This window comes from Nocardia sp. NPDC055029, assembly GCF_053608525.1.
The window spans coordinates 112,470-169,244 of sequence record NZ_JBSGVQ010000009.1 but is presented as its reverse complement, the minus strand read 5'-3'; the positions used below and the strand labels follow the sequence as shown (position 1 = coordinate 169,244).

Annotated in this window: 51 protein-coding genes, 1 tRNA gene and 1 pseudogene (2 of these 53 running past the window's edge); 23 read left to right on the top strand and 30 right to left on the bottom strand. The window is 69.2% G+C overall.

Going from position 1 to position 56,775, the window contains the following annotated elements; translation table 11 throughout:
• Positions 1–729, bottom strand: partial view of a cytochrome P450 gene (locus ACWF9G_RS11585; protein WP_379304850.1) — the 5' portion only. The gene continues 510 nt to the left of window position 1, outside the view; 729 of the gene's 1,239 nt are visible here — the first part of the coding sequence; its start codon is at positions 727–729; the stop codon falls past the left edge of the window.
• 92 nt (positions 730–821) lie between these two features.
• Between ACWF9G_RS11585 and ACWF9G_RS11580 the strand changes: the two genes are divergently transcribed.
• The gene (locus ACWF9G_RS11580; protein WP_452515015.1) at positions 822–1,568 is read left to right on the top strand and encodes a hypothetical protein; all 747 of its coding nucleotides are present in this window, start codon (positions 822–824) and stop codon (positions 1,566–1,568) included.
• 53 nt (positions 1,569–1,621) lie between these two features.
• Here the strand turns inward: ACWF9G_RS11580 and ACWF9G_RS11575 are convergent, their stop codons facing one another.
• Positions 1,622–3,223 (bottom strand): MFS transporter, encoded by a 1,602-nt coding sequence (locus ACWF9G_RS11575; RefSeq protein ID WP_452515013.1) that lies wholly within the window; start codon positions 3,221–3,223, stop codon positions 1,622–1,624.
• Positions 3,224–3,666: 443 nt separating this feature from the next.
• Here ACWF9G_RS11575 and ACWF9G_RS11570 point away from each other — a divergent pair, with 443 nt between their 5' ends.
• Positions 3,667–4,560, top strand: coding sequence for a TfoX/Sxy family DNA transformation protein (locus tag ACWF9G_RS11570; protein WP_452515011.1), 894 nt, complete (start codon positions 3,667–3,669; stop codon positions 4,558–4,560).
• Positions 4,561–4,690: 130 nt separating this feature from the next.
• Positions 4,691–5,341 (top strand): hypothetical protein, encoded by a 651-nt coding sequence (locus ACWF9G_RS11565; protein WP_452515009.1) that lies wholly within the window; start codon positions 4,691–4,693, stop codon positions 5,339–5,341.
• A 105-nt stretch (positions 5,342–5,446) separates the two neighbouring features.
• Here the strand turns inward: ACWF9G_RS11565 and ACWF9G_RS11560 are convergent, their stop codons facing one another.
• From ACWF9G_RS11560 to ACWF9G_RS11520, 9 genes are all read right to left on the bottom strand, one after another.
• Positions 5,447–6,397, bottom strand: a complete 951-nt coding sequence (locus ACWF9G_RS11560) for a Ppx/GppA phosphatase family protein (RefSeq protein ID WP_452515007.1) — start codon at positions 6,395–6,397, stop codon at positions 5,447–5,449.
• Between the two features lie 64 nt (positions 6,398–6,461).
• A complete protein-coding gene (locus ACWF9G_RS11555; protein ID WP_452515005.1) occupies positions 6,462–6,983 on the bottom strand; it encodes a DUF501 domain-containing protein in 522 nt (173 codons plus the stop codon).
• Positions 6,980–7,573: an FtsB family cell division protein gene (locus ACWF9G_RS11550; RefSeq protein WP_379304838.1), complete on the bottom strand. Its 594-nt coding sequence runs from the start codon at positions 7,571–7,573 to the stop codon at positions 6,980–6,982. Before ACWF9G_RS11550 ends, ACWF9G_RS11555 begins: the two co-directional genes overlap by 4 nt.
• Before the next feature lie 46 nt (positions 7,574–7,619).
• Complete coding sequence (gene eno, locus ACWF9G_RS11545; RefSeq protein ID WP_378854841.1) at positions 7,620–8,906, bottom strand: phosphopyruvate hydratase; 1,287 nt, start codon at positions 8,904–8,906, stop codon at positions 7,620–7,622.
• A 114-nt stretch (positions 8,907–9,020) separates the two neighbouring features.
• Positions 9,021–9,698 (bottom strand): lytic transglycosylase domain-containing protein, encoded by a 678-nt coding sequence (locus ACWF9G_RS11540; RefSeq protein WP_379304966.1) that lies wholly within the window; start codon positions 9,696–9,698, stop codon positions 9,021–9,023.
• A gap of 91 nt (positions 9,699–9,789) precedes the next feature.
• Positions 9,790–10,902: an LppU/SCO3897 family protein gene (locus ACWF9G_RS11535; protein ID WP_452515003.1), complete on the bottom strand. Its 1,113-nt coding sequence runs from the start codon at positions 10,900–10,902 to the stop codon at positions 9,790–9,792.
• Between the two features lie 111 nt (positions 10,903–11,013).
• A complete protein-coding gene (locus ACWF9G_RS11530) occupies positions 11,014–13,503 on the bottom strand; it encodes an ABC transporter ATP-binding protein/permease (protein ID WP_452515001.1) in 2,490 nt (829 codons plus the stop codon).
• Positions 13,500–14,438: an ABC transporter permease gene (locus ACWF9G_RS11525; protein WP_452515000.1), complete on the bottom strand. Its 939-nt coding sequence runs from the start codon at positions 14,436–14,438 to the stop codon at positions 13,500–13,502. Before ACWF9G_RS11525 ends, ACWF9G_RS11530 begins: the two co-directional genes overlap by 4 nt.
• A complete protein-coding gene (locus ACWF9G_RS11520; protein ID WP_452514998.1) occupies positions 14,435–15,946 on the bottom strand; it encodes an ABC transporter substrate-binding protein in 1,512 nt (503 codons plus the stop codon). Before ACWF9G_RS11520 ends, ACWF9G_RS11525 begins: the two co-directional genes overlap by 4 nt.
• A gap of 329 nt (positions 15,947–16,275) precedes the next feature.
• On the opposite strand from ACWF9G_RS11520, the gene ACWF9G_RS11515 reads away from it, so the two are divergent.
• The 5 genes from ACWF9G_RS11515 (at position 16,276) to ACWF9G_RS11495 (ending at position 22,318) form a co-directional block, all read left to right on the top strand.
• Positions 16,276–17,367, top strand: coding sequence for a TauD/TfdA family dioxygenase (locus ACWF9G_RS11515; protein WP_452514996.1), 1,092 nt, complete (start codon positions 16,276–16,278; stop codon positions 17,365–17,367).
• Positions 17,339–18,349 carry an ornithine cyclodeaminase family protein gene (locus ACWF9G_RS11510; protein ID WP_452514994.1) on the top strand — a complete coding sequence of 337 codons (1,011 nt, stop codon included), beginning with the start codon at positions 17,339–17,341 and terminating at the stop codon, positions 18,347–18,349. The genes ACWF9G_RS11515 and ACWF9G_RS11510 overlap by 29 nt, the downstream gene beginning before the upstream one ends.
• Entirely contained in the window at positions 18,340–19,755 is a 1,416-nt protein-coding gene (locus ACWF9G_RS11505; RefSeq protein WP_452514992.1) for an alanine racemase, read from the top strand. The genes ACWF9G_RS11510 and ACWF9G_RS11505 overlap by 10 nt, the downstream gene beginning before the upstream one ends.
• A 36-nt stretch (positions 19,756–19,791) precedes the next feature.
• Positions 19,792–20,826 carry a PLP-dependent cysteine synthase family protein gene (locus ACWF9G_RS11500; protein ID WP_452514990.1) on the top strand — a complete coding sequence of 345 codons (1,035 nt, stop codon included), beginning with the start codon at positions 19,792–19,794 and terminating at the stop codon, positions 20,824–20,826.
• A gap of 103 nt (positions 20,827–20,929) precedes the next feature.
• The gene (locus tag ACWF9G_RS11495) at positions 20,930–22,318 is read left to right on the top strand and encodes an MATE family efflux transporter (RefSeq protein WP_452515067.1); all 1,389 of its coding nucleotides are present in this window, start codon (positions 20,930–20,932) and stop codon (positions 22,316–22,318) included.
• Between the two features lie 43 nt (positions 22,319–22,361).
• Here ACWF9G_RS11495 and ACWF9G_RS11490 read toward each other — a convergent pair whose 3' ends face one another.
• From ACWF9G_RS11490 to mfd, 4 genes are all read right to left on the bottom strand, one after another.
• Complete coding sequence (locus ACWF9G_RS11490; protein ID WP_189026033.1) at positions 22,362–22,937, bottom strand: TerD family protein; 576 nt, start codon at positions 22,935–22,937, stop codon at positions 22,362–22,364.
• A gap of 1 nt (position 22,938) precedes the next feature.
• On the bottom strand, positions 22,939–23,418 hold the full coding sequence (locus tag ACWF9G_RS11485) for a hypothetical protein (RefSeq protein ID WP_379304821.1): 480 nt from the start codon (positions 23,416–23,418) through the stop codon (positions 22,939–22,941).
• A 173-nt stretch (positions 23,419–23,591) separates the two neighbouring features.
• Complete coding sequence (locus ACWF9G_RS11480; RefSeq protein ID WP_452514988.1) at positions 23,592–24,299, bottom strand: MazG family protein; 708 nt, start codon at positions 24,297–24,299, stop codon at positions 23,592–23,594.
• Positions 24,299–27,910 carry a transcription-repair coupling factor gene (gene mfd / locus ACWF9G_RS11475; RefSeq protein ID WP_452514986.1) on the bottom strand — a complete coding sequence of 1,204 codons (3,612 nt, stop codon included), beginning with the start codon at positions 27,908–27,910 and terminating at the stop codon, positions 24,299–24,301. Before mfd ends, ACWF9G_RS11480 begins: the two co-directional genes overlap by 1 nt.
• A gap of 150 nt (positions 27,911–28,060) precedes the next feature.
• Here mfd and ACWF9G_RS11470 point away from each other — a divergent pair, with 150 nt between their 5' ends.
• Positions 28,061–28,684, top strand: a complete 624-nt coding sequence (locus tag ACWF9G_RS11470; protein ID WP_452514984.1) for a TIGR03085 family metal-binding protein — start codon at positions 28,061–28,063, stop codon at positions 28,682–28,684.
• On the opposite strand, the gene ACWF9G_RS11465 is transcribed toward ACWF9G_RS11470, so the two are convergent.
• Together ACWF9G_RS11465 and ACWF9G_RS11460 are read right to left on the bottom strand one after the other, a co-directional pair.
• Positions 28,681–29,328, bottom strand: coding sequence for a TetR family transcriptional regulator (locus tag ACWF9G_RS11465; RefSeq protein WP_379304813.1), 648 nt, complete (start codon positions 29,326–29,328; stop codon positions 28,681–28,683). The genes ACWF9G_RS11470 and ACWF9G_RS11465 overlap by 4 nt on opposite strands.
• Positions 29,329–29,498: 170 nt before the next feature.
• A complete protein-coding gene (locus ACWF9G_RS11460) occupies positions 29,499–30,125 on the bottom strand; it encodes a TetR/AcrR family transcriptional regulator (RefSeq protein WP_379304811.1) in 627 nt (208 codons plus the stop codon).
• Between the two features lie 225 nt (positions 30,126–30,350).
• Between ACWF9G_RS11460 and ACWF9G_RS11455 the strand changes: the two genes are divergently transcribed.
• The 6 genes from ACWF9G_RS11455 (at position 30,351) to ACWF9G_RS11430 (ending at position 34,759) form a co-directional block, all read left to right on the top strand.
• A tRNA-Gln gene (locus ACWF9G_RS11455) sits at positions 30,351–30,421 on the top strand.
• 90 nt (positions 30,422–30,511) lie between these two features.
• On the top strand, positions 30,512–32,002 hold the full coding sequence (glmU, locus tag ACWF9G_RS11450) for a bifunctional UDP-N-acetylglucosamine diphosphorylase/glucosamine-1-phosphate N-acetyltransferase GlmU (RefSeq protein WP_379304809.1): 1,491 nt from the start codon (positions 30,512–30,514) through the stop codon (positions 32,000–32,002).
• The gene (locus ACWF9G_RS11445; RefSeq protein WP_379028460.1) at positions 31,999–32,979 is read left to right on the top strand and encodes a ribose-phosphate diphosphokinase; all 981 of its coding nucleotides are present in this window, start codon (positions 31,999–32,001) and stop codon (positions 32,977–32,979) included. The genes glmU and ACWF9G_RS11445 overlap by 4 nt, the downstream gene beginning before the upstream one ends.
• A 108-nt stretch (positions 32,980–33,087) precedes the next feature.
• On the top strand, positions 33,088–33,663 hold the full coding sequence (locus ACWF9G_RS11440) for a hypothetical protein (RefSeq protein ID WP_452514982.1): 576 nt from the start codon (positions 33,088–33,090) through the stop codon (positions 33,661–33,663).
• A 23-nt stretch (positions 33,664–33,686) separates the two neighbouring features.
• Positions 33,687–34,331 carry a DUF2461 domain-containing protein gene (locus ACWF9G_RS11435; RefSeq protein WP_452514980.1) on the top strand — a complete coding sequence of 215 codons (645 nt, stop codon included), beginning with the start codon at positions 33,687–33,689 and terminating at the stop codon, positions 34,329–34,331.
• A 53-nt stretch (positions 34,332–34,384) separates the two neighbouring features.
• Positions 34,385–34,759, top strand: coding sequence for a hypothetical protein (locus tag ACWF9G_RS11430; RefSeq protein WP_379304802.1), 375 nt, complete (start codon positions 34,385–34,387; stop codon positions 34,757–34,759).
• Between the two features lie 3 nt (positions 34,760–34,762).
• Here the strand turns inward: ACWF9G_RS11430 and egtD are convergent, their stop codons facing one another.
• From egtD to egtA, 4 genes and pseudogenes are all read right to left on the bottom strand, one after another.
• The gene (gene egtD, locus ACWF9G_RS11425; RefSeq protein ID WP_452514978.1) at positions 34,763–35,734 is read right to left on the bottom strand and encodes an L-histidine N(alpha)-methyltransferase; all 972 of its coding nucleotides are present in this window, start codon (positions 35,732–35,734) and stop codon (positions 34,763–34,765) included.
• Between the two features lie 566 nt (positions 35,735–36,300).
• Positions 36,301–36,720: pseudogene (locus ACWF9G_RS11420) on the bottom strand (class II glutamine amidotransferase); the annotation flags it as partial.
• A gap of 55 nt (positions 36,721–36,775) precedes the next feature.
• On the bottom strand, positions 36,776–38,068 hold the full coding sequence (gene egtB / locus ACWF9G_RS11415) for an ergothioneine biosynthesis protein EgtB (RefSeq protein ID WP_452515065.1): 1,293 nt from the start codon (positions 38,066–38,068) through the stop codon (positions 36,776–36,778).
• 98 nt (positions 38,069–38,166) lie between these two features.
• Positions 38,167–39,444, bottom strand: coding sequence for an ergothioneine biosynthesis glutamate--cysteine ligase EgtA (gene egtA, locus ACWF9G_RS11410; RefSeq protein ID WP_452514977.1), 1,278 nt, complete (start codon positions 39,442–39,444; stop codon positions 38,167–38,169).
• A gap of 134 nt (positions 39,445–39,578) precedes the next feature.
• Here egtA and ACWF9G_RS11405 point away from each other — a divergent pair, with 134 nt between their 5' ends.
• From ACWF9G_RS11405 to ACWF9G_RS11395, 3 genes are all read left to right on the top strand, one after another.
• Positions 39,579–40,757: an aminotransferase class V-fold PLP-dependent enzyme gene (locus ACWF9G_RS11405; protein WP_452514976.1), complete on the top strand. Its 1,179-nt coding sequence runs from the start codon at positions 39,579–39,581 to the stop codon at positions 40,755–40,757.
• Between the two features lie 28 nt (positions 40,758–40,785).
• Positions 40,786–41,103: a lysophospholipid acyltransferase family protein gene (locus ACWF9G_RS11400; RefSeq protein ID WP_452515063.1), complete on the top strand. Its 318-nt coding sequence runs from the start codon at positions 40,786–40,788 to the stop codon at positions 41,101–41,103.
• Positions 41,104–41,212: 109 nt separating this feature from the next.
• Positions 41,213–42,856: a fatty acyl-AMP ligase gene (locus ACWF9G_RS11395; RefSeq protein WP_379304790.1), complete on the top strand. Its 1,644-nt coding sequence runs from the start codon at positions 41,213–41,215 to the stop codon at positions 42,854–42,856.
• 52 nt (positions 42,857–42,908) lie between these two features.
• On the opposite strand, the gene pth is transcribed toward ACWF9G_RS11395, so the two are convergent.
• Both pth and ACWF9G_RS11385 read right to left on the bottom strand, forming a co-directional pair.
• Positions 42,909–43,487, bottom strand: coding sequence for an aminoacyl-tRNA hydrolase (gene pth / locus ACWF9G_RS11390; RefSeq protein WP_189026004.1), 579 nt, complete (start codon positions 43,485–43,487; stop codon positions 42,909–42,911).
• Positions 43,488–43,511: 24 nt separating this feature from the next.
• Positions 43,512–44,135 (bottom strand): 50S ribosomal protein L25/general stress protein Ctc, encoded by a 624-nt coding sequence (locus ACWF9G_RS11385; RefSeq protein ID WP_379304786.1) that lies wholly within the window; start codon positions 44,133–44,135, stop codon positions 43,512–43,514.
• Positions 44,136–44,431: 296 nt separating this feature from the next.
• Between ACWF9G_RS11385 and ACWF9G_RS11380 the strand changes: the two genes are divergently transcribed.
• Positions 44,432–46,072, top strand: a complete 1,641-nt coding sequence (locus ACWF9G_RS11380; RefSeq protein ID WP_379304784.1) for a peptide chain release factor 3 — start codon at positions 44,432–44,434, stop codon at positions 46,070–46,072.
• A gap of 23 nt (positions 46,073–46,095) precedes the next feature.
• On the opposite strand, the gene ACWF9G_RS11375 is transcribed toward ACWF9G_RS11380, so the two are convergent.
• Together ACWF9G_RS11375 and ACWF9G_RS11370 are read right to left on the bottom strand one after the other, a co-directional pair.
• On the bottom strand, positions 46,096–46,617 hold the full coding sequence (locus ACWF9G_RS11375) for a nuclear transport factor 2 family protein (protein ID WP_379304960.1): 522 nt from the start codon (positions 46,615–46,617) through the stop codon (positions 46,096–46,098).
• Between the two features lie 294 nt (positions 46,618–46,911).
• Complete coding sequence (locus tag ACWF9G_RS11370; RefSeq protein WP_229739660.1) at positions 46,912–47,784, bottom strand: Abi-alpha family protein; 873 nt, start codon at positions 47,782–47,784, stop codon at positions 46,912–46,914.
• 378 nt (positions 47,785–48,162) lie between these two features.
• Here ACWF9G_RS11370 and ACWF9G_RS11365 point away from each other — a divergent pair, with 378 nt between their 5' ends.
• Entirely contained in the window at positions 48,163–49,437 is a 1,275-nt protein-coding gene (locus ACWF9G_RS11365) for a hypothetical protein (protein WP_379304782.1), read from the top strand.
• Positions 49,428–50,270 (top strand): Abi-alpha family protein, encoded by an 843-nt coding sequence (locus ACWF9G_RS11360; RefSeq protein ID WP_452514973.1) that lies wholly within the window; start codon positions 49,428–49,430, stop codon positions 50,268–50,270. The genes ACWF9G_RS11365 and ACWF9G_RS11360 overlap by 10 nt, the downstream gene beginning before the upstream one ends.
• A gap of 80 nt (positions 50,271–50,350) precedes the next feature.
• Here the strand turns inward: ACWF9G_RS11360 and ACWF9G_RS11355 are convergent, their stop codons facing one another.
• On the bottom strand, positions 50,351–52,141 hold the full coding sequence (locus tag ACWF9G_RS11355; protein WP_379304778.1) for an ABC-F family ATP-binding cassette domain-containing protein: 1,791 nt from the start codon (positions 52,139–52,141) through the stop codon (positions 50,351–50,353).
• A 101-nt stretch (positions 52,142–52,242) separates the two neighbouring features.
• Between ACWF9G_RS11355 and ACWF9G_RS11350 the strand changes: the two genes are divergently transcribed.
• Positions 52,243–52,383 (top strand): hypothetical protein, encoded by a 141-nt coding sequence (locus ACWF9G_RS11350; protein WP_379304776.1) that lies wholly within the window; start codon positions 52,243–52,245, stop codon positions 52,381–52,383.
• A gap of 15 nt (positions 52,384–52,398) precedes the next feature.
• Here the strand turns inward: ACWF9G_RS11350 and ACWF9G_RS11345 are convergent, their stop codons facing one another.
• Positions 52,399–53,334, bottom strand: coding sequence for a 4-(cytidine 5'-diphospho)-2-C-methyl-D-erythritol kinase (locus ACWF9G_RS11345; protein ID WP_379304774.1), 936 nt, complete (start codon positions 53,332–53,334; stop codon positions 52,399–52,401).
• Positions 53,335–53,510: 176 nt separating this feature from the next.
• Here ACWF9G_RS11345 and ACWF9G_RS11340 point away from each other — a divergent pair, with 176 nt between their 5' ends.
• A complete protein-coding gene (locus ACWF9G_RS11340; protein ID WP_452514970.1) occupies positions 53,511–53,720 on the top strand; it encodes a heavy-metal-associated domain-containing protein in 210 nt (69 codons plus the stop codon).
• A 350-nt stretch (positions 53,721–54,070) separates the two neighbouring features.
• On the opposite strand, the gene rsmA is transcribed toward ACWF9G_RS11340, so the two are convergent.
• The 3 genes from rsmA to ACWF9G_RS11325 all read right to left on the bottom strand — a co-directional run.
• The gene (gene rsmA / locus ACWF9G_RS11335) at positions 54,071–54,952 is read right to left on the bottom strand and encodes a 16S rRNA (adenine(1518)-N(6)/adenine(1519)-N(6))-dimethyltransferase RsmA (protein WP_379304770.1); all 882 of its coding nucleotides are present in this window, start codon (positions 54,950–54,952) and stop codon (positions 54,071–54,073) included.
• 34 nt (positions 54,953–54,986) lie between these two features.
• The gene (locus ACWF9G_RS11330; protein ID WP_452514968.1) at positions 54,987–56,141 is read right to left on the bottom strand and encodes a lipase family protein; all 1,155 of its coding nucleotides are present in this window, start codon (positions 56,139–56,141) and stop codon (positions 54,987–54,989) included.
• A gap of 116 nt (positions 56,142–56,257) precedes the next feature.
• Positions 56,258–56,775, bottom strand: partial view of a lipase family protein gene (locus tag ACWF9G_RS11325; RefSeq protein ID WP_452514966.1) — the end only. Its footprint extends 607 nt past the window's final position; the window shows 518 of its 1,125 coding nt (coding positions 608–1,125); its start codon lies off the right edge, out of view; its stop codon occupies positions 56,258–56,260.

Here is a 56,775-nt window from a genome sequence, read left to right as displayed (position 1 = left end):
CGCGAAGCCGAGGATCGCGATCAGGCCCTCGTTGTCGCCGTCTTCGCCGAGACCGGAGGCCAGCAGATGCGAGATAGTGTCGTCGCCCGGTTCGACGCGGCGGCGGGCGATCAGCTCGGTGAAGTAGCCGACCAGCTCGCCGACCGCGGTGAAGGCGTTCTGGTCGCCCGCGGCCAGCCCCGCGCCCGCGACCGCGCCGCCGACGATGTTCTCGGTCCACTCGTCGAACTTGCCGTGATCGCGTTCCGGCACCCCGAGATAGTGGGCGACCACCATCGTCGGCAGCGGCTTGAACAGCTGCTCGACGATGTCGCCCCCGCCCGCTGCGCGCAGCCGCTCGATGCGCTCGACGACGAACCTGCGCACCGCGGGTTCCACCGAATTCACCTGGCGCGGTGTAAATCCCGGTGCCACCCGACGCCGGAAATCGGTGTGTTCGGGCGGGTCCATGAAGACGAACGGCTTGACCGCGCCGAAGCCGGCCGCCGCCAGGTCGACATAGTCCACGGTCAGCCCCGATGCGGAGGAGAAGGTCTCAGGATCCCTGGCCGCCGCCCACACATCGGCGTGGCGGGACAGCACGTAGAAATCATCGGCTTCCTGCCCCGCGGGGATCACCCGATGGACCGGATCATGGTCGCGCAGCGCGGAGTACATGGACCAGGGGTCACGCCAGGTTTCCCCGGAGCGAAGCTCGAACCCTACCGCATGAGACGTCGTTGAACTCATGACTCCAATGTAAGACAAATGACCCATTATGTCTAACACTTGTCTCCGCGGCGGCGGAGGTTTCTGTCGGTGGCCGGTGGGAATATCCAGGCATGAGCAGTGGGGAGGATGCCGGAGGCTGGGGAGCGGCGCTCATCTGGACCGTGCTGGCGTTGACGATCGGAGTGCCGATCTGGCTGTGGACCGGACAGGAGCTGTGGCTCATCTTTCTGATGCTGCCGGGGCTCGGGTTCACCGATGCGGGACGCGGGGCGGTATGGATGGCGCTGGCGATGCCATCGCGGCGCGGAATACTCTTCGCCGCTTGGTCTTTCGTGCTGATCGCGGTCGCCGGCACGGTCGCCGTCGCGGTGTGGAAGCTGCACCCGTCGGGGTGGACCTGGCCGGTCGCGGGCGGCGCGGCGCTGCTCGCCGGCGTGGTGATGTACCTGGCGGTCGCCGCGGAGGTGGTCGGCGGCTGGATGCTCACCAACGGGGCCACCATGTATCACGTCGACAGCGAAATCGCTTGGGACAAGAAGCATCCGAACGATGATCCGGCCAGGCTGTCGACCGGTCGCACGCCGGTGGTGATCCGGGCCGAGGAGATCGAACGGCGGCGCTGGATCGCGGAGCGATTCGACAAGAAGTTCCCGACGCTGGTGGCGAAAGCGACTCGGCCACAGGCGAAGACGACCACGAAACACCTGGTGATCGAGGTCGAGAAGCTCGGGCAGAGCATGAAGGAAGCGCTCGCTCTCGCGCTCCGCGCCCAAGCGGACGGATTGGCTCAGCTGAGCCGCGCCGACGAGGCGGCCGCGCTGCGCGCCGAGGCCGACACCGTCGCACCACCCGCCTAGCCGCCACCCGGACGGGAACACCGGTAACACCGATCAGTGTCACGGCAGAGAGGTCAGTGCAGCCCGGGCGTGGTGCCCGGCGCTGCGGGCGGTGCGTCGGGTTCGCGCACCATCCGGAACGAATTGAGCAGCCCGAGCAGTCCGGCCAGGATCGGCACGAGCAGCGCCGCCTGCAGCGCGAGTGGCCGCGCGTCGGTGTTGATCCGGACGATCTCCTCGCGGATCGCCGGTGGCTGACCAGCTAGCAGCGACTCGAGTTCGGTATTGCTCATGACCTGCGCGTCGTCTTCGAGGACCTGCGCGACGTGCTCCTGCTCTGCGGGTGGGAGCACCTCGCTCGACTTCGCCATAGCGGTGAAAGTGAGCGATAGCGTGGCCAGCATGACCGCGCCGGCGAACGCCAGCCCGAACGAGAGCCCGAACGACCCGGCGGCGGAGTTGGTGCCCGAGGCTTCGCTGACCCGTTCCTCCGAGATCGGCGCGAGCGTGTAGTTGTTCAGCTGCGAGACGAGCAGGCCCAAGCCCGCGCCGGCGACGACGAGCGGCGGCAGCAGCGCCCACCCGAACTCCGCGCGGGGCACCAGCGGGAGGAGCACCGCGATACCGACGGTGACCAGGACGAAACCCCACCGGATGATCGGCGCCGAACGCCGAGCCCCCGCCTCCTTCCCCGCGAGCAGCGCGACGGCGAACATGCTCAGTGACAACGGAGCCAGCGACAGGCCCGCCTGCATCGCGTTGTACTCGAGCACCATCTGCAGGTAGATCGGCAGCGCGATCATCGTGCCGCCCAACGCGATCTGCTGGAGCATCTGCCCGGTGATTCCGAGCCGGAACGCCTTGGACCGGAACAGGTCCGGATCCATCAGAGTGGGTTCGCCCCGCCGCTTCCTGCGGATCAGCCAGTACGCGAGCCCGATCAACGCCGCCGCACCGGCCACCAGGAAGACCGCGACGGCCTCGCCACCTTCCTGCCACACCAGGATCCCCAGCACAATGCCACCCATGCCGACGACCGACAGCGCGGCACCGACCACATCGACTCCTCGCGACCCGGTGTAGGGCACGTCGCGAACCAGCCCGATACCGGACAGGACGGCGGCGATGATCACCACCTCGAGCGCGAACCCGACGCGCCACGACAGGTAGGTGGTGACGAAGCCGCCGAGCAGTGGTCCCACGGCGGCGGCGATCGCGGCCGCCGCGCCGACGAGTGCGTACACCTTCTTCTGCGCGGCCCCGTGGAAGTTGCCGTGCACCAGGGACTGCATGGCGGGCAACAGCAGGGACGCGCCGATACCACCGACCACGGCCCACAGCACGATCACCGCGGTCAGACTCTGCGCGAAGGTCATCGCGGTCGCCCCGGTCGCGTAGCCGAGCAGGCCGAGCACGTAGGCGCGTCTGCGGCCGATCAGATCGCCGACTTTGCTGCCGATCAGGATGAAGGCCGCCGACACCAACGCCTCGAGCGCGATCGCGGACTGCACACCGCTGACGGTGGTGTCGAGGTCGCGCACCACCGCCGAGATCGACACGTTCATCAGCGACGTGTCCACGACCAGGACGAACATCGCCATCGCCAGCAGGACCGCCAGCAGCCGTCGGCTACCCGAGAACTGATCAGCACCCCCGGAAATCGCCCCGTCGACCATGCAGGTACCACCTCGCTCGTCGTGAACCGGCGGCAACCCGGTTCGGGCCATCCCACTGCTGAAACAGAGCGTAGGCCGCTCGAGACCCCGACACCCGCAACCAGCCACCAACCGTTACGACGAGCCCACTACGGCGCCGACAAGCCCGCCCGGGCCGGAAAAGCGATTGCCCGGGTGCTGGGCGATGTGGCCTCCTTGGGTGGATGAGAAGACAGCGGCCGGAGAATGCCCGGGATATCGCAGACGGGTTGAAACTGCATCGGTATACGGTGCGGGGAGTTCGTGGTGTGCGAACGGTGATCGTGCCGCGGCCGGGGACGCGGGCTCGGTTCAGTACGAATCGGTTCCATGACACGTGGCACGTGCTGTCGGACGACCACGGGGCACAGTTGCTGGCCCGGTTGTTGTGGGGGCTTTCGTATCAGGCTCGGCCTGGGACGGTAGTGCTGATCGATCGGGAGTTTCTGCTACCGACGCCGTTCGATGCCGATCCCGCCGATCCCATCGCGCTGGTGCCGGGATGGTTCACCCGGTTCGACGATCAGGCCGCTGCGGCATCGAGCCACCGGGTACGGAGGGGGAATCCGGAGGGGACGGTGCGGTGGCGGTCCTTCGGACTGGACCGAACGCTGGAACCCGGGGCGTTCGACAGCTGGGCGACCCGGCAGCATTATCGACGAACACAGGGCGACATCGCTCGCCGACGCGGAATGCTTGTGCTCACCCCACGGACGCCCGACGACTGCCGCGCGTGGGCGATCGGCGCGGCGCGACTCGATTCCGCGGGCTATGGGTCCGATCACGTATATCTGGACGAATGGAATCGCGGCCACGACGGCGAAATCCAGATCTTTCGCGCATTTCGCCCAATGGTCGGCGTCGCCCGGCAGGCGCGGGCCCGCGTCCTCGCCCGCGATGAAATACCGTCGTCTCCGGACGGCTTGCGTGCCGCCGTCTGGAACGAGGCGGAATCCGTTCGGGGCGACGCGCACTTGCGAATTCGCGCCTACTACGGACGCGGTGCCGAACTCGGCCACGCCGCCGCGGCGATGCTCGCCCATGCCGATGTGCGTTCGCTGGACGATCTCAGCGAACTCGGCGCCGTCGAAACCTACCGGCGGCTGCGCGCGGCCGAAGTGAAAGGCCTGAACCTGGAGATGCTCTGGGCGCTCGAGGGCGCGCTCACCTATCGCGATCGCCGACTGATCGGGCCGGAGCGGCGCCGGGAGCTGGTCGCCGCGCTCGGGCCTGCGCCCGTACCCGAGCGGATCGCCCTGCGCCGCTACCGCGCTCCGATCCGGCCCGCTGCGAGGGCTTCCGCGACTCGCCCGAGGTGAATAGGGCGGGCAAGGTATCCATCCAACGTGGCGGGCGGTCCGAATAGGTTGTGTTCATCGACCACGAAATGTCGAATTCACCCGGGGGGTCGAATTCTTCGGGCGAATTCGGAGAGGGAGTTTCTCCGATATGTTCCAGAACTCGAGTTCCAGCGTGGGACGCCGGATGCTCGCTGCCGTGTTGCCGGTAGCGGTGGCTGTCACGTTCGCCGGTGTGGCCTCGGCCGAGGTCGATGCCGATCAGCAGGCGCGCTTCGCCCAGGGCTTGTCCTCGGTGGGTAATGCCGAAGGGATCGGCTACAGCACCGCGGTGACGCCGGACCTGCGCACCGTCACGGCGACCGTCGACGACGGGCGCTTCGTCCTCGGGCCGGACGGCACACTGACGGTCGAATCCGCGGCCGGCAGCCCGATCGCCCAGGTGCCGACCAGCTTCGGCACGGTCGGCGGCAACACCATTACCGTGGCCACCGAGATCTCCGCCGACGGGCGCACTCTCGAGGCGACGCCGCAGGTCACCCAGGCCGGGGCAGCCGAGCTGAAGACGATCGCCACCAATCCGGCCGCGCAGAACTCCGACCCGGTCCAGAACGCCGCCGCCCTCGGCGCCGGGGTCGGCATGGTGTTCGCCGCGATCGTGTGCGTGCCCGCGATCACCGCCGTCATCCTGTACCTGCCGTGTGTCGGGATGGTCGGCCTGCCCAATGCCCTCATCGGCGCGCTCATCGGCGCTGCGGTCGGCATCGCGGCACCCCAGATCATCCCGCAGGTGCTCCCCTGATCCTGAACGCCCCGATCGCCGCGCACCGAAAGCATCACGGTGCGCGGCGATGTCGTTTCAGGGGTGCGAGACCACCGCGATGACCTGGCTCGCGGGCCGGGCGGCTCAGCCGACGACAGACATCGCGATGCCGTCGAGGATGTCGTGCTCGCTCACGACGAGTTCGGAGATCCCCGCGCGCTGGGCCAGTTCGTCGGCCAGCACCTCGGTGATGACAGCGCCGCCGCCGATCACGTCGACCCGGCCCGGGTGCATGGGTCCGAGGGCAGCGCGCTGGTCGTGGTCCATGCCGATCAGGCGGTCGCACACCTCGTGCACCTCGGCCAGGCTCAGCCGGGTGAGATGGACTCGGGTGGAGTCGTATTCGGGCAGGTCGAGGGCAACGGCGGTGATCGTGGTCATGGTGCCCGCGACGCCGACCCAGGTGTGCACCTTGTCGACCGGAACCTTGGCGAAGGCCTCGTCCAGCTTGGTCTGCGCGAATTCCCGTGCGGCGTCGACCTGTTCGGCGGTCGGCGGGTTACCGGGCAGGCAGCGCTCGGTGACGCGCACGCAGCCGATGTCGGCGGAAAACGCCGCCTGGACGCCGTCACCGTCGCCGACGACCAGTTCGGTGGACCCACCGCCCAGATCGACAACGACGAAAGGCCCTGCGTCAGCGGACAGTTCGCCGACCGCGCCCGCGAAGGACAGTCGCGCTTCTTCGTCGCCGGTGATCACCTCGGCGACGGCGCCGTCGACGACCCTGCCGAGTTCGGCGCGGGTCATCTCGAAGAAGTCGTCCCGGTTGGCGGCGTCGCGGGTGGCCGAGGTGGCGACCATCCGGACCCGCGAAACATCCTGCGCGAGCATCAGATCGACATAGTCGGCCAGCGCGACACGCGTCCGCTCGATCGCCTCCAACGCGAGCCGGCCGGTGGCGTCGACACCCTGGCCGAGCCGCACGATCCGCATCTCGCGGTGCACATCGGTGAGACCACCGTCGGCGCCGACCTCGGCGATCAGCAGACGGATCGAATTGGTGCCGCAGTCCACCGCGGCGATGCGCTCAGTCATGATGTTCCTCCTGGTCGGCCCGGGCGCCGTGTGAGGTGGTGCGGGCGCCGCGTGCTGTCCGCGATTATGCCGGTTCGCCGGACTTGCGGGCGGCGGGCCAGTCGGCGGGGATCGCGGTACCGCGCAGTCCGGCGTCGGCCGCCAGTGCCACGGCTTCGTCACCGAACGGGTTGACGCCCGGTCCCTTGGCCAGCGAATGCGCGATCAGCACGTGCAGGCACTTGACCCGGTCGGGCATGCCGCCGCCGGTGAAATCGGTGCCGAGCGACTCGATCTCGTCGCGCTCGGCCAGGTAGCTCTCGTGCGCGGCGCGGTAGGCCGCGGCCAGCTCGGGGTCGGCGGCGAGACGTTCGGTCATCTCGCGCATCACCCCGGCCGACTCCTGCCTGCTCGCCTCGGCGGTCAGCCGGGGGTCGGTCAGGTAGTAGAGGGTGGGGAACGGCGTGCCGTCGGGAAGGCGCGGCGCGGTCTTCACCACGGCGGGCAGGCCGTCGGGGGTGCGGTAGGCGACGGCGAGGACACCGCGCGGCTCGCGGCCCAGCTGCTGGGCGATGATCTCGAGGTCGCGCTCGTTCGGTGCGGTCACCTTGGTCCTTCCGGGGCCGGTTCGGAGATGCTGCGCCACAGGTCGGTGTACCAGGGGTCGGGCGCCGCTGTTCGGGTGCTCATCGGCGGCGGCGCCGGTGCTTCGATGCCGGGTATCTGCACGATGTAGGGGGTTTCGCCGGGCATCACCAGGCGCAACCGGTCGCGGGCCTCGGAGCGGATGTAGGCCGGATCCTGCTGCTGGGCCCGGCGGTCACGCAGGACGGCCAGGTCGGCGTCCAGTTCCGCCCGCTGCTGGGCCAGCGCGGCCGCTTCGGCGCGCTGACTGAAGTAGGTCCGGGTCGGCACGGCCAGGGTCAGCGCCAGGCCGCACAGCACGGCAGCGAGGATCACCGCCTTGCCGGTCGAGAGACCGAGGATGGTGTGTTCGCTGCGCTCGAGCTTGCCGCTCGGCTTGCGCTTGCTCGTGGTCGCGCCGGTGGCGGATTCGGGGCGGCGCCGGGTGGTGCGTTTGGCCGCGGCGGGGCGGCCGGGGGCGTCGAGATGACTGGGGCGGGAGCGTGCGGCGCGCGACGTGCGGCGGTCACCGCGTCCACCCGGACTGGTTCCACGCGCACGTCGCTCGGTCATTCGCTACCGCCCCGTCATCTCAACCTGTACTGCGGTACTGCTGATCTCAGAATTCGCCGGTGAAACGCGGGAAGGCCACGTCACCCGCGTAGCGTGCCGAGTCTCCGAGGGCATCCTCGATGCGCAGCAGCTGGTTGTACTTGGCGACCCGCTCGGAACGCGCGGGGGCGCCGGTCTTGATCTGACCCGAACCGACGGCGACCGCGAGGTCGGCGATGGTGGTGTCCTCGGTCTCGCCCGAACGGTGCGACATCATGGTCTTGTAGCCGTTGCGGTGCGCGAGCTCGACGGCGTCGAGGGTCTCGGTCAGGGTGCCGATCTGGTTGACCTTCACCAGCAGCGCGTTGGCGGCGCCCTTGGCGATGCCCTCTTCGAGGCGCTCGGGGTTGGTGACGAACAGGTCGTCGCCCACCAGCTGCACCTTGTCGCCGATGGCGTCGGTCAGCGCGACCCAGCCGTCCCAGTCGTCTTCCGACAGCGGGTCCTCGATGGAGACCAGCGGGTACCGGGTGAGCAGATCGGCGTAGAACTCGCCCATCTCGGCGGCCGTGCGGACCTGGCCCTCGAACTTGTAGCCCTCACCGGGGGTGTAGAACTCGGTGGCGGCGACATCGAGCGCGAGCGCGACATCGGTACCGAGCTTGTAGCCCGCGCGCTCGATGGCGACGCTGATCAGGTCGAGCGCCTCCACGGTGCCCGCGACGTCGGGGGCGAAGCCACCCTCGTCACCGAGACCGGTGGACAGGCCCTTCTCCTTGAGCACCGACTTCAGCGAGTGGTACACCTCGGTGCCCCAGCGCAGCGCCTCACGGAAGGTGGGGGCGCCGATCGGGGCGACCATGAACTCCTGGACATCGACGCCGGTGTCGGCGTGCGCGCCACCGTTGAGGATGTTCATCATGGGCACGGGCAGCACGTGCGCGTTCGGGCCGCCCAGGTAGCGGAACAGCTCGAGGCCCGAGGACTCGGCCGCGCCGCGCGCCACGGCCAGCGAGACGCCGAGCAGGGCGTTCGCGCCGAGGCGGGACTTGTCGGGGGTGCCGTCCAGATCCAGCAGGACCTGGTCGACGGTACGCTGCTCGACGGCGTCGAGGCCGATGATGGCGGGCGCGATCTCGTCGAGGACACCCTCGACGGCCTTGGTGACACCCTTGCCGTTGTAGCGGTCGCCACCGTCACGCAGCTCGACGGCCTCGTGCTCGCCGGTGGACGCGCCGGACGGAACGTCCGCCCTGGTCAGGGTGCCGTCGTCGAGGGCGATCTCGACCTCGACAGTGGGATTGCCGCGCGAATCCAGAATCTCGCGCGCTCCGACCTGTTCGATGATGGCCACGAAAACGACTCCTTACGACTGAAGGCACGGTAGGTCTCACGGCTTGGTCCGTGCGGGTGCGAGCCTATCGCCTCGGCGTGACGTCGAGTAACCGGCACTCCGGGCCGGAGCCGACTACACGCGGCGGCCGATGCTGTAGGTGGCCGCCCTGTCCCGCACGACCCGCATGTACTTGTTCGACTGGTTGTAGGCGAACAGGGCGCGCTGCCAGCCGTCGGCCGAGGTCAGGTCGCCGCCGCGGATGCACAGATACCGGGCGGCGGTGAGGGCGGCGTCGTCGATGTTCTGCGGGTCGAGCACGCCGTCGCCGTTGGCGTCGACCGCCCAGCGGCGCCAGGTCTCCGGGATGAACTGCAACGGCCCGACCGCACGGTCGTAGGTGGTGTCGCCGTCGAGACTGCCCCCGTCGGTGTCGCGGATGTCGGCATTGCCCTTGGTGCCGTCGAGGGCGACGCCGATGATCGCCGGGCGCACCGTCCCGTCGGCGTCGACGCCGGCGCCGCGATGGGTGCCGTGTCCGCTCTCCACACTCGCGATCCCGGCCAGCGTGGTCCAGGCGATTCCGCATTCGGGCTTGGACCGCGCGAGCACCGCCGCCGCGTAGCCGTAGGCCTCCAGCGCGACCGGTTCGATGCCGACCGCCCCCGACTGCTCGTCGGCCCAGCCGCGTAACTGCTCGGCCGCGCGACCCGGCGCGTCCACATCGATCGCGGGTAACGCGGCACCCGGACCCGGCGGCATGTCGCCGGGGATCGACGCGAGCGAACTACACCCTGCGAGCAGCGCGGTCATCGCCACGGCGGCGAGGACGCCGACTTTCTGCACAGACACTCAACCCATCATCCAGGTCTGTGGCACCGACGGCACCTCTCACAGCGACTTCTCAGAGTGGGCCGAGGCAGATCGTCGTGCCCTCGCTCATCGATTGCTTGCGCGTCATCCGTGCCTCGCCGGGTGAACAGGCCACGCCGTCGGAGTCGTATACCGAGGTCACCCGGCCGTCGGCGGTCGGTGCGGCGCAGTCGACCAGGGTGGGCATGTCACTCGAGGTGGCGAAACCGGTAACGCAGTCACCAGGTTTCGCGTAGCCGAGTTGCGCGGGGCTGACCGGGCCGAGGCAGACGACGACGATCAGATCGGTCTTCTCGTTGCTGGTGACCGACACCGAGGTGGTGTTGGTGACGCCGAGGCATTCCGGCTTCGCGGGCGCCACGTACTGGGTCCGCACGGACAGCACCCGCGACGACGCGCCGGCACCGTCGCACGCGACTTTCGCCATCGGCTGCTCGGAGTAGCAGTCGCCGACCTGTGCCGCCGAGGCCGTCGTGGCGAACCCGTTCGGCTTCGTGCACACGACGACGGCGCGGCCGCCGAGCGAGGTCTGCGCGAAGGCCATGCGCGTGTCCTGGTATGCCTTGCAAGCATTGTCGGTGACCGGGACCTTCGTGTGCAGTTCGATCGCGATCACGTCGAGGCTCGCGCGCGAGGTGCCGCACGGCAGCCGTTCGATGGTCTCGCCCGCCTTCTTGACATCGATGCAGTCACCGGCGACGAGACCGCCTGGGTCGACCGGGTTGTTCGCGGTCGGGGCAAGACACAGCGCGGTGGTCGCGGCGGTTCCCGGGGCGCTGGGCTCGGCGACAGCGCGGGTGGCATCGGGGTACTTCAGGCAAGCCAGCTCGAGCGGCCACTGGATCGGCTCCCTGCCGACGATCTTGTACATGGCAGTCGGTGCGGTGCAACCGTATTCGATCGGCTGCGGGCTGTTGCTCACGCAGTCGCCCACCGCCATCGTCGGCGGTTCGGGGCGGGTGAGCGCGTATACGGTCACCCCGCCCGCCACCGCGACGATCGTCGCCAGGGCGACGAGGAGCCAAGGGAGGAGGCGCTTGCGGGCCGACCGGGTGGGTTCTGTCGGCGGTTCAGGAGGCACCGGAGTCGGGAACTCGACCGGCCTCCACTGGGCGGCAGGCTGCTGCGGTGACGGGTGCGCCATCGGGGTAGATCTCCTGAAAACAGTGGGGGGACAACCCGATGACATCGGGGGTGTCGCGCCATCCGTTACGGATATCCGTAGAGGAGGTTTCCCGGGTCTCCGGCCGGGTCGTCAGCCCATCAGATCCGCTGTCGCCTGATGAGTCGGCGCGGCGAGAACCATTGCCGGACAGCCTGATTCGACTACGCGACCGTGATCCAGCACGAGGAGCTGGGTGCAGTGCCTGGTGACCAGGGCCATGTCGTGGCTGATCAGCAGGACGGTGGTGCCGCGGTCGGTGCGGAGGTGGTCGAGAAGGGTCATGATCGCGGCGGCGGTGCCGGTGTCGAGGGCAGTGGTGATCTCGTCGCAGATCAGGACGGCGGGGTCGGCGGCGAGGGCTCTGGCCAGGGCGACGCGCTGGCGTTGGCCGCCGGAGAGTTCGCGGGGATGGCGGGTCGCGAGGTCGGCGGGGAGTTCGACCGCGGTGAGCAGGGATTCGACGTGCGCCCGCACGTCGGTCTTCGGTACCCGGGCGATGCGGCGGAGCGGGCGCGCGAGGGTCTGCTCGACGGTGCGGCGGGGATTCAGTGCCGCGAGCGGGTTCTGGGTGACCAGCTGGATGCCGTTGACACCGGCCGTGATTCGGCGCCGACGGCCGATCGGGATACGCGCACCCCGCAAGTCGAGCGAACCAGAGGCGGTGTCGTGCAGACCCGCGATCACCCGCGCAAGGGTCGTCTTCCCCGCGCCGGACGGGCCGACCACGGCCAGCGCTTCGCCCGCGCGCACCGTGAAATCGATGTCGACAAGGATCTCGTGGCCGTCGGCGACCGCGCTGATCCCGTTGACGCGCAAGGCAGTCGCGCCGTCGGCTCCGTTCCCCCGCGACACCGTCACACTGTCGGGACCGGCAGCTCCATCCACGCCGCCAACGCCGACCTTGTCGAATCGACCTGGGGTCGAATCCTTGCCTGTGGACGGGAGAGCGGTCTCCGGCCCGGCGGCCCCCGCCTCGTCGATGACCGGCATACCGCCGGGCGGGTGGACCTCGACCACCGTGTCCGCGATGGCATGGACCGTGGTGGTGTCGTGACCAGAGAGGAGGACGGCGGTCGACTCGCGGACGGCGAGGTCGGCGATGAGGCGCGCGATGTCGGTGCGCAGGGCGCCGTGTAGCCCGGCGAGCGGCTCGTCGAGGACGAGTACCTCGGGGCGGCGGAGGAAGGCGCGGGCGAGGGCGACGCGGCGTTGCTGGCCGCCGGAGAGGCGGCCGCAGCGGCGGCGCAGGTGGGTGGCGTCGAGGCCGACCAGTTCGAGGGTGGCGCGGCGGTCGGCGGCGGAGGCGGCCGGCGCGGCTTCGGCGAGCAGTGCGCGCACCCGGAGCAGCGGATTCAGCTCGGATCCGGGGTCCTGGCCGACGTAGGCGATCCGGGTGCGCCGGAAGGTCCGCAGCGCACCGGAATCCAGCGCGAACACCTCGTGCCCCGCGACCAGCACCGCGCCTTCACGCCTGGCGCCTGCGGGGAGATGGCCGAGCAGCGCCCGCATCGCGGTCGACTTACCCGCACCCGACGGACCGGTCAGCGCGGTGACCGTGCCTGCCTTCAACCGGAAGGACAGCGGCGCCAACAGCACCGCACCGGACTCGGCGACCACGGTCAACCCATCGACGACGGCGGCGTCTCCGGCATCGACCACCGATATCCCACCGCCAGCCGTCACCTGGTCCGACGCGAGGGGATCAGTGTTCGTCTGATCGACAGTCGCGCCGGTGGATTCACCCACCGTGGGCCTGCTCTTCGCGACACCACCGGTGACCACCAGGTTCACCCCGACCGCGACGATCGCGATAGCCGCGCTCGGAGCCAGCACCGCCCACGGGTTGAGCAGTAGGCCGGAGGCATTGTCGCGCACCATATTCGCCCAATTGTTGTCATCGAGAGCGGGCACGCCGAGGAAGGAGACGGTACTGACGAGGTAGACGGCGACGACGAACCGCAGTCCGAGCTGGGTGGTGAAGACCGACCGCAGGTTCGGCAGAATCTCCCGGAAGACCACATGGGACAGGGACTCTCCGCTGGCGATCGCCGCTTCGACATAGCCGCTGGTCGCGATGCTCGACGCGGCGGCCGCGAAGATCCTGGCGCAATAGGGCACACCGAACAGCAGCGACACCGTGATCAGCGCGAACACCCCGCCCTGCGGCCATGCGGTGAGGACAAGCAGGATGCCGAGCACCGCGGGCAACAGGATCACCAGATCGCCACCGAGTTCGATCACCGAACCGGCGCGCGGGCGGACCGCCGCCACCGCACCGAGCACCGCCGACAACACGGTCACCGCCACCGCGATCACCGCCGACACCACCAGCAGCTGGGTACCACCGGCGAGCAGATGACTCAGCACATCCCGGCCGAGCCGATCGGTCCCGAGCACCGCTCCCCCACCGGGCGGCGCGAACGGCATCCCGACCGCCCGCTCGGCGGGATAGGGCGCGAGCAACGGCCCCACCACCGCGACGAGCGCGACCAGCCCCACCCCAGCCGCCGCCGACCACCGCCACCACGCCCGGCTGGACGCATGATCACCAGGCCGCGGTGGCGTCTTGGCGGCATTCATCGCGTACCTCCCGATGCCCAGTTCCGGACGAAGTCGGCCACCGCGAGCAGGGCCATGATGACGATGGCGGTGAGTGCGACGACCGCGGCGACCGTCGCGGTGTCGCGGTCGGCGACCGATCCGGCCAGCACCGCACCGACGCCCGGGTAGTTGAACAGGGTTTCCACGACCAGCGCGCCGCCGAAGAGCATGCCGACGGAGGTGGCGTAGCCGGCGACGATGGTCGGCGCGGCGAAGGGCAGCATGTGCCGCACCAGGACGGTGCGGGCCGGAAGTCCCTCCAGCACAGCACTCTCCACGTGCGGCGCGGTGGCGACATCGTGCAGTGCCGAGCGCACCACCCTGGCGTTCCAGCCGATCTGCGGTATCGCCAGGGCGAGCACCGGCAGGATCAGCATCTCCGGGCCCGCGGGGAAACCGGAGCGGTCGGTGATGGTGACGGCGGGCAGCAAACCCGTGGCCAACGAGAACACCAGGATCAGGAGTGTCCCGCAGACGAATTCGGGAACCGCGACCGCGACCGTGCTGGCCGGCTGCAGGAAACGCGCGCCAAGGGTGGTCGGCCGCACCGCCCACCAGCAGCCGAGCACGAGCGAGGTCGCGACGGTGAGCAGTAGCGCGATCCCGCCGAGCAGCAAGGTCTGCGGAAACTTGTCGGCGAGCAGCGCACCGATCGAGTTGCCGCGCGCGGTCTGCCCGAAGTCACCGGTCAGCACGCCGGAGAGCCAGTGCCAGAACTGCACTGGCACTGCGCGGTCGAGGCCGAGCTCGTGTTCCTTCGCGGCGAGCTCGGCCTGTCCGGCATCCCTGCCCAGCGCCGAGCGGGCCGCGCTGCCGGGCAGCAGGTCCACCGCCACGAAGACGATGGCCAGCAAGGCCAGCAGCAGCGCGATCCGCCGAAGCAGGAGCAGGGCGAAGGTTTTCACGGCGATCACGCCAGCCAGGCACGTTCCAGCTGGACGCGGGCGAAGCCGCCGAGGGTCGGCAGCCCGCGCACCGGCGCGGCGGCGATGTCGATGCCGTCGGCCATGCCCCACACCAGATAACCGCCACGCTCGGACTCGATGCGCTGGATGTCGCGGACCGCCTTGGCGTAATCGTCACCAGAGGAGGCGAGCGCCTTGGCGGTGGCCGCGTCGAACTCCGGGTCACGGAAGGCGGTTTCGTTGCGGTTGGTACCCGAGGTCATCAGCTTGTCGGCGAAGAAAAGCACCGAATCGTTGGTACCCCACGACACCGTGTAGAGCGGTGCGTTCAGCCAGGTCTGGTCGTAGAAGGACGTGGGTTCGACGGCCTGCACGTCCAAGCGGACGCCGATCTCGGCGAGCTGGGTGGCGATCACCTTCGCCGATTCCACCTCGCCGGGCACCTCGGCCTTCGTCACGAACGGGTAGCTGCGGCCGGTATCGAAATTCGCTTCGCGCAGCAGGGTTTTGGCGCGCTCGATGTCGCGGTCACGACGCGCGAGCGCGGTGTCGTAGAGCGGGTCGGCGGTGCCGAGGATGTCGGCGGCGGTGGTGCCGTAGCCGGAGTGCACCTGGTTGACCAGCGCGGTCCGGTCGACGCCGAGACGCAGCGCGGTGCGCACCCGCGCGTCGGCGAACGGGCCGTCGGCGACGCGCATCGCCACGCCGAGCATGGTGTCGTTCGCGCGCCGGACCACCTGCAGGTCGCCACGGCCCGTCGCGGTGCGTCCGGCGATCGCGCCGACATTGGAGGCGAGGTCGATCTGGCCGCCGAGCGCGGCATTGCCGAGCGCGGTGACGCTGTCGAACATGGTCACCTCGATCGCGTCGAGCAGCGGCGGGGTGCCGTGCCACTGCTCGTTGCGGACCAGCCTGGCATTGCCGCCCTGATAGGACTCGAGCCGGAAGGGGCCGGTGCCGATCGCGGCGGCGAAGTCGGTGGTGCCCTGCGGAACGGTGAAGGTCATGAGCCGAAGCAGCAGTGGCAGTTGGGTATTGGGCGCGGACAGGGTGAACACGACGCGGTTCGGGCCGTCGGCGGCGATATCGCTCTCGGCCACCGGCATCTTCGACGCGCCGCCGACCGAGCGCAGGCGGCGCATCGACCACACCACGTCCTCGGCGGTGACCGGTGCGCCGTTGTGGAACTTCGCGCCGTCGGCGATGGTGAATGTCCAGCGGCGGTTGTCGGCGGAGGGCTCCCAGCGCGAGGCCAGTCGCGGCGCGACGGTCGGGTCGGCGCCGGGGACGGTGAGCGCGTCGTAGACGAGCGAGGCGATCAGGAAGTCACTGTCGTTGCTGAGATTGGCGTGCGGATCGCGCTCGATCCGGGCGGTGGTGCCGAGCGCGCCGACACGCAGCGTGCCGCCCTTCTTCGCGGGCCCGTCGGCCCCTTCGTCGCTCGTGCACGCGGCCGCCAGCAGTAGTGCGGTGACGCCGAGCCCGGATTGCAGGAGTTGCCTGCGTGTGAAACCCATCGTGTTGCCTCCCTCTAACCGCGTGCGCCGCACCACTTTTCCTGGCGTCGCAAACTAGGCGAGGCTAGCCTAAAGTGCGGGCCGAGTGGTGGGGATCCTCGCGACCGTCGCCGAACCGCAGCCGGGCTGGACACCCCCCGAATGTCGCCCGTTCGGACACTTCGGGTAAAACACCGTGTTATATGAATTAGCTATTTCTCAGCTGATATCTTAGGTAAGTCTTGCCTAATTAGAAAACAAGCACTACCTTCGCTCATCGAGTCTCCGATCACCCGTGTTCGACCGATGCGAAGAAGGGAAGGCCGGTGAAAAGCGTTCTGTCCGAACGTATGACACTTCACCTGCACGACATCGAACATCGCGAGCTACCGCCCGACGCCGCCACGGCCGTCCGCGCGCTCGCGACCGACATCCGACACCGATTAGGTGACGCACCCCACACCGAGACCCTGCACGACCCCGTGCTGCTGGCCCAGGTGCGCGAGCGCGCCGCCGAACTCCCCGACGCCGTCCGCCACGCCGTGCGACCGCCCGCCACCGCGGCGGGCGCCACCGTCGTGCGGGGCCTGTGCGTCGACGACGCCGAATTCGGCCCGACCCCGCCGCACTGGCAGGCCGCGGCCACCGCGGCGGCCGACCCACGGCACACCGGCTCGCTCGAACTCGACATCGCGCTGCTGCTGCTGGCACGGTGCGCGGGCGAGCCGTTCGGGTGGCAGGGCCAGCAGAACGGCAGGCTGGTCAACAACATCCTGCCCGCCGCCGGCCACGAGGACGAGCAGTCCGGCGCGAGCAGCTCCACCTTGCTCAGCCCGCACAGCGAGGACGCCTTCCACGCCGCGCGGGCGAACCTGCTGATGCTGACCTGCCTGCGCAATCCCGACCGGGTCGCGACCACGGTGTCGTCGGTGGGTCAGGTGCGGTTGCCCGAGGAGGATCTGCGCGCGCTCGCCGTGCCGACGGTGCCGATCCTGCCCGACGTGTCCTACGGCACCGATTTCGATCAACCCGCACCCGCGCTGCCGACCATCTGGTTCGACGAAACAGGTAGTCCCACACTGCGTTACGATCCCGCCTATACCCCGCTCGACGATGCCGACCCGGCATTCAGAGCGGCCTATGCCCGCCTCACCGCCGAGCTCGCCCGGGTCTGCCACGCGCCCGCGCTGGCTCCGGGAGAGGTCCTGCTGGTGGACAACGACGTCGCCGTCCACGGCCGGGTGCCGTTCCGCGCCCGCTACGACGGCACCGATCGCTGGCTCAAACGCGTCAATGTCCGGTTGCCCGAACGTCGCAGGCGCCCGCAGGAGTCGTCCGAGAATGGGTATGGGCAACAGGTGGTCGCGCCGTTCCGGGCGAGCACTGATCGGACAGCAGAGCGGGGCAGGACAGATGAACGAGGATCCGTTGAACATCCGTGACCGGAGCATCCCGCTGCGGGTGCTCTCGCGCAGCGACCTGGCCGACGTGCCGATCACCCCGGCGGAGGTGGTCAGGGCCGTCGAGGAGGCGTATCTCGCCTTCGCGGCAGGCGAATCCGACAACCCGCGCAAGCTGAGCGTCGCCGATCCCGGCGGTTCCTCGGTGTCCTACGCGATGCTCGGCCGCGACGGCAGGCGCCGGGTGGTTGCCATGAAGACCTCCTACAAGTTCGATCCCGGCCACGACCGCAGCACCAAGCGGTACTACACCACCATCACCCTCTACGATGACACCACCGGCGCGCCCATCGCGATGATGGACTGCGCGCGGGTCGGCGCCTTACGCACGCCCGCGGTGTCGGCACTGCTGGTGCGCGAGACCGTGCGACGGGGTGCGGAGAGCGCGCTGCTCATCGGCACCGGCACCCAGGGCCGCAACGCCCTGCCGCATCTGCTGGCGGTGAATCCGCAGCTGCGCAAGCTGATGGTGTTCGGCACCCATCCGGAGGGTTTGGCCGCGGTACACACCCATCTCGCCGACGCGGCGCCGCACGCGCTGCTCGAGGTGGTCGACGATCCGTACGCGGCGGCCGCCACCGCCGACGTGGTGCTGGCGACCGCGGGGCCCGGCACCGAGGTCGCCCTCGAATCCGCCCATCTCGCACCGGGTTCGGTGGCGGTGCTGGTCGGTTACGGGCTCGCGCCGTCGACCCTGGTCGAGGCCGACCGGGTGGTCGCCACCAGCGCCGCGCAGATGGCGCTGACCGGCACCGATATGGCCGGGCCTGACGGGACGCTGCGCAGCGTCGATGCCGAACTGCCGCAGATCCTCACCCGCAGCACACCCGCACGGCGCAGCGAGGACGAGAAGATCTTCGTCTACAACAGTGGGCTGGTGCTCACCGATATCGCGGTCGCGCACGCGCTGGCGGCCCGTGCCATCGCCGAGGGACGGGGTACCGAGGTGCCGTTGTGGGACTGACGGACGCCGGTTCCGGTGGCGGCGGCGGTGGTTCGTCCGCCGACGCCGCCGTCCTGCGCCGGGCGGACGAACCGCAGCCGGGTCATGATCGGCCGGCGCACTGTGCGCCGCCGATGCCCGCTCGGATCAGCGTGGTGGAACACCGGCTGCTCGAGGCTCCGCAGCTGCTCGGCGATATCGCGGAGGTTGTCGGCGGACCCTTCCACGTGATGTTTCCCGACCGGGTCGCGATGAACATCAACGCCTTCCATGCCGCGTTCACCGACGCCGGAGTCGACGGGTTCGTGTACTTCGGGAAGAAGGCGAACAAGGCGGCGTGCGTGGCCAGGGCCTGTGCCGAGAACGGCGCCGGCATCGATGTCGCCAGTATCGGTGAGCTGGTCGCGGCGCTGGCGCAGGGAGTGCGCGGCGAGGATCTGATGGTGACCGGGCCCGCGAAGTCCGACGAGCTGTTGTGGCTGGCGGCGCGGCACCGGGCGCTGATCGCGATCGACGCGCTCGACGAGCTCGATCGGCTCACCGAACTGGGGGTACCTGCCCGCATCCTGCTGCGGGTGCTGCCCGGCGGCTCGACCAGCCGTTTCGGTCTAGACCCCGTCGAGTTGGAACAGGCCGTGCAGGCGGTGGCCGTCGAAGGCCCGATCATGCTGTCCGGCTTCAGCTTTCATTTGTCCGGCTATGACGCCATGGCCCGTGCCGAGCAGGCTGTCGCACTGGTCGGGCACTGTCTGCGGGCACGGGCGGACGGTCACCCGGCCGACACGATCTCGATCGGCGGCGGGTTCGGGGTGGACTACCTCGATGCCGACGCGTGGGCGCGGTTCCAGGACAACCTGAGCGAAAGCTGGTTCCATGCCGACCAGCCCACCGGTGGCTACTACCCGTATCACTTCCCGGCCCCGGGCGCGGACATGCTGACCGCGATCCTCACCCACAACGATCTGGCAGGACTGGTGCGCGACAACGGGATCCGTCTCGCTGTCGAGCCGGGCCGGGCGCTACTGGACCGGGCGGGTAGTTCCGTGTTCCGCGTCCAAGGCGTGAAAACCCGTACCGCACAGAGCGAACCGTACGACATCCTCACCGTCGACGGCACCAGCCTGAGCCTGTCCGAGCAGTGGTTCGCCAGCGAATACCTGCCCGATCCCGTGCTGTGGCCGCCACGATCCGGCCATCGCACCCCCACCTGTGTCGGCGCCACCACCTGCCTGGAGTCCGACCTGCTGAGCAGGCGGCGGATCCCGCTGCCGCGCCGCGCCCGCGTCGGCGATCTGCTGATCTACCCGAACACCGCCGGGTATCAGATGGACTCCAACGAGTCCCCGTTCCACGAACTCCCGCTCCCGCCCAAGGTCGTCGTGCGCGCGGCAGGCGACCGGTTGCGCTGGAGTATGGACGCCCGCTGATCCACCCGAGCTCCCAATCCGATGGAGGAATTTCCCATGGCTCTCGTCACGCGCGTGACGGATCTGATCGGCCGCACTCCCCTGTTCGAACTCGCCGTCACCGACTCCGGTACCCGGCTGCTGCTCAAGCTCGAACAGTTCAATCCGACCGGCGCCGCCAAGATCAGAATGGCCAGGTCGATGGTGCTCGACGCGGAGCGGCGAGGTTTGCTGCGCGATGGCGGGCATATCATCGAGTCGACGTCCGGCAACACCGGGCTCGGCTTGGCGGTGGTCGCGGCCGAACGTGGCTATCGATTCACCGCCGTGGTCGACAACCACGCATGTAAGGACAAACTGCGCGCGATGCGGGCCATGGGCACCGACCTGGTGTTCGTCGCCGACGACGGTGACGACGAGCTGGCCACCTCGGCACGAGAGGACCTCGCCGAGGCGATGGCGGCCGCCCGCGACGACGCCTTCTTCACCGAACAGCACAACAACGACGCCAATGCCGTCGGCTACTACGCGGTGGCCGAGGAATTGCTGGCCGAGGTCGAGCGGGTCGACATCCTGCTCTCGGCGGTCGGCACCGGCGGCTCGCTGTTCGGCACCGCCACCCGGCTGCGCGAGCTCGGCCTGCCCGCCCGGGTGATCGGCGTCGAGCCGGTCGGTTCCATCGCCTTCGGCGGCGAGGGCGGCCCGTACTGGCAGTCGGGCACCGGGACCCCGCCCGGCGCGACCATCGGCACCGCCGTCGACTACTCCCAGCTCGACGAGGGCGTGAAGGTCGGCGATGTCGACGCCTTCGCCACCGCGCGCGCCGTCGCCAGGACACACGGTCTGCTGATCGGCGGTTCGGCGGGCGGTTCGGTGCACAATGCCTTGGCGCGGCTCGAGGAATTCCCGGCCGGGTCGACCGTGGTCACCATCGTGTGCGACGGTGGCGAGAAGTACCTCGACACCGTGTTCGACGACGACTGGATGGCCGCGCGCGACCTGCTCGACCCCGCCGCCGAATGCGAGATCACCACGCTGCTGCGCCGCTACTCGCCGCTGCGGCGCCACGACGAACTGCTGGAGGTCAGGTGAGCGCGATCGCGCGCCACACGAGCAGCCGCCCCGGGGCGACCCGGAGCCTGCGGGTCGGCGCCCAGGGGCGCCACCTGTGGAACCGTCCCGGAGCGGGCGGGTGATCGGCACGCGGGCGGACAGCGGCGCACTGGCCAGGCTGGCGACGCCGATCGCGTTGACGCAGCTGGCGCAGATCGCGGTCTCGACCACCAACCTCGCGCTGATGGGCACGCTCGGGGTGGCCGAGGTCGCCGCCGGTGGCCTGGCGCTGGTGCTGTTCAACCAGATCCGCACCATGTGCGTCGGGTTGATCACCGGCACCGGCAATCAGATCGCCGGGGCGCTCGGCGCGGCGGGGAAGCGCGGCGACTCGGCCGACGACGAGGTGCGCGGCGTGGTGCGCGCGGCGTTCGTCATCGCCACCATCGCGGGTCTGCTCGGTGGGGCCCTGCTGATCGGGCTCGGCTGGGCGCTGTCGTTGCTGGGTCAGGACGAGGGAGTGCTTGCCCTCGCCAGGCCGATGATGATCGCGCTGGCGCCCGGCCTGCTGCCGTGTCTGTGGTTCCAGGTGCTGCGCCAGTACACCGTCGGCATGCAGCGACCGCAGGCGCTGCTGCTGGTGACGCTCGGTTCGGTCGCGCTGAACCTGGTGCTCGCGCTGACCTTCATCCACGGCTGGGCCGGGATTCCGGCGAGCGGCCTGACCGGCGTCGGCATCGCGACCTCGCTGGTCTTCCTGATCACCTTCGCGGTGTTCTGGGCGATGGTGCGCCACGACGAGCGACTCGGCCCGACACTGCCGTCCACGCCGTGGCCGGTGCGCTGGGCGACCGTGCGCGAGGAATTGCGCCTCGGCACCCCCATCGCGCTGACCTACGGGTCGGAAGCGGGCATGTTCTCGGTGCTGGCACTGGTGATGGGCAGCTTCGGGCCTGCCGCGCTGGCCGCGCACAATGTCGTCTACCAGATCATCTACATCGTGTTCCAGGTGGCGATCGGCATCTCGCACGGTGCGTCGATCCTGGTCAGCCACGCCGTGTCGCGCGACGAGTACAGCCACGCCAAGAACCTGGCCTGGGTAGCGCTGCGGCACGCGGGCATCGTCGCCGCGGTCACCGGCGTGATCTATGTTGCCGCGCCGAACCTGGTGCTTGCGCCGTTCCTCGACTCCGGCGACACCGACACGATCGCCATCGCGCACACCCTGCTGCTCATCGGCATCGTCCTGCAATTCTTCGACGCCGCGCAGAACATCGGTACCGGCCTGCTGCGCGGGCTCAAGGAGACCTCGGCGGGCTTCCGGCTGTCGTTGGTCGGCTACTGGGGCGTCGGCCTCCCCGCGGCCCTGCTGTTCGCGTTCCCGCTCGGCCTGGGCGCGGCCGGCGTGTGGTGGGGCCTCACAGCAGGCCTGGCCACCACCGCGGCGCTCATGCTGCGCAAGTACTTCGCCCTGCTCGACCAGGCGAGCACCGCGCGTCCCCTGCGGGTGCCTGCCACTCAATCGCGCTGACAACACGGCCCCGGTTCCGAGTGGAGCCGGGGCCGTGTTCGTCTCAGATATTCACGCCGTAGTCGCGGGCGATGCCTGCCAGGCCGGAGGCGTAGCCCTGGCCGATCGCGCGGAACTTCCACTCGTTGTTGTGGCGGTACAGCTCGCCGAAGACCATGGCGGTCTCGGTGGAGGCGTCCTCGGACAGGTCGTAGCGGGCCAGCTCGACGCCGGTGTTGGCGTCGGTGACGCGGATGTAGGCGTTGCGGATCTGGCCGAAGGACTGGCCGCGGGCCTGGGCGTCGTGGATCGACACCGGGAAGAAGATGTTGGTGATCGTCGGCGGGGTGGCGGCCAGGTCGACGTTGATCACCTCGTCGTCGCCGTCGCCCGCGCCGGTCAGGTTGTCACCGGTGTGCTCGATGGTGCCTTCCGGCGAGCGCAGGTTGTTGTAGAAGATGAAGTGCTGGTCGGAGAGCACTTTCAGGTTGGCGCCGGTCGCCAGCGCGCTGGCGTCGAGGTCGTGATCGGCGCCGGTCGTCGTCCGCACGTCCCAGCCCAGACCCACCGCCACCTTGGTGAGGTTGTCGGTCTGCTTCGACAGCGAGACATTGCCGCCCTTGGCGAGCGTGACAGTCATTTCAGTTTCCTTTCTCTGCCCAGGTCCGCAGGGTTTCGACCCGGCCCTCCAGTGCGCGCAGTTCGGACTCGTCGAGCACGGTGCGCTGAATGCCACGGTCCACCGCGAAGGCCGACTGGCGATGGTCGTCGATCACGTCCACGTCGAGCTGCACGGCGGTGTAGTCGTCCGCCGCAGGCATCTGCTCGGCGATCACCTTCGCCCGTCCGCGCGCGCACAGCGCGACATTGCCGCCGCCCAGGATCAGCAGCGCCACCTCGGGCTGGGCCCGCAGCCGGGCCAGCGAACCGCGATCGGACTTGAGGCTGATGAGAATCCGCCGGTCGCCCGCGCGCACCGGCCACGAGACGGGAATCGCGTGCGGCGCGGGATCGGTCGTGACCAGCACCGCGATCGTCTCCTGCGGCCACACCGGCAACACGTCGAGCTCAGGGTGATCGGTCGCGTAATCCTGCTCGGCCGGATCGACTTCTGTTGCCATCTACCTCACCTCGACGATCGTCGGACACCACGTGGCCCGCCGCGAACGGCGAGCGCACCCCCGAGTCTAAAGCGGTGTGCCACATGCCCGCTGGCTCGCGCCGGATTGTCCGGCAGATCTCAGCAACGTCTCAGCCGTCACCTGCGCGCACTTTTCGATTAGCTGACCGGTAACTACTTCGGCCAGTAGGCGCGCCATTCCTGCGCCGTCAACGGGAGACGTTCGCCACGTGCGGATTCCGCGGCGTCCTCGGCGGCGCGGATGGCGGTGGCGAAGTCGAGGGTGGCCTTACGCAGGCGTTCCTCGGCGGAATCCGGCCCACCGAGCTCGACTACGCGCAGCGTGCCGGGGACCAGATCGTCGGGCAGGCCCGCCAGGGAACTGCGCGAGCGGACCTTTTCGGCCAGCGCCAGCGCGGGCTGGGCCATGGCGATGCCGTCGAGGCAGGAGCGGCGCGACTTCTCCGCGGATTTGCGCTCCTCCCACGCCTTTTCCTGGGCGGCGATCTTGTCGGCCACCGAGGTGCCCGCCGGCAGGTCGGCCGCGGTCAGGTGCGGGCTGCGGTTGACCAGCTTGCCGACCAGCGTCGCTGCCACCTCGTCGACGGTGAATTCGCCTGCGGCTTCGGCGATCCGGGAATGGAACAGCACCTGCAGCAGCAGGTCGCCGAGTTCTTCCTTGATGGTCTCGTAGTCGCCCGCCTGGATGGCGTCGAGCAGCTCGTAGGTCTCCTCGAGCAGGTAGGGCCGCAGCGAGTCGTGGGTCTGGGTGGTCTCCCAGCCGCCGAAATGCCACAGCCGGTCCATCACCTCGACCGCGCCGGCGAGTCCGGCCGCGACGACGGCGGTGTCGGCCGCCTCCTGGGTAGCCTCGCCGCCCATCAGACCGGCGTCGCTTCCGTCGGCACCGAAAGATCCACCATGCCTTGCGGTTTGCCGTCCAGCGCGAGCAGCAGATCGGCGACGAACTGCAGCACGGTGACATCGCGCACCCGGTCGGCGCCGACGCTGTCGGTGACCCGGGGCAGCGGCAACTGCACCAGGCCGCTGGCCGCGCGGTAGGTCGCGCTCGGGTAGAGCCGCTTGAGCCGGAGCTGTTTGGAATCGGGCAGATTCAGCGGCGCGATCTTGAGTGTCGTTCCGGTGACCACGATCTCGGACACGTCGTAGGCGCGGGCGAGCAGGCGCAGCTTGGCCACCGACACCAGCCTGCCGACCTCCACCGGCAGCGGGCCGTACCGGTCGACGAGCTCCTCCACGACCGCGGCCAGCGCCGGATCGTCCTGCGCGGCGGCGAGTTTGCGGTAGGCCTCGAGCCGCAGCCGGTCGCTGGCGATGTAGTCGGGCGGGATGTGCGCGTCCACCGGCAGGTCGATGCGCACCTCTTTGTTCTCCTCGGTGACGATCGGCTTGCCGTCGGCGGCCGCGCGATACGCCTCGACGGCCTCGCCGACCAGGCGCACGTACAGGTCGAAGCCGACGCCAGCCACATGGCCGGACTGCTCGGCGCCGAGCACATTGCCCGCGCCGCGGATCTCGAGGTCCTTCATCGCCACGGCCATGCCCGCGCCGAGGTCGGAGTTCTGGGCGATGGTGGCCAGGCGGTCGTAGGCGGTCTCGGTGAGCGGCTTCTCCGGCGGGTACAGGAAGTAGGCGTAGCCGCGCTCGCGGGACCGGCCGACGCGGCCGCGCAGCTGGTGCAGCTGCGACAGGCCGAGGGAGTCCGCGCGTTCCACGAGGAGGGTGTTGGCGTTGGAGATGTCGAGGCCGGTCTCGATGATCGTGGTGCAGACCAGCACGTCGTATTCGCGCTGCCAGAAACCCTGCACGGTGCGCTCTAGCTGGTCCTCGTTCATCTGGCCGTGCGCGACGACCACGCGTGCCTCGGGCACCAGGTCGCGAATCTTCTTGGCCGCCTTGTCGATCGAGGACACCCGGTTGTGCACATAGAACACCTGACCGTCGCGCATCAGCTCACGGCGGATGGCGGCGGTGACCTGCTTGTCGTTGTAGGCGCCGACATAGGTGAGGACGGGGTGCCGTTCCTCGGGCGGGGTGAGGATGGTCGACATCTCGCGGATGCCCGCCAGGCTCATCTCCAGGGTGCGCGGGATCGGGGTGGCCGACATGGTGAGCACGTCGACGTGGGTGCGCAGGGCCTTGATGTGTTCCTTGTGCTCGACGCCGAAGCGCTGCTCCTCGTCGACGATGACCAGGCCGAGGTCCTTCCAGCGCACGCCGGTCTGCAACAGCCGGTGCGTGCCGACCACGATGTCGACCGCGCCGTCGGCCATCCCGGCCATGATCTCCTTGGACTCGGCCGCGTCGGTGAACCGCGACAGGCCCTTCACCGTCACCGGGAAACCGGCGACCCGCTCGGTGAACGTCTGCAGGTGCTGCTGGGCCAGCAGAGTGGTCGGCACCAGCACGACGACCTGCTTGCCGTCCTGGACCGCCTTGAACGCGGCGCGCACGGCGATCTCGGTCTTGCCGTAGCCGACGTCGCCGCACACCACGCGGTCCATCGGGACCGCCTTCTCCATGTCGGCCTTGACGTCGGTGATGGCCGTCATCTGGTCGACGGTCTCGGTGAACGCGAACGCGTCCTCCATCTCCTGCTGCCACGGTGTATCCGGGGCGAAGGCGTGACCCGGCGCCGCCTGGCGGGCCGCGTAGAGCTGCACCAGCTCGCCCGCGATCTCGCGAACGGCCTTGCGTGCCTTGCGTTTCGTGTTCGCCCAGTCGGAACCGCCGAGCTTGGACAGGCTCGGCAGTTCGCCGCCGACGTAGCGGGAGAGCTGGTCGAGCGATTCCATCGGCACGAACAGCCGGTCGCCGGGCTGGCCGCGCTTGCCCGGCGCGTACTCGATGACGAGGTACTCGCGGCGGGCGCCGCCGATGGTGCGCTCGATCATCTCCACGAAGCGGCCGATGCCGTGCTGGTCGTGTACGACCATGTCGCCCGCGGTGAGCGCGAGCGGGTCGACCTGGTTGCGGCGCTTGGCAGGCAGCCGCTTGCCCTCGGTGGGGGCGGTGACCCGGTTGCCGGTCAGGTCGGATTCGGCGACGACCACCAGGCTCGCGTCGTCGAAGATCAGGCCGTCGTGCAGCGAACCGCACAGCACACCGACCACACCCGGTTCCGGCACCGCGCCCGCCGCCAGGGCCGCTGCGGGCACCTCGGCGTCGGCGAGGCGTTCCAGAATGCGTTGCGCCGTACCGTGTCCGGTCACCACGACGACCGCGCGACCGCCGGTGGCCACGTGCGCGCGCAGCGACGCGAACATGGTGGCGACCAGTTCCTCGGACCCGCGCGCGGTGGGACCGGCCAGCACGGGCAGATTCACCTCCACCGGATCGCCGGAGCTGAGCGGGCTCAGCGTCCACCACGGCAACCCGAGTTCGTCGGCGCTGGTGTGCAGTTCGGGCAGGCTGCGGTAGCCGGAGGCGGCCAGGTCGAGGCCATGCGCGCCCAGCGGTGCGTCGCTTCCGAAAGACGCGGCGGTCCACGAGGCTTCGAGGAATTCCTCACCGGTGCGCACGAGATCGGCGGCGCGGGTGCGGATCTTCTCCGGATCGCACAGCAGCAGGTGGGTGCCTGCGGGCAGGGCCTCGGTGAGCAGGCTCAGCTTGCCGGGCGCGAGCACCGGAAGCAGGGCTTCCATGCCGTCGACCGGAATGCCCTCGGCGATCTTGTCCAGCATCTCGACCAGGGCGGCATCGGCCGCGTTGTCGGCGGCGACGGCGGCGGCGCGTTCGCGCACCGGCTCGGTGAGAAGCAGTTCGCGACAGGGCGGCGCGACGATGGTGTCGAGGGTGTGCTCGCTCAGCGAGCGCTGATCGGCCACCGAGAACGGGCGCAGCTCGGTGACCTCGTCGCCCCAGAACTCCACGCGCACAGGGTGATCCGCGGTCGGCGGGAACAGGTCGAGGATGCCGCCGCGCACCGCGAACTCGCCGCGCTTGCCGACCATGTCGACCCGGGTGTAGGCGAATTCCACCAGGCGGGCGAGCAGGGCGTCGAAGTCGTAGTCGGCGCCGACGCGCAGCACGATCGGTTCGATATCGCCGAGGCCCGCCGTCATCGGCTGCATCAGCGAGCGCACCGTGGTCACCACGACGCGCAGCGGCTCCGGATAGACCGGGTCCTCGGGGTGGGCCAGCCTGCGCAGTACCTCGAGCCTGCGGCCCACCGTGTCGGGGCCGGGCGAGAGCCGTTCGTGCGGCAGCGTCTCCCAGGACGGGAACATCGCCACCGACGGACCGAGCATCTCGGCCAGCTCGACGGTCAGGTCGTCGGCCTCGCGGCCGGTCGCGGTGACAACGACCAGCGGCTGCTGGGCCGCGATCGTCCCGGCGACGAACGGGCGCACCGCCGAGGGCGCGACCAGTTCCACCCCGGACTTGCCGACCAGGTCGGCAACCGTCCGCAGCGCGGCGTCACCCCCAGCCGCCTCGGCCAGACCGGCGAGCGGAGGACGAAGGGAGGACATGAACGCTCCTGATACGCAGACGGGATGTTCCGGGTCGAGTCTAATCACCGGCCCCGACACGTTCGGCGCACGCCTCCCGCCCCGCCGCGGTGAGGTCTCGGGTCGCGCCCGACGAGGTGATGTCCCCCGTGCACGCGTACCGTCGAGGTCGTGAGTCTGGCTCAGCGGGAACGCCACGCCCTGGTGGCGACAATGATCGAAGCGGGCCCGTCGGCCCCGACCCTGTGCGGTACCTGGACGGTGCACGACCTGGCCGCCCATCTGGTGGTCAGGGAGCGCAGGCCGGATGCCTCGCTCGGCATCTTGGTGAAGCCGCTGGCCGGATACCTCGACGCGGCCCAGGACAAGATCGCGCAGCGCCCCTTCGCCGAACTCGCCGACCTGGTCCGCACCGGACCGCCCTGGTGGTCACCGCTGCGGCCGGTCGACGCGTTCGCCAACCTCACCGAGATGTTCGTGCATCACGAGGACGTCCGCCGCGCCGAACCAGGTTGGACGCCACGGGAATTGGCGGCGAGCGACGAGTCGCGGCTGTGGTCGGCGCTGCGCACGGTCGCCCGTGCCGCCTATCGCAAGGCACCCGTCGCGGTGGCGCTGGCGACGCCGGACGGCGACCGCATCACCGCGCACAAGGCGCCCGGCGCCGAGGTCGTGCTCACCGGCAAGCCGTCGGAGCTGTTGCTGCACGCGTTCGGCCGCAACGAGGTCAGGATCGAGACCACCGGCGACGAGGCCGACATCCGCGCGGTGCTCGCCACCGACCGCAGCGTCTAGAGCACGTAGCGGCGCAGGCGGCGGGCGGCGAACTCGCGGAAATACGACAGCTTCTCCGGCGGCACGATCGAGGGCAGCAGGAAGTACCAGGCACGTTCCATCCTGGCCGCCATCTCGTCCATCGACTCGGTGCCGACGGCCACGATGTGCACGCCCGCCGTCAGCTCGTGCAGCAGCAGGCCGACCACATCGGCGTCCAGGTCGGCGTTCAGATCGCCCTGGGCGATGGCGCGCTCGGCCAGCACCCGGTACGTCTCACTCCAGACCTTGGCGATGTTGTCGCCCTGGGCGCCGCGATAGTCGCCGATCTGATGGTTGAGCTTGAGCATCGCCCCGACCATCGGATCGTTCATCGACAGGTCGGCCACCACGTAGGTGATCCCGATGCACGCCTCCAGCGCGGGTACCCGGGAATCGAAGAATCCCTGACACGAGCCGATCAGGCGCTCGTTGCCCTGATCGACCACCGCCCTGGCCAGCTCCTCCTTGGAGCCGAAGTGAAAGTACAAGGCGCCCTTGGTCACATTGGACTGCGCGATGATTTCGCTGAGGCTCGCGTTGGCGTAGCCCAAACGGAGAAAGACATCGGCAGCGCCAGCAAGGACGGAGTCGCGGGTGATCTCCGCGCGCGCTTGCCTAGCCATCAGATCCGCCTGTCATCCAATAATCCAGCCATCCTGAAGTAGACCGACATCCCGAAGTTTGATCGACATACCGCCCGGCAGCACCCAAAAGGATGGGTGAACCGTACCACCAGGCGGCTACGGGGCAGCCGAATCCTGGATTCACTGTGGCAGTAGGCGCTATCGTCCGGTTACCCCGCCGATCCGCCTGCCTGCCCGGTATTCCATTCGGAGCTGAGCCCCGGTTCGGCTTCCAAGTGGCTCAATCCGTTCCAGCACAGATTGACCAGATGCGCCGCGACCACTTCTTTCGGTGGTTCACGCTCGTCGAGCCACCACGTCGCGGCGGTGGACACCATGCCGACGAGTGCCTGCGCGTAGAGCGGGGCGAGGCTGGTGTCGAGATCACGGCGAGCGAAATCGCTCGCCAGCAGGTGGGCGACCTGATTGACGGCCTCGTTGAGCAGGCTCGAATAGCGGCCGTCGGCATTGGCGGCCGGCTGATCGCGCACCAGGATCCGGAAGCCGTCGGTGCGCTCCTCGATGTAGGTGAGCAGCGCCAGCGCCACCTGCTCCAGCCGGACCCGCGAGCGATTCTGGGTGAGCGAGGAGGTGATCATGTCCAGCAGCATCGACATCTCGCGGTCGACGACCACCGCGTAGAGCCCCTCCTTGCCGCCGAAATGCTCGTAGACCACCGGCTTGGACACCTGCGCACGCTGCGCGATCTCCTCGATCGATGTCGCGTCATACCCCCGCTCGGCGAATAACGCGCGACCGATCTCGATCAGCTGCTGCCGCCGCTGCGTACCTGTCATCCTTGGTCTGATGGGACGCCCCGACTCGGTCGAAGACATGAGCTCCCCCGCCTCTCCGTGCTTTCGGTTCATCAGATCTGTACGTGCGTTCCAGAAGGCTAACAACGGGTCGCGCCGCGGCCACGACAGGCACACACAAGATTCGCCCCCGAGCGGGGAGATGTGCGAGGATCTAGGCCGTGCCGTAGCACAGTGGTGGGCTCTCACGGCCCACTGGTGTGGCGATCCGCCGTAGTGTAATGGCAGCACCTCTGATTTTGGTTCAGATAGTTCAGGTTCGAGTCCTGGCGGCGGAGCACACGGACACAGTGACGTATCGTCGGCCCGCACCATCACCGACCGAACCCGCCACAGCACACTCGCTGACAGGCAGCCGAGGGAGATCCATGCCACCGCAGACCGCCGTCGTCGTTCTCGCAGCAGGTGCTGGGACGCGAATGCGGTCGAAGACTCCGAAAGTGCTGCATCCGTTAGCAGGCCGGTCGATGCTCTCGCACGCGCTGCACGCCGCCGCCGAGATCGATCCGACCCACCTGATCACCGTGGTCGGCCATGACCGCGACAAGGTCGGCGCCGCCGTCGCCGAGGTGGGCAAGGAACTCGGCCGCGAGATCGTCAGCGCGGTGCAGGAGGAGCAGCTCGGTACCGGCCACGCGGTGCAGTGCGCACTGAGCTCGGTGCCCGCGGACTTCGACGGCGATCTGCTCGTCACCTCGGCCGACGTGCCGCTGCTTGACGGGCACACGCTCGCCGCGCTGCTCGACGAGCACCGCAGCTACGCCGAACGGCCCGCCGTCACCGTGCTGACCTTCGTCCCCGACGACCCCAACGGCTACGGCCGGATCGTGCGCGACGCCGACGGCCAGGTCGCCGAGATCGTCGAGCACGCCGACGCGACGCCCGCCCAGGCCAAGATCAAAGAGGTCAACTCCGGCGTCTACGCCTTCGACGCCTCCGTGCTGCGCACCATGATCGGACGGCTGTCCACCGCCAACGCCCAGCACGAGCTCTACCTGACCGACGTGCTGCGGCTGGCCCGCGAAGCCGGGCATCCGGTGCACGGCGCGCGACTCGTCGACTCCAACAAGGTGACCGGGGTCAACGACCGGGTGCAGCTGTCCGAGGCGGGCGCCACCCTCAACCGGTACATCCTCGAACGGCACATGCGCGCGGGCGTCACGATCATCGATCCGGCGACGACCTGGATCGACGCGACCGTGCGGATCGGGCGCGACGCCGTGCTCCGTCCCGGCACCCAGCTGTTCGGCGAGACCCACATCGGCGAGGACGCCGAGATCGGGCCGGACACCACGCTGACCGACGTCGTCGTCGGCGCCGGCGCGAGCGTCGTACGTACACACGGCGAGCGCGCCGAGATCGGTGACGGCGCGACCATCGGCCCCTTCAGTTACCTGCGCCCTGGCACCGTCGTCGGCGACGCGGGCAAGCTCGGCGCCTTCGTCGAAACCAAGAACGCCACGATCGGAGCGCACTCGAAGGTGCCGCACCTGACCTACGTCGGCGACGCGACGATCGGCGAGCACAGCAACATCGGCGCTTCCAGCGTCTTTGTGAACTATGACGGCGTCAACAAGCATCACACTGTGGTCGGTTCCCACGTGCGGACCGGTAGCGACACCATGTTCATCGCCCCGGTCACCGTGGGTGACGGAGCCTATACCGGAGCGGGTACTGTGCTGCGTAGAAGCGTTCCACCGGGGGCACTGGCCGTGTCGGGTGGGCCACAGCGCATCATTGAGAACTGGGTGCAGCGTTACCGTCCAGGAACCGCTGCGGCGCGCGCGGCGGCGGATGCCATCGCGGCAAACGAGACGTCTGATCAGACAATCGAGCAAAAGGATGGCAACCAGCAGTGACCGCGTTCTCGATCGACAACCAGAAGAACTTGATGCTCTTCGCCGGCCGGTCACATCCTGAGCTGGCCGAGCAGGTCGCCAAGGAACTGGATGTCGACATCACGCCGCAGACTGCGCGCGATTTCGCCAACGGCGAGATCTTCGTTCGGTTCGAGGAGTCGGTGCGCGGTTCCGACGCCTTCGTGCTGCAGAGCTTCCCCGCTCCGCTGAACCAGTGGCTGATGGAACAGCTGATCATGATCGACGCGCTCAAGCGTGGTTCGGCCAAGCGGATCACCGCGGTGCTGCCGTTCTACCCGTACGCGCGCCAGGACAAGAAGCACCGCGGCCGCGAGCCGATCTCGGCCCGCCTCGTCGCCGACCTGCTCAAGACCGCGGGCGCCGACCGCATCATCACCGTCGACCTGCACACCGACCAGATCCAGGGCTTCTTCGACGGCCCCGTCGATCACATGCACGCGCTGGTGCAGCTCTCGGAGTACATCCGCACCAACTACCAGTCGGACAACCTGGCCGTCGTCTCCCCCGACGCCGGTCGCGTGAAGGTCGCCGAGAAGTGGGCCGACTCGCTCGGCGGCACGCCGCTGGCGTTCATCCACAAGACCCGCGACCCGCTGGTGCCCAACCAGGTGAAGTCCAACCGCGTCGTCGGTGACGTCGAAGGCCGCACCTGCGTGCTGATCGACGACATGATCGACACCGGTGGCACCATCGCGGGCGCGGTCAAGGTGCTCAAGGAGGCCGGCGCGGGCGATGTCATCATCGCCGCCACGCACGGCGTGCTGAGCGACCCGGCCGCCGAGCGCCTGGCCAACTGTGGTGCCAGGGAAGTCGTCATCACCAACACCCTGCCGATCAGCGAGGAGAAGAAGTTCCCCACGCTGACCGTGCTGTCCATCGCGCCGCTGCTGGCACGCACCATCCGCGAGGTCTTCGAGAACGGCTCGGTCACCGGGCTCTTCAACGGCAACGCGTGAACTGACGCGCTTACGGAACGGCCCTTCGGCAGCAGCTGAGGGGCCGTTTCTGGTGTGTGGACCGCTTGCGTGGTAGGCATGGAATCCAGGCCATTCGAGGGGGAGAACATGGGGATCGAACCGGAACGCCGGGTAGAGCTCGGTAAGGATCGGGTGCAGGACGCGCCCGAGTCATCCGCGCCGCCGCCCGCGCCACCCGCGCTGACCGAGCGGATGTGGGTGGACGACGCGCCGCCCGCCGAACTCCCACCGCCCGCGCAGCCCGAGCTGCCGTGGGCCGGGATCGAGCGGCCGGCGCCGCCGGTCGAGCTGCCGCCGTATCCGCCGCCACCGCCCGCGCCGGTCTATCCGCAGGCGTATCCCGTCCCAGGCCGGGTCGGTTATGGCGCGCCGCGGTATCCGCTGCCCTATCAGCCCATGCCGATGCAGCGCTACGGGTATGCCGACACCACACCCATCTGGTCGATCATCAGCTTCTGCTGTGTCGGGGCGTCGGTGGTCGGCGGGGCGATGCTGTGCGGGTTGCCGATCCTGGTGACCGCGCCGACCGGGATCGTGCTCGGGCTCGTCGGGCATGCCAAGGGCGAGCAGATGGGTAAATGGGCGGCGATCGCCAACGGCGTCGTCGCGGCGCTGGCCGCGCTGGCTGTCGTGCTGTTCGTGGTGGCGCTCGGCAGTCTCTGACCGGCACGGGCGATACTGCATCGATGGACGCTTTCACCGGGTTCCCGCTGGCGGCCCTCGACTTCTACGAGGACCTCGAGGCCGACAATTCCAAAGCATTCTGGACCGCGCACAAGCAGACCTACGACGAGGCGGTGCGCGCGCCGATGACCGCGCTCGCCGCCGAACTCGAACCGGAGTTCGGGCAGGCCAAGATCTTCCGGCCCTACCGCGACGTCCGCTTCTCCGCCGACAAGACGCCGTACAAGAACCATCAGGGCGCGGTGGCGGGCACGGCGCCCGGTGTCGGCTGGTACGTGCAGATCAACGCGGCGGGGCTGTTCGTCGCGGGCGGCTGCTACCAGATGTCGCCCGCGGCGCTGGCGACGCTGCGGGCCACCATCGACGACGACGTCCGTGGCGCCGAACTCGAGGCGATCCTCGCGGCGGCGACCGCAGCGGGTTACACCATCGGCGGTGACCGCCTCAAGACCAAGCCCAAGGGCTACGCCATCGACCATCCCCGCATCGAACTGCTGCGGCACAAATCGCTCATCGCGAGCCGCGAGTTCGGCGCGCCCGACTGGCTGACGACCCCGGCGGCGGCCACCGAGATCCGGCAGGCGTGGACCGAACTGCGGCCGCTGGTCGAGTGGTTCACCGGCGTCTTCGAGGGCATCGAGCACTGACCGCCGGGCGTGGCTACGGTGACTGACGCCGACCGGAGGCCGATACTGGGCCTATGAGCCGTGAACCACTGGACATGGACATGGGCGACGACGATCAGGCCGACGACATCGTCGAATACGAGCGGTACGTCGAGGACCCGCCGGAGGACTACGTGATCCGCAATCACGAAGCCGACGCCGACGGCTTCCTCGGCATCAACGAGGAAGTCGGCGAGGAGTGGACCGAGAACGGCGCTGCCCGCGAGGCGGTCCACGAGGACGAACGCCCCGCCGAGGTCTCCGCCGTCCGGATAGTCAGCGACGACGGCGTCGACGGTGACCTCTACGACGAGGACGCGATCGACGGCGAAGAAGGCGTCGAACGCGATCTCGAGGGCGACGAGAACCTCACCGCGGGCGAGTACCTCGCCGACGAGCTCGACCTGTAGCCCTCAGCGTCGTTCGGCCAGGACCAAGGCGAACCGGTCGTCCTGGTCGGTCCAGGTGTGTGCCGTGGTGAAGCCGGCGGCGTCGAGTTCCGCGCGCAGGCCGTCGGGGCGGAACTTGACGGAGATCTCGGTGCGCATCTGCTCGCCCGCCGCGAAGTCGACGGTCAGGTCCAGGTCGGCGACGGTGGCGGTCATCGCCTCGGTGGCGCGCAGGCGCATCTCGATCCACTCGTTCTCGGCGTCCCACAGGGCGATGTGCTCGAACTTGTCCGGGTCGAAATCGGCGCCGAGACGGTGGTTGAGCACGTGCAGGACGTTGCGGTTGAATTCGGCGGTGACACCGGCGGCGTCGTCGTAGGCGGGGACGAGGACGGCCGGGTCGATCACCAGGCCCGCGCCGAGCAGCAGCAGCTCGCCGGGTTCGAGCACCTCGTTGATGCCGGACAGGAACTCGGCGCGCTCGGCGGGCACCAGGTTGCCGATGGTGCCGCCGAGGAAGGCGATCATCCGGCGGCCGCCACGGGGCAGATTGTGCAGGGTATCGGTGAAGTCGCTGACCACGCCGTGCACGGCCAGATTCGGGTACTCGGTCGCGATCTCGACCGCCGCGCCACGCAGCGCCGAGGCCGAAACATCCTGCGGTACATACGTTTTCAGCGAGCCTTCGGCGGTGAGCGCGTCGAGCAGCAGGCGGGTCTTCGCGGCCGAGCCGGACCCGAGTTCCACCAGCACCTCGGGGCGGGCGGCCGCGGCGATCTCGCCGACGACTCGCCGCAGCAGGGCCCGCTCGGTGCGGGTCGGGTAGTACTCGGGCAGTTCGGTGATCTGTTCGAACAGCTCGCTGCCGCGGGCATCGTAGAACCATTTGGGCGGCAGGGATTTCGGCGTGGCGGTGAGGCCGGTGCGGGCGTCGGTGCGCAAGGCCGCGGTGAGATCGTCGTCGGTGAGATGGATGTCCAGCAGCGGCGCGGTCATGAACGGACCCTTTCGGTGACGGGAAGCTCGAGAGCGGTGATGGTGCAGTGGCCGGGGCCCGCGATCACCAGTTGGCGATCGGGGACCGGCTGCCACCGTGGATCGGCGTCGTACGGTTCGGAGCACAGCACGGTGTAGTCGTCGGCGACGAGGACCGACAGCGAGTGCCAGCAGGTGGTGGCCCACAGCTGTGTCCCGTTGCCGAGCAACAGGTTCAGGCGGGCGCTGGGCTGGTGGCGCAACACCGCGGCGGTCAGCAAGCGCAATGCGTCGGCTGCGTCGGCGATCGGGCCGCCGGGTCGGATCGCGCCGAGCAGTCCGCGAAGCAGCACCCACAGGGCCGCGGAATCGGTCAGCGCCTCGGCCTGCAACAGTGCCGCGGCCGAACCGAACAGGGGTGTGACATCGGCGCGGATCCGCACTGAATCGACGGACGACGCTGCACCGGTTTTCTGTCCGCCAGAAGACGACCAGGTAGGCGAATCCGATTGCACCGCACCATTTCCCTGTGCGTGAGGCACACCGGCGGGCCCACCGAATCCTGACGCGGGGGCCAGTATCTCGTCCAGGTCGGCGAGTACGAGCGCCAGTGTTGTCCGCCAGTCGGGGACGACACCGTTGTGGCTGAAGGCCCAGTGCTCATCGACGAACGGCGCACAGGCCGCGCGCTCCACCGGCATACCGACAGTGGCCGACCGGACGGAGGCGAGCACTGCGCGCGATTCCAGCTGACCGAGGACCTCGCCCACGGCCGGGTCGGTCCAGATGGGCGCCGCGTTGCGGTAGCGGGTGACCGCGTCACGCGCGCCTTCAACGCCCACATCGGCCCGGCGCCACCAGGCGACGCCGAAACCGTCGGCATTGATCGTGCCGCCTGCCCGCATATCGGTGGGCGCCCAGGATTGCTGATAGAGCGAGTGGGAGCCGCGCATGACCATCTCACCGACCGGCACCGGCGGGCCGAGGTATCCGAGGTGTCTGCACATCAGCGATCGCCCGCCCGTCGTGCGGTCGGGGAACGACCGACGTTGTTCCCGGACATCAGCGTTCGTCCTCGCGCAGGTCGCGGGCAAGCCGGAACCCGGCGAAGATCTGCCTGCGGATCGGGTGGTCCCAGTTGCGGAAGGTGCCGCGGCAAGCGACCTCGTCGGTGCCGAACGAGCCGCCGCGCAGGATGCGGTAGTCGCCGCCGAAGAAGACCTCCGAGTACTCGCGGTACGGGAACGCGCGGAACCCCGGGTACGCCTCGAAACCCGAAGCGCACCATTCCCAGACGTCGCCGATCAGCTGATGCACGCCGGTCGCCGACACACCGGCCGGGTACGCGCCGACGTCGGCGGGCTCGAGATGCCGCTGACCGAGATTGGCCAGGCGCTCGTCCGGCGTGTCCTCGCCCCACGGATAGCGCCGCGACGCACCGGTGGCCGGATCGAACCTGGCCGCCTTCTCCCATTCGGCTTCGGTCGGCAATCGCTTGCCCGCCCAGCGCGCGTACGCCTCGGCCTCGAACCAGCACACGTGCACCACCGGCTGCCTGGGCCGCAGCGGTGCGCTGACACCGAAGGCCCGGCGCGTCCACTGCGTGCCCTCGCGCTCCCAGAACTGTGGTGCGACGAGCCCGGCCTCCTGCCGATGCGCCCAGCCCCGATCCGACCACAGTTCGGGCCGCTCGTAGCCGCCGTCGGCGATGAAGGCCAGGTACTGCTCGTTGGTCACCGGCGCGACATCGATGGCGAAGCCGGGCACGTGCACCGGGTGGGCGGGGCGTTCGTTGTCCAGCGCCCACGGGTCGGCGGAGGTGCCCATCAGGAATTCACCTGCGGGAACGACGACTTCGCCGCCGATCAGCGCCTGCGCGGTGGGTGGGGACGGCGCGGACAGCACCGGCGCGCCGAGGCGCAGCTGGTGGGTGGCGAGCATGGTCTCGTCGTGCTGCTGTTCGTGCTGGGCGATCATGCCGAACGCGAAGCCGTTGTCCACCAGTGGATCACCGGATAATGCGCTGGAACCCAGGACGTCCCAAACCTTCTCGCGCACCGTGCCGACATAGCCGCGCGCCTGATCGGGATTCAGCAGCGGCAGCGCGGGACGGTTCGCGCGGGCGTGCTTGAACGCGTCGTAGAGCTCGTCGATATCGGCCCGGACGGCCTCGCGGCCGCCGACATCGCGGACCAGCCAGAGTTCTTCCTGATTGCCGATGTGCGCGAGGTCCCAGACCAGCGGGCTCATCAGGGGCGAATGCTGGGCGACGAGGTCGGCCTCCTCGACGCTGTCGGTGAGGGTGGCGGTGCGGCGGCGGGCACGCTGCAGGACCTCGGCGATCCGGTCGCGCATGCGGTCGCGGCTGCTGTGGTCGGCGGGGGCGGAAAGGGTCACGGGATCAGCTCCGAACGAAGAGGGCGACAACGACATCGGGTCGGCGAGCGGGATCGTCACGATCCGTCATGTGCCGGCTTCGCCACGGTGAGCGGGCTGCGGCCGGACCGACATCGGCGGGCGGCGAGCGCTAATTCCTGTGCGGCGGTGACCGACCGGGCGTGCTGCTCGGCCAGCTCGAACAGATCCACTGCGGCTCGGCGCAATTGGGGGTCGTTCAGACCGGTGCGCGCGGCGCCCAGCCACTCCCCTGCCGTCGGGGCGGCGATGGCCGTCGCCTCCTCGACCACCGCCGGTGTCGACAACAGCGCGTCGACGACGTGGATCGGGGTGGTCCAGGTGTCGCCGGGCTGGGTGTCGAGGTAGCGGACCTCGAGGTGGCCCGTGGCTCTGACCGGCGGGAACAGGGTGGTCAGGTGATAGTCGAGGTCGGCGGTGCCCGGCCTGCGGCCCACCTCGTCGTCCAGTGCGCCCGCCAGCCAGTCGGCGAAGGTGGCGCCCGGCGGTGGCGACCAGTCCGCATCGCGCTCGGTGCAGCGCACACACAGCAGGGGCACGTCCAGCGCCCAGTGTGCGTAGGCGGCGATGGGATCGCCCCAGTCGGCGACCGGTGGGCGGGTGCGGGACAGGTCGAGCCGCAGCCAGGTGCGCATCCGCTGCGAGACCCACTCACCCTGCGGTGCGCCGTGCAGCACGGGCGAGCAGGCGAAGGCGGCGATCAGGGCCGGTCCGAGCGCGTAGAGCGCCGTCCAGCGCGCTCTGACCTCGTCGGCGTCAGCGCCCGCGTCGACGCTGACCTGGGTGGCGGCGGTATTGCACATCATGAGGCTGCCGAACGGGCCGACACTGTCGAACCGGCGTTCCATGGCGGCGTAGCGCGGGAGGCGAAGCAGTCTTTCGGCAGGTCGATCGGCATCGGCGGCGGCGGAGACGATGCCGATGCCGTGGGCGGCGAGCAGGTCCCGCAAACGGGCCGCATCAGCGCGCAGATTGTGCGTCAGCGCCTCGGTATCGGCGAACGGGGCGCTGGAAAGTTCTATCTGACCACCGGGTTCGAAGGTGACCATGCTCCCGCCGGGCAGGGGGGCCGCCGGCGATGCCGGGGCGATCGAGGTGGGCGCGTATGGCCCGAGGGCCGCTGCCATCAGCTCGAGCGAGGGGCGCGCACCGGTGGGCCCGGCGGTGAGCCACTCCAGTTCGGCGCCGATCAGCGCGGGTGGCCCGAGTTTGAAACAGACACCGCCGACATAGGCCTCCGCCGCCGCCCTGGACGATAGTTCGCCCTGGTCAGTGGCGGAATCAGGCCACGAAGAACGTTCCAGAGTGACCGCCATGCCAACCTCCGCGTGCTGTGTACTACCGGGGGAATTCGCGTGTTCATGCAACCGACTCATTCCAGAGTAGCGACGAGCACCGACAGGAAAAGTGACGAATTGGGGAACGCCTCGCCGACGGTAGGGTCGTCGCCATGATGGATCTCGCCGCGATCAGAGCCGCCACCCCCGGACTTGCCGCCGGACAGGTATTCCTCGACAGCGCCGGATCCTCACTGCCGCCGCGGGTCGTCACCGACACCGTCATCGGCCACCTGCGCCGGGAAGCGGAGATCGGCGGCTATCGCGCAGCTAACGAACGGCTCGACGATCTCGCCGCGGTGAAGACCTCGATCGCGACCCTGATCGGCGCCACCGCGGACACCATCGCGCTCAGCGACAGTGCGACCCGGTCATGGGCCGATTTCGCCTACTCACTGCCCCTGCGCCCCGGCGATCGCATCCTGATCTCCGAGGCCGACTACGCCAGCAACGCGATCGCCGCGCTCCAGCGCGCCAAGCAGACCGGCGCGGTGGTCGAGCACATCCCCAGCGACGACACCGGCCGCCTCGACACCGACGCGCTCGCGGCGATGCTCGACGAACGGGTACGGCTGGTCTCGCTCCAGCACGCACCGACCAACGGTGGCCTGGTGAACCCGGTCGCCGAGGCCACCCGGATCGCCCACGAGGCGGGCGCGCTGGTCCTGCTCGACGCCTGCCAATCGATCGGCCAGCTGCCGATCGATGTCGCCGAACTCGGCGTCGACGCGCTCTCGGCCACCGGGCGCAAGTGGCTGCGCGGCCCCCGCGGCACCGGATTCCTCTACGTCCGCAGGGAATTGGCGCAGACGATGGAACCGGCCAGGCTCGACCTGCACAGCGCCGAGTGGGTGAGCGAGAGCGAATATCGCCTCGCCCCCGACGCGTCCCGTTTCGAATTCTGGGAATGCGACGTCGCCGCCCGCCTCGGCCTCGGCGCCGCCGTCGACTACCTGCTCGCCCTCGGCCCCGACGAGGTCTACGCCACCGTCGCCGAGCGCGCGGACCACCTCCGCAAAACCCTGCCCGAGCTGCCCGGAGTGACCGTCCGCGACCTCGGCACCGAGCACAGCGGCATCGTCTCGTTCACCGCCGACAACCACAACCCCGTACACCTACGCGACCGCCTCGCCGACCACGCCGTCACCGTCACCGTCAGCCACGCCAGCTCCACCCTGCTCGACATGACCGCCCGCACCCTCCCCGCCATCGTCCGCGCCTCCCCCCACTACTTCGTGAGCACCGACGACCTCGACCGCTTCGTCACGGTTCTGGCCGACATCACCCGGTAGCCGTGCTCGCCGACGATGCGCCTGGGCAATTCACCCGGAGGGCACACGGTCGATCGACGGCAGGGTCTATCGTGGTCGCACCGGGGCGCTACGCGTTGCCATGGCTACAGGGGCGCCGGTGGTGCCCGTGGTGCTGGACGGAACCGACCGTATGAACCCTCGCGGTCGGAAACTGTTGCGTTTCACCAAGGTGCGCATCAGTATCCAGCCGGCGCGGCGTTATCCGGCAGCGGTTCATCGCGCCCAGGTCAGAGTGGCAACTGATCAGCTGATGCGGGAAATGTCAGCACTATCGGGTAGACCATATGTGGACCGCTACGCTGCCACCTTCGCCGCCGAGAGCTGATCGGCGAGGGTGCTCGGGTGTCAGTCGGGGTTAACACCCGTTGGGCGGGCGGGGATTTTCTGTTGGGAGCACGGCCGTAACCGATCGTTGGCGTAAAGGGAGTCCGACGTTGAGCAGGTTCACCGACGAAATGTTTGCCACAGCGCTGACCAGCCCACGGGGGCTGGTCACCGGGGAACCGGAGGCGCCGCTGCGGCAGACCTGGGGGGAAATTCATCGCCAGGCGCGGCGGATGGCGGGTGGTCTCGCGGCCGCCGGGATCGAGCACGGCGACGCCGTCGGCGTGCTCGCCGGGCTGCCCGTCGACATCGCGCCGGTCTGCCAGGCCATCTGGATGCGCGGCGCATCCATCACGATGCTGCATCAGCCGACACCGCGCACCGATCTCGCGGTCTGGGTACGCGATACCGAAACCGTCCTCGGCATGATCGAGGCCAAGGCCGTCGTGCTCGGCGCGCCGTTCGCCGCCGCCGAACCCGTGCTGCTCGAACGCGGGATCACCGTTGTCAAGATCGAGGACCTGCACACCGGCCCCGATACGGATCCGGTGCCGACCACCGAATCCGATATCGCCTTGCAGCAGTTGACCTCCGGGTCGACCGGGTCGCCCAAGGCCGTGCGCATCACCCACGGCAACTTCAACGTCAACGCGCACGCGATGTTCAATCGCGTGAAGTTCCAGCTCGACGACGACGTCATGATCAGCTGGCTGCCGCTGTTCCATGACATGGGCATGGTCGGATTCCTCAGCGTGCCCATGCAATTCGGTGCCGAGGTGGTCTGCGTGACCCCGCTGGACTTCCTGGCGAGGCCGCTGCTGTGGGCGGAGCTGATCGACAAGTACCGCGGAACCGTCACCGCCGCACCGAATTTCGCCTACTCGCTGCTGGCCAGGCGCCTGCGGCAGGCCGAGCCGGGATCGATGGACCTGTCCAGCGTGCGCTACATGTGGAACGGCGCCGAACCGGTCGACCCGGACACGATGATCGCGCTCGCGGAGGCGGGCAAGCACTTCGGGCTCAACCCGATGGCGCTGACCCCCGTGTACGGCATGGCCGAGACCACGCTGGCCGTATCGGTGCCCGACTGCGGCCACGGCATGGTGCTCGACATCATCGACGCGGATCTGCTCGAAGCCGTCGGCAAGGCGGTGCCGGTCGCCGAGACCGGCCACCACGGCACTCCGCGCAGGCTGCCGACGCTCGGCCACCTCGTCGACGATCTGGAGGGCAGGGTCGTCGACACCGAACGGCAGTCGCTTCCGGTCCGCACGGTCGGCATCATCGAATTGCGCGGTCCCGCGGTGACTTCGGGCTACGTGACCGTCGACGGGTTCCGGCCCGCCCAGGACGACGAGGGCTGGCTCGACACCGGCGACATCGGCTACTTCACCGACGCGGGCCTGATCGTGGTGTGCGGGCGGATGAAGGACGTCATCATCATGGGCGGCCGCAACATCTACCCGACCGATATCGAGCGGGCCGCGCTGCGCGTGCCCGGCGTGCGTCCCGGCAATGCGGTGGCGGTGCGCCTGGACGCGGGCGAGAAGCGCGAAAGTTTCGCGGTAGTGGTGGAATCCAACGACTTCCAGGAACCCGACGAGGTGAAGCGGATGGAGCGCGAGATCGTCCACGAGGTGTTCGCCGAGGTCGGCGCCCGCCCGCGCACGGTCGCGGTCCTCGGCCCCGGCGCCCTGCCGAAGACGTCGTCGGGCAAGCTCCGGCGCGCGGCCACCGCGGTCCACCTGCGCTGAAACGCACTCGGCGCGCCCTGGCGAATTCGCCTGGGCGCGCCGGGAGTTCAACTCAATGCAGTGAGTTCTGGGCCGTTTCCAAACCGACCTTCAGCAGCAGCTCGACCGCGTCGGCGGCCTGCTCGACGATCACCGGAACCTCTTTGCGCTCCGGCGCCGCGAACGGCTTGAGCACATAGTCGGCGGGATCCTGGCGCCCCGGCGGACGGCCGATGCCGATCCTGGTGCGCAGGTACTCCTTGGTGGTCAGCGCCTGCGAGATCGACCGCAGGCCGTTGTGGCCGCCCTCGCCGCCGCCCTGCTTGAGCCGGATCGTGCCGAACGGCAGGTCCAGCTCGTCGTGCACGACGATCACCTGGTCGACGGGCACCGAGAAGAACTTCGCCAGCGCGGCCACCGGCCTGCCGGACAGGTTCATGTAGGTGCGCGGCTTCGCGATCAGGATCTGGCGCCCGTCCAGCCGCGCCTGCAGCAGGTCGGCGCCGGACTTCTTGTGCACGGCAAAACGGCCGCCGACGCGCTCGGCGAGCACATCGGCGACCAGGAAGCCCACGTTGTGGCGGGTGCGCTCGTATTCGGGGCCGGGGTTACCCAGACCGACCACGAGCGCGGGCCCGGAAGATTCGGTCATCGGCCGAACCGTGGTGCGGGAGTCTTACTCGGACTCGGTCTCGGCCTCCGCGGCCGGCTCCTCGGCGGTAACGCCTTCGCCTTCGCCCTCGACCTGCGCGGCGGACGGCGCGGCGATCACGTTGACGATCAGCGCCTCCGGGTCACCGGCCAGGGTGACGCCGGCGGGCAGCTCGATGGAGCCGGCCAGGATCTGGGTGCCCGCCTCGATGCCCTCGACCGAGATCTCGATCGACTCGGGCAGCTTCAGCGCGTCGGCCTCGATGGACAGGGTGGTGGCTTCCTGGGTGATCAGGGTGCCCGAGGCGGCATCGCCGGTGACGACGACGTTGACGTCGGTGGTGACGCGCTCGCCACGCTTGACGATCAGCAGGTCGGCGTGCTCGATGTAGCGGCGGATCGGGTGGACCACGACCGACTTGGTCATCGCGAGCTGCTGCTTGCCGTCGACGACGAGGTTCAGGATGGCGTTGGTGCCGTGCTCACGCAGGATGGCGGCGAAGGCCTTGGCGTTGAGGTTCAGGTGCTGCGGCTCGGCCTGGTGGCCGTACAGCACGGCGGGCACGTTGCCGTCGCGACGGGTACGGCGAGCGGCGCCCTTACCGAATTCGGTGCGGACGGCGGCTTCGATCTGGTTCACGTCGGACATGACTGAATGCGCTCCTACGGCTCTTCCGGGCTGGTCATTGTGGCGACCCATCTGAGGGGTCAACGTCTACTCGTCGGACGAAGAACGAACGAGGACGACCGGGAAGGCCGAGCCGCGTCGATCACGGTGAGCACCACCACCAGGGGCAACTCACCCTCGCCGAGACAACCCGACAACCATACCGCATCCACATAGCCCGGAAAAACCGGGTCACTTCGGCAGAACACCCCGTCGACCTCGCCGGACCGGCGACCTTTAGGCTTTATAAGTTGCCGACCACTGCGAAAGGTTCTGCGTTGACCGAGTCCGGAGATAGCGCCGCCCCCACCCCGCGCGGACTACCCGCCGAGGTCGCGCGCCGCCGTACGTTCGCCGTGATCTCGCACCCCGACGCGGGTAAGTCGACACTGACCGAGGCGCTGGCGCTGCACGCCAGGATGATCTCCGAGGCGGGCGCGATCCACGGTAAGGCAGGCCGCAAGTCGACCGTGTCGGACTGGATGGAGATGGAGAAGGCGCGCGGCATCTCGGTGAGCTCGACCGCGCTGCAGTTCAACTACCGCGTCGCCGGGTCCGATGTCGACAATGTCATCAACCTGGTCGACACCCCGGGCCACTCCGACTTCTCCGAGGACACCTACCGCGTGCTCACCGCGGTCGACGCCGCGGTCATGCTGATCGACGCCGCCAAGGGCCTCGAGCCGCAGACGCTGAAGCTGTTCCAGGTCTGCCGCCACCGCGGTATCCCGGTCATCACCGTCATCAACAAGTGGGACCGCCCCGGCCAGGCGCCGCTGGAGCTGCTCGACGAGATCAGCGAACGGATCGGCCTCACCCCCACCCCGCTGTTCCTGCCGGTCGGCATCGCCGGTGACTTCCGCGGCCTGCTGCGCCGCGGTCCCGAGGGCGAAGCGAGCGAGTACATCCACTTCACCCGCACCGCCGGTGGCGCGACCATCGCACCGGAGGAATCGCTGACGTCCGCCGAAGCCGAGGCGCGCGAGGGCGAGGCGTGGACGACCGCGGCCGAGGAGAGCGAGCTGCTCTCGGCCACCGGGCAGGATCACGACCAGGAGCTGTTCCTGGCCGGGCAGACCTCGCCGGTGATCTACGCCTCGGCGATGCTGAACTTCGGTGTGCGCCAGCTGCTGGAGACTCTGGTCGCGCTGGCGCCCGCACCGGGCGCGCGGGCCGACGTCGCGGGCAAGGACCGCGAGACCGGTGATCCGTTCAGCGCGGTGGTGTTCAAGGTGCAGGCGGGTATGGACACCGCGCACCGGGACCGGCTGGCGTTCATGCGGATCGTGTCGGGCGAGTTCGAGCGCGGCATGGTCGTGACGCACGCGCAGACCGGTCGCCCGTTCGCCACCAAATACGCGCTGACGGTGTTCGGCCGCGAGCGCACCACCGTCGACACCGCCTACCCCGGTGACGTGGTCGGCCTGGTGAACGCGACCGCGCTCGCGCCGGGTCACACCCTGTTCGTGGACAAGAAGGTGGAGTTCCCGCCGATCCCGAGCTTCGCCCCCGAGCATTTCGCGACGCTGCGCGCGCAGAGCGCGGGCAAGTACAAGCAGTTCCGCAAGGCCATCGACCAGCTCGACTCCGAGGGCGTGGTCCAGGTGTTGCGCAACGACGCCCGCGGCGACCAGTCGCCGGTGCTCGCGGCGGTGGGCCCGATGCAGTTCGAGGTGGTCACCGCCCGCATGCAGGCGGAGTTCAACGTGGAAACCCAGCTGGATTTCCTGCCCTTCACCCTGGCCCGGCGCACCGACGCCGAATCGGCGCCGGAACTGGATCGTCAGCGCGGTGTCGAGGTGTTCACCCGCACCGACGGCGCGATCCTGGCCCTGTTCAGCGACAAGTGGCGGCTGCAGTACATCGAGAAGGAACACCCGAAGCTCACGCTGGAACCGCTCGTCGCGACCGCGGACTAACTGGTCAACTGTCTGAGTCGGCCCTAAGCGGCCGGTCCGGGGTTGCGTTCCACCGAGGAGATGTGGTTCTCCTGCGCGATCATTCCCCAGCGGCTCGCGGTCAGGCGCAGGCTGGGCAGATCGCTGAGCGAGAGCACCACCTCATAGGTGCGCTCGTAGCCGGTATGCGAGATGCGCCAGTGGCCGTCCTCGCAGCGGACGTAGCGGTCGGTGTAGAAGGCCGCGCCGCGCAGACACATGTTGTGCTCGGGGATGATCACCGTGTCCGCGAGGTACCAGGTGCCGGTCGCGGTGTCGCCGACGACATCGATCTCCGGATGATCGCAGCGGTGCTCGGTGATGACATGCGGTCCGAGGGTGTTGCGCAGGAAGGCCAGGAAGGCCTCACGCGATTCGAACTGCAGGTATTCGCTGTAGGTCGCGGTCGCCTCGGGGATCAGCGTGTCGGCGAACTCGTCCCACGACTTGGTGTCCAGCGCGCGCAGGTAGCGGAACTTGAGCCTGCTGAGCGCGATGAGGTCGTCGGGATGATCCGGCGGCCGCACGACCGGTTCCGGCTGCTCGTCGGACGCATCCTCGGGCAACTCCTCGGCCATCCGGTCCTCCCCCGTCTCCGGCCCGGCGACCAGCGGTTCGTCGCCTCCGGGTAGCAACGGACCCGGCCGCACCCATGCGGGCGCGACAGGATCGTCGACCCGCACGTCGTTCGGTGATCCGGACCCCTGCTCCATGTCTCCACGATCCCACTGAAACGCGTGTAGTGCGCGATCTGTATCAGATCGCTATCACTGCCGACACCGGAGCGTGACCTCCGGCGCCGGAGCCCCGCGCTGTCTCAGCTACCCGATGGTGAAGCAGGTACGGCAGAAGTCCTCGCCGAACTCCGACAGGCGCAGGCTCTTGCGCACGATCTTGGGCGCGCGGCCCGCCTTCTTGAGCGCTTCCTCGACCACCGGCTGCACCTCGAGCACCATGTAGCGGCTCAGCACCACCGGGTCGTCGGAGGTGAACGTCAGGCCGAGGCGGTTGAGGTTGATCAGGTAGGAGCGGGCCCGGTCCGGGTAGCGCACGCCTGCCTGCTCCGGCACCGAGGTCAGGTCGCCCTGGACCAGCTCCGAGCCGATGCCGAGCGGCCGGTTGGTACGCACGTCGACCGAGGGCTGCGGACCGTTGAGCGCCATGAACCGCAGGATGCGGGCCTCGTCGGGCGCGATCTCGTCGAGGATGCGGTCGTAGGCCGGGTGCACGTCCTCGGTGAAATACACGTCGGCCGAGCGGGCCAGCAGCGCGTCGCCGCGGCGGCGCAGGTCCTCGGTGCTGGCCGAGCGCAGGTATGGGCCGACGGTGATGGCCTGCTGGGTCGACCCGTTGGGCGTCGGCACATAGCTGACGATCTCGCGCACCGACCCCTCGGTGACGCCGAGCGCACTGCGGGCGATGGAGCGCAGCGCGTTTCCGGTGCGCTCCGCGATATCGGCCGAGGACTCGCCGTCCAGAGCCGCCTGGGCCAGTTCCTTGGTCACCTCGTAGGTGGTGCCGACGGCCCACTGGCTGCCGCGCACCGCGGTGCCCGCGGCCAGACCCGCGGCGCGGAACACGCCCCGGATCAACCGGGCTTCGTTGCTGATCTGTCGCTGCTCGACATCCGAGCTGCGCTCGACGGCGCGGGTACCGGCACGGGCCAGGTCCTGTCCGGTCCTGTCGTCTGTCACGTCCTACTCCGAAGTCTCGCCATGTGAACTTCTCGCTCACAGATTATTGCCCGACCACGCCTCAGGCACAGTGCATACGCAACGCGCCCCCTGAACGCGCCGATTGTGGCCTGTCACCAACTGTGGTGGTGCTCATTGTTCCGACTCGCCAGGGCGAGTACGGCATTCGGGACAGGTTCTGTGACTGATGTCTCAGACACTACCCTGTGGCCTGGCGCACGACGAATGGACCCAGTTCCGCAACTCACAGTAGGGTCACCTCGCCATGGGGGTGCTAATTTTGGTTGCCGGTGAAGGAGGTGGTCACCGGATTACGGCAGGAGGGTGTCGTTGTTGGAGAGTGTGTTCGGGTTACACCCGACACTCCTGCTCGAGATTGTGACCATTCCTCTTTTCACAGGAATCATCGGTTACATCACCAACTGGACCGGCATTTTGATGCTGTTCCAGCCGATCAAGTTCTATGGCGTCAAGCTGCCGGGCCTGCGCGCCGTCTTCCCGTACCTGCCCAAGCGGATCCAGGTGTTGCCGCTGCTCAGCTATGACGGCCGGATCGGCTGGCAGGGCATCGTGCCCTCGCGCGCCGACAAGATGGCCAGCATCGCCGTCGACAAGGGGCTGTCCAAACTGGGCAGCGTCTCCGACTTCTACCGTGAGCTCGATCCGGAGAAGCTGGCCGAACATCTGGCCGATGTCGCCGACGCGCAGATCAGCGACATCGTCGAGGTGATCCTGCGTCGCGAGCACCCCCAGCTCTGGTACAACCTGCCCACCCAGGTGCGCGAGATGGTGCATCAACGGGTGCGCTCGCAGCTGCCGGAGATCCTGCGCGAACTCACCATCGAGCTCGGCACCAACATCGATCAGCTGCTCGACGTGAAGCAGATGGTCATCCGCTACTTCCAGGCCCGCCCGCAACTGCTCAACCAGTTGTTCCAGGTACTCGGCGCCAAGGAACTGCGGTTCATGCAGAACTTCGGCTTCTACTTCGGCGCGCCCTGCGGCCTGCTGCTCGTCCTCGCGCTGCACACCACCGGCCTCTCGCCGCTGATCGTGCTGCCGATCGGCGGCATCATCATCGGCTGGGTGGTGAACTGGGTCGGCATCAACATGATCTTCGCGCCCGCGCTGCCCAAGTGGTGGTGCCCGTGGCGGCAGGGCCTGCTGATCAAGCGTCAGCCCGAGATCACCGCGGGCTACGCCGAACTCGTCTCCACCGAGGTCGTCACCGTCGCCAACATCGGCGACGAACTGCTCAACGGCCCGCGCTCGGACCGCACCCTGCAGATGCTCGAGGACACCCTGCGCCCGGCCGCCGATCGCGCGCTCGGCCCGGCGAGGCCCGCGGTGAAATTCATGCTCGGCAGCCGCGAATACGATTCGCTGCAGTCCACGATCACCGCCGAGGCCATGACGATCGCGCCGATGGCCTTCGCCGATCCCGCGTTCAATGTCCAACAGGGCAGGCAGGTCAACGAATACATCGCCCGGCAAATGTCCGCACTTTCCCCGCACGACTTCGTGGACATGCTGCGTTCGGCCATCAAACAGGACGAATGGTTGCTTTTTGTCCATGGCGGCGCGCTGGGGCTGCTCGCCGGATACGCTCACATCCTGGTCTTCGGAACAGGAGTAGCGACGACATGGATGTAGACGACGGGACCCCGTCCACCGAGCTGGTGCGACGGCCGGTACCGCCGATCGAAACCACCGGCGACAGACGCGGCGTGCTGCCCGTCTCGCCGGTGCGTACAGTGCGTGCCGCGACCGGTGTCGCGCGGGTCGCGCTCACCGCGGCCTCGGGCATGACGCTGTGGACCCTCGACACCGCGCTCGGGGTGACCGTCACCGTCCTGCGCGGCAGCATCGCCGGTAACCCGCCCAAGGAAGTCCTCGCCGAGGCCGAAGGCGAAGTGCGCGACCGGCTCCGGCACGCGCTCGGCCTGCCGACCGGCGGCGAATACGACAGCGACCCCGGCACGCCGACCCTGCGCGAACAGGGCGCCAAACTGCTGCGCCTGTCCGCCAGTACCCAAGCGTCCCAGCCGGATACACACCCGGCCTATCCCGGCATCCTCGCCGAGATCACCCCGGACGAGGCACGGATCCTGCGGTTCATGCACGTCGACGGTCCGCAGCCAGCGCTCGACGTGCGCACCGGCCGTCAGCGCGCGTTCGGCGGAGAACGCCTGATCAGCGGCCTGACCCTGATCGGCGAGCACGCCGGCCTGCGGTTCCCGAACCGGGTCCCGCAGTACCTGTCCAACCTGCGCAGGCTCGGACTCATCGAGTTCACCCGCGAACCGGTCGGCAACCCCAGCCGCTATCAGCTCATCGAGGCGCAGGAACAGGTCCGCGACGCCATGAAGCGCGGGTTCGGCACCAAGGTGAGCTACCGCAGCATCCTGCTCACCGAGTTCGGCGCCGACTTCGTCCAGACCTGCCTGCCCGTAGTCATCAGCGACGGCCGAGAGACCGCGACCTAGTACCGCGCTGAACGTTCACTTTCCCGCCGATCGGTCGAAACGGTCTGAGCGTTCGGTGAATGCTCAGCGCATGCCCGGCCCTAGTTCTCCGCCAGCTCGGCGAGTTCCATCCAGCGTTCCTCGGCCGCTTCCTTCTCCGCGACGACCTCTTTGAGTTCGCCGCCGAGTTTCACCAGCTTGTCCGGGTCGGTGGCGGCGTCGGCGAGGGCGACGTGGAGTTTCTGTTCGCGCTCGTCGAGCTTGGCGATGGTGCGTTCCAAGCGGGACAGTTCCTTGCGGGCGGCGCGGCGGTCGGCCGAATCCGTGGTCGCTGCGGCCGGTTTCGCGGTGACCGGCTTGGCGGCGGTGGCCAGGGTGGCGCGCTTGGTGAGGTACTGGTCGATGCCGCCGGGCAGGTTGGTGAGCTTGCCGTCGCCGAACAGGGCCCAGGTGGAATCGCAGATGCGCTCGACCAGGTAGCGGTCGTGGCTGATGACCACGAGCGTGCCAGCCCAGTTGTCGAGCAGGTCTTCGAGCTGCTGCAGGGTGTCGATGTCGAGGTCGTTGGTCGGCTCGTCGAGCAGCAGGACGTTCGGTTCGGCCATCAGGATGCGGGTCAGCTGCAGGCGGCGGCGTTCACCACCGGAGAGGTCGCCGACCGGGGTGCGCTGGCGGGCGGGGGTGAACCCGAGCCGTTCGGCCAGCTGGCCCGCCGAGATCTCCTTGTCGCCGAGCATGATTCGCTGAGCGATCTGCTGGACCGCCTCGAGCACCCGCATATCGGTGGGCAGGTCGTCGAGTTCCTGGCGCAGCCAGCCGATCTGCACGGTCTGGCCCTGGATGCGCTTGCCCGTGGCGGGTTCGACGTCACCGGCGAGCGCGCGCAGCAGGGTGGTCTTGCCCGAGCCGTTGACGCCGACCAGACCGACCCGCTCGCCCGGCGCGAGCCGCCAGGTCAGGTCGCCGACCAGTTCGCGGCCGTCGGGGGTGGCGAGGGTGGCGTCCTCGAGTTCGATCACCACGCGGCCGAGCCGCTTGCGCGCGAAGGCGGCCAGCGACACCGAATCGCGCGGCGGCGGCACGTCGGCGATCAGCGCCTCGGCGGCCTCCACGCGGTAGCGCGGCTTGGAGGTGCGTGCCTTGGCGCCGCGGCGCAGCCAGGCCAGTTCCTTGCGGGCCAGGTTCTGGCGGCGGGACTCGGTGGCGTCGGCCTGACGGGCGCGTTCGGCGCGGGCGAAGATCCAGTCGCCGTAGCCGCCCTCGTAGGTCTCGACCTTGCCGCCGACGACCTCCCAGGTGCGGGTGGCGACGGTGTCGAGGAACCAGCGATCGTGGGTGACGACGACGAGCGCGGTGCGCCGATCCACCAGGTGCCGCGCCAGCCACTGCACACCCTCGATGTCGAGGTGGTTGGTCGGCTCGTCGAGGACGAGCAGGTCGAGGTCGCGCACCAGCGCGGCGGCCAGCGCGACGCGACGGCGTTCGCCGCCGGAGAGGTTGGTGACCGGGGTGTCCAGGCCGAGGTCTGCGATGCCGATGCCGTCGAGCACCGAGCGGATGCGGGCGTCGGCGGCCCACTCGTGTTCGGCGATGTCGGCGGTCGACAGGTCGTCGGACAGGCCCGCGAGCACGATGGAGCCGATGGTGGCGCCGTCGGGCAGCACGCCACGCTGGGTGACCACGGCCATCCGCAGCCCACCGACGCGGCTCACCCGGCCGCTGTCGGGGGCCTCCAGCCCGGTCAGCACCTCGAGCAGTGTGGTCTTGCCGCCACCGTTGAGACCGACCACCCCGATCCGCTCTCCCGCGTGAATGCCGAGGGATACGTCATCCAGCAGCGGCTTGACACCGAAGCTCTTGGAGACCTGCTCGAGGTTGATCAGGTTGGACATAGGTGTTGCTCGCCCGCCTTCCGCGTGACTATCCGGCCGTCCGAGCCTACTTGCCCCGGTCGTCGCCGGTCCGGCCCGCTCCGCCTTGCGCTACGGACGAGGTGGCATCCGCGCTCGGCGCCGGGGTCTGCGGTCACACCGACAACGACGCGGACCAGATCGACCGGCTCGCCGACATCATCAGCTCATCCCGTCGCCGAATCGGCGACGTCACCTGTCTGCGCCGGCCGCGCGCCGACTGACTCGGCGACCGGTGGTCAGCGCTTGCCGTGGGCCTCGGTGTCGAGCACGCGCGCGCCGGGCACCGGGCCGCTCGCGGTGCGCACACTGCGGCACACGCCCGCACCCGCCAGCTCCGCCGCTACCGCGATCGCCGCCTCCTCGGTGTCACACAGGAACGCGCAGGTAGGCCCTGACCCCGACACCAACCCCGCGAGCGCGCCCGCGCCGACACCGGCCCGCAGCGTGCGCCGCAGTTCGGGCTTCAGCGACAGCGCCGCGGCTTGCAGGTCGTTGCCGAGCAGCGGCGCGAGCGTCTGCGGATCGCCCGCGGCCAGCGCCTGCATGAGTTTCTGCGGGTCACCCAGGCGCGGCGGATCGCCCTCGGCGCGCAGCCGGTCGAGTTCACGGAACACCGACGGGGTGGACAGGCCGTCCTTGGCGAGTGCGAGCACCCAGTGAAACGTGCTGCGTGACAACACCGGGAGCAGCCGTTCGCCGCGGCCGGTGCCGAGTGCGGTGCCACCGTGCAGGGCGAACGGCACATCGCTGCCGAGCTCGGCCGCCACCGCGGAGAGCTCGTCGCGGCCGAGGCCGAGGTCCCACAGCTCGTTCAGGCCGACCAGCGTCGCGGCCGCGTCGGCGCTGCCGCCCGCCATGCCGCCCGCCACCGGAATACCCTTGGCGATCGCGATCTCCACCAGGGGCGCGCGCCCGGCCAGATGCGCCAGCCGCACCGCGGCCTTCCAGACCAGGTTGGTCCGGTCGGTGGGCACCTCGGCGGCGCTCTCACCGCTGACCCGCACGGCCAGCGAGGCCGACGGGGCGAGTTCGAGCTCGTCGGACAGCGACAGCGCCTGGAAGACAGTGGTCAGATCGTGATAACCGTCCGGACGCAGATCACCGACTCCGAGATGCAGGTTCACCTTCGAAGGCGCGCGCACGACGACCGGGCTGGGCACAACTGACAGCACGATCACCAAGCGTAACCGGTTACACCGACGAGTACGCATGCCGAATCCCGACCCGCAACGCGATCCCGCGCACACGGGCGCGAGACAGGGTTGCGCAAGGTACCCATGGGGGGTATGTTCGTTCCTGTCGGGGACATACCCCAGGACCGTATGATCGAACAGCGAAGGAGTCGGCCATGGCCACCACCACCTACACCGTCACGGGGATGACCTGCGGACACTGCGTGAGTTCGGTCAAGCAGGAGATCGGCAAGATCGACGGTGTCACCAGCGTCGACGTCGACCTCGCGAGCGGCCTCGTCCGTGTCGACAGCGCGAACGAGCTGTCCGAGACCGATATCGCGGCCGCCGTCGACGAGGCGGGCTACGAACTGGCTGCGTCCTAGGCGGCCGGCGCCGCGTGTTTTCGGCCTCGCGACCTCGCGTCCGACGGACGGTACTGCGCCTTCGGCGTTCCGTCTCGCCCCTCGGACGCGAGGCGCCCGAAAACCGCATGCGTTAACCAGCGGTTCATCCACTGCTCGGGACGCCGCGAATCATCCACAGCGTCATCCACATCTGTGCCACCTGGCGCAACAGCGTGGATATTCACCCGCTACCGGGTACGCGGCCCACAGACCATGATCAACTCCGGCACCGGCGAAAACCTGTTGTCCACAATTGCTTTCACAGGCCGTGATGCCGAGGGCCGATGAACAGCCGGTGTACTGCGGGTTCTCGTGGAGGAACCAGCGATTCAGCTCTGCGCGGCCAAGCGGACGAAAGCCGCCGTATCCAGCGTCTCGCCCCGCGCGGTCGGATCGATACCCGCCGCCACCAGCCTGCGCTCAGCCTCCGCCGGCGAGCCCGCCCAGCCGGACAGGGCCGCGCGCAACGTCTTTCGGCGTTGCGCGAACGCGGCATCGATCACCTCGAACACGCGACGGCGATGCGCCTCGTCCATCGGCCACGGCGGCTCGGCGTAGCGATCGATGCGGACCAGGCCCGACTCGACGCGCGGCACCGGCCAGAACACCTGCGTGCCCACCGCGCCCGCCCGGCGCACCGTGCCGAAGAAACCCGCCTTGACGCTCGGCACGCCGTACACCCGGCTACCCGGTTCGGCCGCGAGCCGGTCGGCCACCTCCGCCTGCACCATCACCAGCGACACCGTGATGCTCGGCAGCACGGCGAGCAGGTGCAACAGCACCGGGACCGCCACGTTGTACGGCAGGTTCGCCACCAGCGCCGTCGGCGCGGCGGGCAGCTGGTCGGGGCGCACCCGCAGGGCGTCGGCCTCGACCACCTGCAGGCGGTCGGCCAGGCTGGGGGCGCGATCGGCGACGGTCTCCGGCAGATAGTTGGCCAGCACCGGGTCGATCTCGACCGCGACCACCCGGTCGACCACATCGAGCAGCGCCAGGGTCAGCGAGCCGAGACCCGGCCCGACTTCGAGCACGGTGTCCTGGGCTCCGACACCTGCCGCGGCGACGATGCGGCGCACGGTATTGCCGTCGTGCACGAAGTTCTGCCCGAGCTGCTTGGTCGGCCGGACGCCGAAACGCTCGGCCAGCGTCCGCACCTCGGCGGGACCGAGCAGTGCGGCGCTACCGCGCGCGGGAATCTCTGGTTCGGGCACCGCTAGAACCTACCAACCCGGCCGATCGAGCAGCTCAGCGCTGCGGCGGGGCGGCATGGACACGGTCGAGGAAGGCGTCGATCGCCGCGCGCTGCTCCGGCGAGATCGACCCGTGCCTGCCGTTTCCGGGGACCACCTGCTGGTCGACGCCATTGGCCGCGAACTGCGCGACCAGCGCCGCGTGCAGTGGAGACGGCACGATCGTGTCGGCGACGTTCATGGTGAGCAGGACCGGCGCGTCATATCCGCTGGTCGGCAGGGTCATGTAGGCGGCGAGCACGTCGCGCAGCCCAGCGAGCGGGCGCGCCAGCAGATCACGCGCCCACAGGCCTTTCGTCGAGGCGATGATCTCGTCCAGGCACCGGTCGCCCGCCGCGTCGATCAGCGAGCGGCCCAGCGGTGTCAGATAGGAGTCCACGTCGGCCTCGGGATGGGTGGCGCGCAGCCCGGCCAGGATGCTGACAACGAACGACGTGGCCGAGGACAGCACCGAGATCTCCGGCAGCTCGGGACCGATGAACGGCAGCACCTTCTCCACATCGGAGGCAGCGTCGACGGCGACGGTCCCGCGGAAGTCCAGCTCGGGCGCGTAGCTCTGCTGCACGTGCGCGGTGCTCAGCGCCGCGTGCCCGCCCTGCGAGATGCCGAGCACGCTCCAGGTCCGCGACAGGTCGGGATCGGCGGCGCGGGCGGCACGAACCAGATCGACGGTGGCGGTGGCCTCGCTGCGCACCTCCAGGTACGGATGCGGGCCGGTCTCGAAACGGCCGAGGCCGAGATAGTCGGGGGCGACGACGGCGTAGCCCTGGTCGACGAACCGCTTGATGAACGCGTCCTCGGCGCCGCGCTGCAGGGGCAGCGGCGCCAGTTCGGGGTCGGCCTGGCCGCCGCAGCCGGGACCCGAGCCCGAGGTGCCGTGGTCGTAGGCGAGGATCGGCCAGCCGGTGGCGGGCGCGTCGCCCTCGGGCAGGAACAGCGCGCCGCTGGCCGGGCGCAGGGTGCCCGCCGAGTCGGTCATCCAGTACTCGACGACCGACCCGCGCGCCATCCCGTGCCAGCCGTCGGGTTCGGGCTGCACCGAGATGATCGCGCCCGGCGCTTGTGCCGCCGCGGGGGCGAAACCTGCGGCGAGCAGCGCGCTCACGGTGACAGCCGCGACGATCGCGGCGCGTATCGGGGTCTTCGGCAACGGATCCAGCTCTCCACCAGGCGACAGTTCCTGGACGAGTGTACAGATCGGCGGCGGTTCGGCCTGGCACATCGAGGAGTCACCCAAATTCGTTGCGCCCCTTGGTTATTCGACTGTCAGCGGCGCGGCGGCGCGGTGTTGACCCGCGCGACGAACCCGTCGAGCGCGTCCCACATCTGCCGGCTGAGCACGGTGTGCTGACCGAATCCGGTCACCGCCTGGAAGTCGACACCGCCCGCCGCGAACTGCGCGACCAGCGCGGCGTGCAGCGGCGACGGCACGATCGTGTCGGTCGCGTTGATCAGCAACAGGATCGGCGCGTCGTATCCGCTGGTCGGCACGGTCATGTACTCGGTCAGCGCGGTCCGCAGCGGACCGTCCGACAGCGAACGGGCGAACAGGTCACCGAACCCGAGCCCCTTGACGTTCGCGACGATCGCGTCGACGCACTGCCCACCCGCGGCATCGAGGATCTGCTTGCCCTTCGGGGTGAGGTAGGAGTCGACCTCGGCCTCGGGATGGGTAGCGCGCAGGCCGGCCAGGATGCTCACGGTGAAGCCGGTCAGACCCGCGGTGCCCTCGACCTCCGGGAAGGCGGGGCCGAGCAGCGGCAGCACCTTCTCCACATCGGAGG

What these genes read in the sequence shown, in the direction of transcription:
- ACWF9G_RS11580 (WP_452515015.1), top strand. Translation starts at nt 822, where the DNA reads ATGAGCAGTGGGGAGGATGCCGGAGGCTGGGGAGCGGCGCTCATCTGG.
- ACWF9G_RS11575 (WP_452515013.1), bottom strand. Translation starts at nt 3,223, where the DNA reads ATGGTCGACGGGGCGATTTCCGGGGGTGCTGATCAGTTCTCGGGTAGC.
- ACWF9G_RS11565 (WP_452515009.1), top strand. Translation starts at nt 4,691, where the DNA reads ATGTTCCAGAACTCGAGTTCCAGCGTGGGACGCCGGATGCTCGCTGCC.
- ACWF9G_RS11560 (WP_452515007.1), bottom strand. Translation starts at nt 6,397, where the DNA reads ATGACTGAGCGCATCGCCGCGGTGGACTGCGGCACCAATTCGATCCGT.
- ACWF9G_RS11550 (WP_379304838.1), bottom strand. Translation starts at nt 7,573, where the DNA reads ATGACCGAGCGACGTGCGCGTGGAACCAGTCCGGGTGGACGCGGTGAC.
- ACWF9G_RS11540 (WP_379304966.1), bottom strand. Translation starts at nt 9,698, where the DNA reads ATGACCGCGCTGCTCGCAGGGTGTAGTTCGCTCGCGTCGATCCCCGGC.
- ACWF9G_RS11535 (WP_452515003.1), bottom strand. Translation starts at nt 10,902, where the DNA reads ATGGCGCACCCGTCACCGCAGCAGCCTGCCGCCCAGTGGAGGCCGGTC.
- ACWF9G_RS11530 (WP_452515001.1), bottom strand. Translation starts at nt 13,503, where the DNA reads ATGAATGCCGCCAAGACGCCACCGCGGCCTGGTGATCATGCGTCCAGC.
- ACWF9G_RS11520 (WP_452514998.1), bottom strand. Translation starts at nt 15,946, where the DNA reads ATGGGTTTCACACGCAGGCAACTCCTGCAATCCGGGCTCGGCGTCACC.
- ACWF9G_RS11515 (WP_452514996.1), top strand. Translation starts at nt 16,276, where the DNA reads ATGACACTTCACCTGCACGACATCGAACATCGCGAGCTACCGCCCGAC.
- ACWF9G_RS11510 (WP_452514994.1), top strand. Translation starts at nt 17,339, where the DNA reads ATGAACGAGGATCCGTTGAACATCCGTGACCGGAGCATCCCGCTGCGG.
- ACWF9G_RS11500 (WP_452514990.1), top strand. Translation starts at nt 19,792, where the DNA reads ATGGCTCTCGTCACGCGCGTGACGGATCTGATCGGCCGCACTCCCCTG.
- ACWF9G_RS11490 (WP_189026033.1), bottom strand. Translation starts at nt 22,937, where the DNA reads ATGACTGTCACGCTCGCCAAGGGCGGCAATGTCTCGCTGTCGAAGCAG.
- ACWF9G_RS11485 (WP_379304821.1), bottom strand. Translation starts at nt 23,418, where the DNA reads ATGGCAACAGAAGTCGATCCGGCCGAGCAGGATTACGCGACCGATCAC.
- ACWF9G_RS11480 (WP_452514988.1), bottom strand. Translation starts at nt 24,299, where the DNA reads ATGGGCGGCGAGGCTACCCAGGAGGCGGCCGACACCGCCGTCGTCGCG.
- mfd (WP_452514986.1), bottom strand. Translation starts at nt 27,910, where the DNA reads ATGTCCTCCCTTCGTCCTCCGCTCGCCGGTCTGGCCGAGGCGGCTGGG.
- ACWF9G_RS11465 (WP_379304813.1), bottom strand. Translation starts at nt 29,328, where the DNA reads ATGGCTAGGCAAGCGCGCGCGGAGATCACCCGCGACTCCGTCCTTGCT.
- ACWF9G_RS11460 (WP_379304811.1), bottom strand. Translation starts at nt 30,125, where the DNA reads ATGACAGGTACGCAGCGGCGGCAGCAGCTGATCGAGATCGGTCGCGCG.
- glmU (WP_379304809.1), top strand. Translation starts at nt 30,512, where the DNA reads ATGCCACCGCAGACCGCCGTCGTCGTTCTCGCAGCAGGTGCTGGGACG.
- ACWF9G_RS11440 (WP_452514982.1), top strand. Translation starts at nt 33,088, where the DNA reads ATGGGGATCGAACCGGAACGCCGGGTAGAGCTCGGTAAGGATCGGGTG.
- ACWF9G_RS11435 (WP_452514980.1), top strand. Translation starts at nt 33,687, where the DNA reads ATGGACGCTTTCACCGGGTTCCCGCTGGCGGCCCTCGACTTCTACGAG.
- ACWF9G_RS11430 (WP_379304802.1), top strand. Translation starts at nt 34,385, where the DNA reads ATGAGCCGTGAACCACTGGACATGGACATGGGCGACGACGATCAGGCC.
- egtD (WP_452514978.1), bottom strand. Translation starts at nt 35,734, where the DNA reads ATGACCGCGCCGCTGCTGGACATCCATCTCACCGACGACGATCTCACC.
- egtB (WP_452515065.1), bottom strand. Translation starts at nt 38,068, where the DNA reads ATGCGCGACCGGATCGCCGAGGTCCTGCAGCGTGCCCGCCGCCGCACC.
- egtA (WP_452514977.1), bottom strand. Translation starts at nt 39,444, where the DNA reads ATGGCGGTCACTCTGGAACGTTCTTCGTGGCCTGATTCCGCCACTGAC.
- ACWF9G_RS11405 (WP_452514976.1), top strand. Translation starts at nt 39,579, where the DNA reads ATGATGGATCTCGCCGCGATCAGAGCCGCCACCCCCGGACTTGCCGCC.
- pth (WP_189026004.1), bottom strand. Translation starts at nt 43,487, where the DNA reads ATGACCGAATCTTCCGGGCCCGCGCTCGTGGTCGGTCTGGGTAACCCC.
- ACWF9G_RS11385 (WP_379304786.1), bottom strand. Translation starts at nt 44,135, where the DNA reads ATGTCCGACGTGAACCAGATCGAAGCCGCCGTCCGCACCGAATTCGGT.
- ACWF9G_RS11360 (WP_452514973.1), top strand. Translation starts at nt 49,428, where the DNA reads ATGGATGTAGACGACGGGACCCCGTCCACCGAGCTGGTGCGACGGCCG.
- ACWF9G_RS11355 (WP_379304778.1), bottom strand. Translation starts at nt 52,141, where the DNA reads ATGTCCAACCTGATCAACCTCGAGCAGGTCTCCAAGAGCTTCGGTGTC.
- ACWF9G_RS11340 (WP_452514970.1), top strand. Translation starts at nt 53,511, where the DNA reads ATGGCCACCACCACCTACACCGTCACGGGGATGACCTGCGGACACTGC.